The following is a 57,671-nucleotide window of genomic DNA, read 5'->3' on the forward strand; positions in this document are numbered from 1 at the left end:
ATGAAGACCAAAACGCTCATCGAATACATGCAAAATGGTCTTCATCCCGCTTATGAAGACCAAAACGCTCATCGAATGCAAACAAAAAGGTCTTCATCTCGCTTATGAAGACCAAAACACTCATCGAATACAAACAAAATGGTCTTCATCATGTCGATGAAGACCAAAACACTCATCGAATGCATGCAAAATGGTCTTCATCATGTCGATGAAGATCAAAACCCCAAACGGATTCCCACAAAACGGTCTTCATTGAAGAAGTCGCGCTTGCGCAATATCCCGATTCACTTATTTCATTCCGCAAGGACCGTCCCCTTCTTCACTGCTTCCCTACCATTCCGCAATGCTTCCATCTTTGTGGCGCCAAACTGGATTTTTCCAGTTATGGCTGACTTCGGCTTGTTTTCTGACAAATTCCTCGTTGATTTCTATTCCTAAGCCAGGGCCTTGCGGGATGCTGACGTAGCCGTCTTTATATTCAAATACGGATTTATCGACGATATAATCTAGCAGGTCGCTGCCTTGGTTGTAATGGATCCCTAAACTTTGCTCTTGAATAAAAGCATTATGAGCTGTCGCATCCACTTGCAAACAGGCCGCGAGCGCAATTGGGCCTAATGGACAGTGCGGTGCAAGTGCGACATCGTAGGCCTCAGCCATCGTAGCAATTTTCTTACATTCGGTAATGCCGCCCGCATGGGATACATCTGGTTGAATGATGTCAACATAACCATTCGCCAGCACCGATTTGAAATCCCAACGCGAAAACATCCGCTCCCCTGTGGCAATTGGAATCGAAGTATGCTGGGCAATTTCTCGTAATGCTTCATTATTTTCAGCGAGCACCGGCTCTTCGATAAACATTGGTCGGAACTGCTCCAGTTCCTTAGCAAGAATCTTCGCCATCGGTTTATGTACCCGTCCGTGAAAATCAATCCCAATCCCTACGTATTGCCCGACCGCCTCCCGAACCGCGGCAATTCGCTCCAGCACCTGGTCTATTTTTTCATAAGAATCAATATACTGCAGTTCTTCCGTTCCATTCATTTTGACAGCCGTGAAGCCCACATCGACAATTTTCTTTGCCGCTGCACCAACATCTGATGGCCGATCGCCGCCAATCCAGGAATAAACTTTAATCGAATCGCGGCAGGCACCACCCAGCAACTGATAGACAGGCGCATTAAAGTATTTTCCTTTAATATCCCAAAGGGCCTGGTCGATTCCCGCAATCGCACTCATCAAAATCGGGCCGCCGCGATAAAATCCGGAGCGATATAACATGCTCCAATGATCTTCAATTCTGAGTGGATCCTTGCCAATTAAATATTCCATTAATTCTTCGACACAAGCCTTAACCGTGGAGGCTCTTCCTTCGATGACCGGTTCACCCCAGCCAACGATTCCTTCATCGGTTTCTATTTTTAAAAATAACCAGCGCGGCGGAACCTGGAAAAGCTCATAGCTGCGAATTTTCATCACACACACTCCCTTTTGAAGCATTTTTTAAAAATAAATCCTTACAATTGGCTAAAATCTCAGATGCCCCAAATACGAGGGAATCCTCTACCTGCTGATCCGTTGCCTCCATAACATCCCACTTCTTATTCATATAACTTAATAAATGGCTAAAGGCCTTTCGTAAAGGATCTGAACCCCCGACGATCATCCATTCTATTTCACCCATTCCTTCCTCCGATTGAGAAAGTGCTTGAAGGTCACTATAGATGACGGAACCGGCAAAATAATTTGCCCGCTGATTGGCATCCAAATCTGAAAATAAATCTAGCAGACGAATATGATAAAAACTTCTAGTTAGTCCATACTGCTTCGCCGCCTCGAACCCACATTCAAGCATCTTCTGATCGATGCTTTTAATCAGACTTGAACCCAAGGAATCAGAAAGAATGGTTTCCTTCTGAAGAGCACTTAGTGTTTCCCCTCCTAATGTCGACAAACAATACAACAAATCCTTCCGCTCACCCACGGCAACAAATTTTGTATGTGAACCCGGAAGAACAATCATTCCCTTGCCATTCACATCAAACTGTTTCAGCAAACCAAAGGATTCTACTTCCTCGCCGCGCATCACATCGAATTCGTTAATACACGCAACCAAATCCCGAGGATCCATTGAATCAATCGTATTTTTCATGCCTGGTATAAAAACACAAGGGATACTTAAGAATTCTTCCAACTGGGTCACTTTTGAAAACTGTGCAAACTCCTCCAATCCCGCCGGACTAGGAATATGAGGGATTTCATATATGCCTAAATTGGAAGTAATCATTCCGGATGCCGCAATATACTCGATATCAGAAGGTGTTAATTGATGTTTTGCCAATAATCGTTCCAGCCCCTGTTTTAATTGAGCCTTTAGGTTATTATTGCTGCCTGAAATGGCTGTGTCCTTTACACCAATTCTTATTTTCTCCGTATCAAGAACCTCGCTTGTTGTTTTGTCGTAAAGCCTTAGTCTAGAGTTAGTCGTTCCAGAATCAATCAGGATTACCTTCACATCCACCACCACTTTTCTCATCAATTCATTTAGGTGATTGAACTTTATGGACAATTTCTACAAAGCTAGCTGCCCGTCTTTCAATTTCTGTAAAATCACCTTGTTGTACCAGCTTTTCATCCACGAGTGAACTGCCAATTCCCAAGCAATGCGCCCCTGCCTTTAAAAAATCACCTGCATTCTCTAAGGAGACGCCACCGACAGCCATGGTTTCTACAAACGGCAACGGCCCCTTTAAGTCAGTCAAATACTTGGGCCCAAGCGGACGAATCGGGAAAATTTTGACCATTTTCACCCCGTATTCATATGCCGTTAACACCTCAGTCGGGGTCATAACTCCCGGAATAATCGGCACCTGATAGTACTTGGCCGTTTCAATGGTTTCCTTTTTCAAGGTCGGGGTGAGCAGGAAGCTTGCACCTGAAATAATCGCCAGTCTAGCAGACTCCGAATCTAGTACCGTCCCTGCCCCAATGAGCAGCTCCGGAAACTTTTGTTTCATCTGTTCAATTCCGCTGAGAGCTCCGGGGGTATTCAACGTGATTTCTACCGCCCGGATTCCTCCCTGATAAAGACTTCTCACTGTATTTTCTAGCCCCTCAGAAGAGTGACTACGGATAATGGCCACCAGTTTTGCTCTCTTTATTTCCTCTAATGCCGAGGTGCTCATTCTACTTCATCTCCAATTTTGGTTATGATTTAGCCTTTTACACTGCCACCCGTTAATCCAGCAATAATATATTTTTGGGCAAAGAGCGCCAATATTAGAACCGGTGCTGTGATGATCACGGAAGCGGCCATCAGACCTCCCCAGTTAATATCTGAATAGGAGATAAAATTAAAGACGGCAATCGGCAATGTCTTCGTCTTGTCACCGGCAAGAATCAAGGAAAACATAAAGTTATTCCAGGAGAAAATAAACGCTAAGATCGATGACGTTACAATTCCCGGTCCCGAGATTGGAAGCATAACTCGTACAAAGGCAGCAGGAATGGAACAGCCGTCAACACGAGCGGATTCTTCAAGCTCATGCGGCAATCCTTCAAAAAATGGAATCATGACCCAGATAATAAACGGCATGGTCACTAGCATATGACTGAGAATAAGGGATGTATACGTATCGATTAAGTGCAATTTTGAGAAAATAATAAACCATGGAATAAGGAAAGAAATACCCGGGACAATCCTCGCAACAAGGATTAACAGTCCGAGCCCCTGCTGCTTGTATTTCGCAATGGCATATGCGGCGGGTAATCCCAGAATGAGCCCAAAAATCGTCGCACCCACTCCAACGATAAAGCTGTTCCAAATAAAGGTCAGAAAAGAATATTCATTAAATACACTTACGTAGTTTTTGAAACTTGCCGTAATTTCAAATAGCTTTGATGTATCAAGTATTTGTACTTGCGTTTTAAATGACGCAAGGAGCATCCATAGGAAAGGGAGCAAAAACAAAAACAGGGATAAGTAGACACCTACATGAGTCAAGATGACTTTTACTGGTTTTGGTTTTTTTCCACTCATAGGTTTACCCCCGCTCTGTTCCGTAAAAGGATCGTAAAAATACTAATGGATAGGACAATAATGAAAAATACCATAAGTAAGGCGGATGCCTGACCAATTTTAAAATATTGAAACCCTAAAACATACCCGTAAATATTAATCGTCTGTGAGGATGTACCTGGTCCACCTTGAGTGGTCGCATAAATAATATCAAACGTTTTTAATGCATCAATCATTCGTAGCAGAACAGCCGAATAAAGCGTTGGCTTCAATAAAGGCAGAGTAATTTTTTGAAAGGATTGCCATGTGTTGGCGCCATCAATCATCGCCGCCTCATAAGGATCCTTTGGCAGTGATACGAGGCCTGCCAATACGATTAAAGCAATCATTGGCGTCCATTCCCAAACGTCAATAAAAATTAACGAAGGCATAACGAGATTCTGTGATGTTAACCATTCCTGACCTGGGAGTCCTAATTTTTCTAAAAACACATTCGCGATCCCGATATTAGGCTCGTAAATCAGAACCCAGATTAAACCTACCGCAACAGGCGTCGCAACCATCGGCAATAGAAATAACGTTTTTACTAGCCCTTTTCCGACAATATTTTGGTTCATCAGGACGGCTAGCCCCACACCTAATACCGTTTCAACAGTTACCGCCACAATTGTAAAATAAAACATAAGCTTCAACGATTTAAGAAAAAGCTCATCATGAAATAATTCGAGATAATTTTGCAATGCTACCCATAACGGCGGGGTAATATTCGACATATTCCAATCATGAAAACTCAGCCAAAAGGTGTATCCAACAGGCATAACCATCATGAGTCCTACAAAGATTACAGCAGGCATGGTAAAAACCCACTTGATGTTACGATCAATCCAATTTGTCATTCTTCTGCTCCCCCTTACCCACTTGCCTTTTAAAAAAACGGCCTCCAAGCGAGCATCCAGAAAATCCACCCCAGATTGCTAACCGAAAGCCGTTTCGAATTAGGTGTTATCGGTTTTATTATTTCTCGCTGTCAAGAATCTTTTGGAATTCTCCGTCTGCTTTTTCCGCAGCCGCTTTAACATCTTTGCCTTCAATTCCGGCTAGGATGACGTCACCGATCACATCACGTGCAGCTCCTACGTTAACAATTGCTGGACGATCGTAAGGGACGCCCTTATCGCCGCCATTCGCTGCAATCGCTTCGGCTAGATCTTTCGGGAATTTCGCTGTTCCTTCTGGAGAATTCCAGACAGAAATACGGGCACCAGGATTTCCATCAGCTTGAAGCTTTAGAACCATTTCTTTACTTTCAGCCCACTTAATAAATTCCCATGCTGCATCTTTCTTTTCAGAGTTCGCTCCGACTCCAAGCGCCCAAGAAGTGATATTATAAGGCTTCGCTCCATTTGGACCAGCAGGGAATGGGGCAAAACCAACTTTATCGGCTACCTGTGATTTTGAAGCATCCGTCGCGTTAGTAAATAGGGATGAAGCATCTGTATAGAATGCCGCTTTTCCTTGGGTGAACACAGCCATTGCTTCCGGCCAGCTCATGTTTAATGTCCCTTTAGGGCCATATTTATTTAGCATGTTGCCGTAGTAGTTAAACGCTTCAATCGCTTCTGGACTTGTAATGGTTGACTTGCCATCCTTCATGAAGTCACCGCCAAAAGCATACAAGTAGCTTGAGAACTGAGTAACAGCTGCTGCCCGCTTCCCACGAGAAACAAATCCGGAAACCCCATTTGCAGGATCATTTAATTTCTTTGCCGCTGCCTCAAGTTCTTCTAGTGTTTTCGGAACTTCGATTCCAGCCTTCTCTAAAAGATCCTTACGATAGTACAAAACCTCTGTTTCTGTTACGAGCGGCAAGCCATAAAACTTATCCCCATCCTTTACACTTCCAAGGGAGGAAGGAATAAAGTCAGCCGTATAATCCTTGTCTTTAGTGACATAACCGCTCATATCTGCAAAGTATCCGCTCTTATGGTACATTTTCCCGTCTTGAAGCGGGCGGAACATCACAACGTCAATCCCCTTTGAGTTAGAAGCAAACTCGACGGATGTTTTTTGTGTCAGTTGATCCTCAAAGTAGCTATCAATCTTAACCTTAATACCTGTCTCTTTCTCGAATGCAGGCAATTCCTTTTTAATCGACTCTGTCCACGGATGGTTAGCAGCCACCACGCGAATTTCTTGCACCTTCTTCTCCGCTTTATCTGGTGTTTTAGATGCAGTTCCAGATGATGAATCTGACCCGCCGCTGCAGCCCACGAGCGCAGAACTGATCCCAACGGCTAAAGCAAGCAACCCAGCTGTTTTTTTGAAACCTACGAAACTATTCCTCATGATCTTCCCCTCTTTCTAAATATAAAAATAATTACAAAAAGTGATAGCGGTTTCATTATATGGCAAAATTTTTTTGTTTCAAAAGTGACTTGTTAAGCGCTATCATAATTATTTTAAATGGTTTAATATAACCATATAATGACATATTTATATTTACTAAATTTATCTGTATCCAATGCTGCATGATATGTTCATAGCGGTTTCGAGCAGCTTTTCAACAATCATTTCCTTCTGTTTAAGCATTCGTTCTTTCGGCCCTGCTACGCTGATTGCTGCCTGAATTGTCTGGTCTACTCCATAAACTGGAGCCGCAAGACAATAGAGGCCTTCTTCATTCTCTTCATCATCAATCGAGTAACCCTGTTCTACAAACATGTCCAACTGCTGCAAAAGGTCTTCCTTTTTCGTAATGGTCTTTTGCGTGATAGGCTCAAGTTTTAAATGGCTTAAAATTTCGCCTTTCTTATTTTCGGGAAGAAAAGTTAAAAAGGCTTTCCCTAAACCAGTACAGTATAGCGGTTTGCTTTTTCCAGGCTCCGCAGTGGTTTGTATGGAGCGATTACTAGTTATTTTTGCCACATACACCAATTCAGATTGCTCCAGTGTGGCCATGAATACAGTTTCCTGAACCGTTTCCATTAATGACTTTAGAAAAGGCAATCCTTGTGCTGAAAGATCTAATGCATCCTTTGCTGCACCGCCAAGCTGGATTAACTTTGGCCCCAGCTTATATTTTCTAAAATGATCGGCTGTAAGGTAGCTGTTTTTATATAGCGTTTCAACCAAACCAGACGTACTACTCTGAGGAAAGGAAAGGATTTCGCTAATTTCCTTTATCGTTAAGCCAACTGGATGCTGGGCAAGTAAATCAAATACCCTCAATACCCGCTCTGCTGATTTCACCGACATCTTTACGCCTCCCCAAATCACATATGTGATTTAACATCATGTATGTGATTTACTAAATAAATCATACTATATGCCTAATTTTCTTGCAACAACTTATTGAAATATTTAGATATTTGCTTTTCCTTGGAATCTAAATCTAGAAAACTACTATGTAGAAGGGTTCTATTGGACATTTTCATCCAGATTCGTGAAGTTTTGTCCATTAGGACCTTTCTATCGGACATTTTCATCCAGATTCGTGAAGTTTTGTCCATTAGGATCTTTCTATTGGACATTTTCATCCAGATTCGTGAAGTTTTGTCCATTAGAACCTTTCTCTATCAATGCCCAAAAGACGAAGTTAAAATCTTGTATAAAAACAAGTAAGGAGAGGCTGTCTTAGCCTCTCCTTACTTGTTTTCATTTTATTAGATCCTGTAATTCTGGCACTACATGTTCCGGCACCTGTCCTGTAACTCCCGCTACTAGGTTCTTAGCAGCGATCATGGCCATGTCAAATCGAGTTTTTTCTGTAGCGGAGCCAATATGCGGCAATGTGACAACATTGGCCATCTCTAGAAGCGGATTATCCTTTTCAACTGGCTCTGCTTCATAAACATCCAGACCCGCTCCATAAATTTTGCCTTCTTTTAAGGCATGAATTAGAGCTTTTTCATCAACGACCTGCCCTCTAGCACAATTAATAAAAATCGCACTCGATTTCATCCTATTAAACTGCTCTTCTCCCATAAAATGATAGGTAGATTCATTCAACGGAAGCATCATTAACACAAAATCTGATTCCTCTAATAATGGGTTAATTTCACTATAATGAATGCCATACTTTTCCTCCAAAGCAGGCTTTCTTGTTGTACTGTTATACAAAACCTTCATCTCAAATCCCAGCGCAGCTCTACGTGCGATCTTTTCACCGATCCTTCCCATGCCAATAATCCCTATCGTGGCATGGTGAACATCCTGACCGTAAAGGAAGGATTCACTAATTGACTTATCCCACTTCTGATCCTTCACAAAATTATGTAACTCCGGAATTCTCCTGGCAGCAGATAGAATTAACCCAAAGACCAAGTCGGCCACAGTTTCATCTAGTACATAGGGGGTATGTGTACCTAATACCCCGCAGGCCTTCATGGCATCGGTATCTAAGTTATCATAGCCAACTCCAATTTTGCTAACAATTTTTAAACGAGGAGTATTTTTTAAAAACTCCATATTGATTGCTCCTTGGGATGTCATAAGCCCGTCTATGTCAGCTGCTTCCTTCAAAAGACGCTCTATCGGAATTGATTCTTCTTTATTCCAAATCTTGTACTCGCAATACTGAGCGATGTATTCCTCCACTTCTTTCGGAATAGGCTTAGCAATAAAGACTTTTGGTTTCATAATAACACTCCCTCAAATTCATTCCATTTAGGTTTCTTTTTATACATCTGATGATGATTTCTTCCGGTTATTACCAAGCATACCTTCAATCTTCGGACACATGGAAGGTAATGATTACATTTATTGTTTTCCATAATTTAGTCTAGCATCAATGGGGGTACTTTTCTATTAAAACATCCTGATGAAAGGACCCTAAAAACACCTGAAAGAGCAACCAATAAATGGTTGCTCTTTGTCCATTAAAGGCTTGCTACTACCTTTTTTTCTGCTATTAAATCTTCTAATCTTTCTTTTTGGCTGACTAGTTCTTCTACAGTGAGTTCTCCTCTAGGTGATTGAAAGCTCAATGTTGGCACATTACTTTGTACCAAGCTTTTAAGCTGGCCGCTGTTTTGTTCGTACAAACGATATCCTACCGCACCAACTACTGTTCCTGACAGAAATCCCATTAAGAAATCACGATTTAAAGCCATTTTGTTGCCCCCTAAGAATAATTTTTATATGTAAAGAAGTCTTTGACTTCTCCTCATATCATGAAAGATTTCTAGCGCATTCACGGCCCAAGTAATCATGGCAACTTGTAAAAGATTATTTACTCCTAACGAGAACATGCTCGCAATACCTGTGATCACGTCGGGGTGTCTGAATTTATTTTCCCCATGCGTAAGGACCATATAGGCTGTCGAAATCACAGCAGCGTACACGAAGAAATCAGGTCTAGGACTAAAACCTTTTCTTACATACGCAGCTAATATAAGCACACCCGTACATAGGGAACGAAAAACGTCCTTCCGTAAGTCGGATCCGGCTTGAAACCTAAAGCGGTCCATTGAATCGAACCGTGACTGTCTAAAAAATAACGAAATATAGCGAAGAATCATGTTTCTTCCTACTATTTCAGGTTCATATTCAATGACCATGGATTGAATAATCGGTTCAATTCTGACCTTGTTTATTCCTTTTAAGTTAGAAAACATCCGTTCAATCGTTATATAAGCATTGTTGTGATCGAGAGCAGGAATAATGACCCTTAACCTGCCGGGAATACTGTGAGCGATCCGATAATTAATTTCCACTCGCTTTTCCCCCTAGAAAGATGATTTTTCCACTGTTCAAGACGACAGCAATGGTTGCCGCATTATGAATAGCAGCACCAAGAACTGGTGATATATATCCTAATGTTCCTAATAAAATGGCTCCGCTATTGACTAGGATGGTCACAACAATATTTTGGTAAATGAGTTTCATTGTTTTTTGCGCCATTTTCATGACCTCCGCCAATGCTAGCGGATCATCTGAGGTCACAATCACATCCGCTGTTTCGACCGCAATATCCGTTCGTTTCGTACCGAGCGTGATTCCCACATTCGCATAGGCAAGCGCTGGAGCATCATTAACACCATCGCCAACCATCATTAACCCATCTGTTTTTTGTTTATAATTCATGACAAAGTTTGCTTTATCCTCGGGAAGCGCTTCCGCAATAAAGGCATCCATTCCCAGTTCGTCAACAATTTTTTTGGCAGGATAATAACGGTCGCCCGTTAACATAATGAATTCATCCACACCATGCCGCCGCATTTGATTAATGGATCGCTTCATTCCGTCTCTAATCTTGTCTTGCAAAATAATAATGCCGATTACTTGTTGATCATAAGAGACATAGACCATATTTTCTTCCTGATTGATCTGGCTGTTCAGCTTTTTTATTGGCTCAAGCGGGACATTCCAATCCGACAAAAATAATTTACTTCCCACGAGTACTAATTTTTCGTCAATGATTGCCTTGATTCCCTTTCCGACAATCATGTCAATTTCTTGATGTTCAGGTATCGAAAGCCCGCATTCTTTCGCTTTATTACAGATGGCTTCCGCAATCGGATGCGAGGAATGTTCTTCAGCAGATGCCGCTAAACAAAGCACCTGATTTTCCGTCATATTTTCTACTGTTATCACCTTTGTCACGATTGGTCTACCCTCGGTAATGGTTCCCGTCTTATCCAAAATAACCGTGTCAATTTGCGCCAGCTTTTCGATGGTTTGGCCGCCTTTGATTAAAATTCCATTTTTAGCTGCTAGACCTATGGAAGATGAGATGGCGGTTGCGGTTGACAACTTTAGACCACATACATAATCAATGACCAACATGTTCAATACTTTATTCCAATCTTTTGTGACAACGAAGATTAAGCCGGCAAGAACAAACGAGACTGGAACCAATTTCTCTGATAAACGGTTAGCTACCGATTGAATAGGAGCTTGTTTCGTTTGCGCTTCTTCAATGAGATGAATCATTCGCGAAATCGCAGTATCATCCCCGGCTTTTTCCACACTAATTTTTATGCTGCCTTCCACCGTGATAGACCCCGCAAAGACCTTTTCACCCTTTATCAGTTCCCTTGGGATATATTCCCCTGTGATCGATGATTCATCCACAATGGCCGTTCCTTCGATAATCGTTCCATCTACAACTACTTTCTCACCTTGAAAAACAACTACCTGATCTCCCGCCTTAACTTCTTCAATGGAAACTTTTACTTCTTTCCCTTCCTGATCTATTTTCCAAACATAATCTGCCTTTACACTTAACATATCTCTGACATAATTTCTCGTCTTATAGGCAGTAAAGTCTGTTAACCATTCACTAATCGTTGACATTAAATAAATGATGAGCGCAGAGTTTGGATTCCCTTTTAGGATGGATGCCAGTAATGCAGCCGCCGTTAGCGTGTCAGCATTAGGCCTTCCAGTTGTCATAACGGATAAAATTCCATTTTTTAAGATGCTGTAAGATGCAATCAGAACAGCTATAGAAGATGCTTTTGTCAGGTTTCTGATTCCTTGGGAAGGGACGGAAGTTGCTTTAAACGTTTCAAACATAAAGGCACTGAAACAGACCAGAATTTCGATCAAAGGGATGCTCGCTTTTGCAGGTTCCCTTTTTTCAACTACTTCTTGCCGTGGAAAAAGATGTCCTAGTAATAAAAAAAGATCTTTCCATGTCAAACAATCATCATGATAGAGAAGCAATGATCCAGTTTCATTAGTATAGGAAGCTGAGTACACATATGGCAGTGAACGAAACAATGCTTCAATTTCCTTCCCATTTGCATAGGTAACTCCTAAACTTAATCGGGTTCTTCCTGGAATGGAATGGATTAATGCCACATTATGTCTCATTGTTCAACCCTTTCTCTTTCGTCATAATCGTGTATGCCCAGTATAGTAAACTACTCGAAAAAGCGGGATTCGCTGAAAATCTAGTAACCCCAGAGATCAGTAAAAACAAGGATAGTAGCGAATCAACATCTGCCTTGCCAGAAGATCTTTTTTTAATGAGTCCATCTACAGATGACACGGTCTTTTTCATGGTTTTCATAAGCTGTGCTTCTACATAAGGATAGGCGTTTACCGAGGTGTCAACAGCAAGTTTCAGAAGCTCATCAAATTGTTCAGGAGAAAGCGCCGGCACGTTAAATTCAATTAAAAGACTCCCGGTAATGGGAGATCCACTCGCGGATTTAACAATGGTCAGTTGGTTAAATGTTTGTTCAAGATGATGTGCCACCATTTCATCTTTCCAGCGGTCACATTTTAGTCTTACTCTTCCGGGCATAGCGTGAACGACTTCAATTTTTTGATCATTTATGGACGATAATAGTTTAGGAGCGAGTAGTGAAGCTCCTAAACCCACTAGTGAAGAAATCATCGCTTCTCTCCTTCAAAAGACACACTTTCAATCTTTTCCACCCATGCTTCAAGCTGCATGACATGGTCTACTGGACTATGATCGTAGTTAATGAGTAAACTCCCTGTCTCAGCTGTATATTCGATTGAAAAAATTCTTGTCTCATTCTTAAATTGCTGTATTAATGGATTCACCATTTGCGGGTTATTTCTCCACACAGGAGACTTTAAGCGAATTCTCCCAGGAATCTGGTGGGCAATTTCAATCCCATGCCTTTTTAGGACTTTTTTCATTCGATTCGCTAGCTGTAGTTCTTTTACTTTATGTAACATAGATTTATACTCCTAAATAACATGATATGTTTGAGGTGGTCACTAATGTTGACTTTCACTTATATTGTTTCCCTAGCGCAAAATGGTTACCATTATAATAATACGAATATTTGGAAAAGTAAATAATAATACCCAAAAATAGGTATTTTTACATAAAGCCACCAGTGGATTTCATGCCCTAGTGGCTTTGCATTGTGAAGATTTAGTGTTGCTGAATCATTTTTTTCCTGCTCCATTTTTTTATGAGGATCCCGTGCTTAGGCGAGAAGAACAAGGCAATGATAAACAGGATGCCTGCCACAACCACCATCATTCCACCAATGGATGCATCTAGAAGATAGGCAGCGAAATATCCGAGCAGTGAACTAACAATACTTAAGCCGATACTAATCAGAATCATCCTGCTCAACTTATCTGTTACTAAATAGGCGGTTGCAGCCGGAACGATAATCATCCCAACCACCAAGATCGCCCCTACACTTTCAAAAGAAGCAACCGTTGAGATCGACACTAGACCCATTAATAAATAGTGGAAAAACACAACCGGAATGCCGAGCGACGCGGCCAACGCCGGGTCAAATGTGCTAATTTTAAACTGTTTATAAAACAGACTGATGACGAGAATATTAAGGAAAAAGCTTCCTCCTACTCCCCAAACGGCTTTCGGCCCGATACTAGTCCCTCCAATATGCAACGTATCCCACGGGGCATAGGCGATTTCGCCATATAAAACACAGTCTAGATCTAGATCTACCTGTCTTGTGTACAAACTAATTAACACAACTCCAACCGCGAATAAAGCGGTAAAGACCACGCCAATTGATGCATCTGACTGGACACCGCTGTTTTGAAACATTTGAATAAGAAAAACGGTGACTAATCCAATAGCAGCAGCTCCAAACATCATGATTAGCGATTCTCTTGAGCCGCTGATTAAAAATGCAATCACAATACCCGGAAGGACGGAATGGCTAATCGCATCGCCAATCATCGACATTTTTCTTAACACGAGAAAACATCCTAAAATACTGCACGATGCCCCAACTAACGACCCTATTAAGATGATCCAAAAATGATTCATAAGGATTTCTCCTTTATGCTCTGATGGTTTGTGAGCGGCCTATAGTCACTCTTGACCGAAGCTCGTAATCTCATTTTTGCTAACACACCGCGCTTCGGGGCAACCAGGACAGAAAGAATAAATAGGACCGTAGCAGATAAAACAATCAGTGGACCTGTTGGCAGATTATTTACCATTGAACTAGCTACCGTTCCAATAAAACCGCTGAAAGCCCCAAACACCCCCGCAAGAATGACCATCACATGCAGCTTTTCGGTCCAATATCTGGCCGCAACTGCTGGTGTAATTAATAATGCGGCCATTAACACAACCCCCACTGCCTGAATCCCGATGACCACAGCGGTCACAATGAGCAACATGATAAATTGATCTAAAAGAATAGTAGGCAGCCCAATCCCTTTGGCAAAACCGGGATCAAAGGAAGTGAGTTTAAATTCTTTAAAAAACAAGAAACAGAGAGCAACAAGAACGGTGCTAATACCGGCAATCGTATAAACATCTGCCCGGATCATCGAGGCTGCATGGCCGAACAAAAATTTATCCAATCCACTTTGATTACCGCTATTACTATGCTGGATTTGTGTTAAGAGGACAATTCCTACTCCAAAAAACACGGTTAAAATAATCCCTAACGCCGAATCTTGTTTAATGCGTGTATTCCTCGTAATATAGCTAATGGCTACCGTTGCCAAAATCCCGGCAATGATGGCACCGATGAGAAAGAAAAAGATCGACTTTGTCCCCGTTACCATAAAGGCCAGACATACCCCCGGAAGAGCCGCATGGGATAAGGCATCCCCCATTAACGATTGTTTTCGTAAATAGGCAAAGCACCCAATCACCCCGCTGCAGAGTCCCAGCAGCATCGTCCCCATTAATATCCATTGCGTATTCGGGTCAGAAAATAGCGAAAACCAATTCATGTCATCACCTCGGGCTGACAATGATAGGAGATGTGTTTGAATCAAGCATAGTTAAGCTCCCACCGTATGTCTTCTGTAAATAATCTTTTGTGAACAACTCTTCCGTAGGACCGATTCCAACGAGTTTGACATTTAACAGCATGATCCAATCAAAGTATTCTTTCACCGTATTTAAATCATGGTGCACAACAAGAACGGTTTTTCCTTGGCTTTTTAACTTCATTAACAGCGCAATAATCGCTTTTTCAGTTGCTGCATCCACCCCTACAAACGGTTCATCCATAAAATAAAGTTCCGCATCCTGCGCAAGTGCTCTTGCTAAAAAGACACGTTGCTGCTGTCCGCCGGAGAGCTGGCTAATTTGGCGATGAACAAACTGACCCATTCCCACTTGGTCTAAACATTCCAAGGCGACCGCTTTATCTTTTTTATCAGGGCGCTTAAACCAGCCTAAATGGCCATATCTCCCCATCATCACGACATCGAGAGCATCCGTTGGAAAATCCCAATCGACAGATTCTCGCTGCGGCACATACCCTACTCGTTTTCTTGTTTTTTTATAAGAGTCACCAAAAATCGCTACTTCTCCAGTAATGGAAGGGACTAATTCTAATATTGCTTTTATCAGCGTCGATTTTCCGGCCCCGTTCGGCCCAATAATCCCAATCAGCTTCCCTTCTGGAACACGAAATGAAATATCCTCTAATACTGGTTTTTTCTGATACGCCACCGTTAAATTCTTTACCGAAAGGGGAAACGCCATAAGCTATCATCTCCTTTTATTTCAATGCACTCACAATCGTATCGACATTATGTCTAACCATGCCTAAATAGGTACCTTCCTCCGTTCCTTCCGCTCCCATGGCATCCGAAAAGAGTTCGCCGCCAATTTTAATTTCATGGCCTTTTTCTTTTGCCCCTTCAATCACAGCTTCGATTGCTTTTTTCGGAACACTTGATTCCACAAAAACGGCTTTGATTTTATTTTTCACAAGATAGTCTCGTAGTTCACTAACATCCTTTGACCCATATTCGGAAGCCGTACTAATGCCTTGAAGTCCCATCACTTTAATATCGTACGCCTCACCAAAATAACCGAAAGCATCATGGGCAGTCACCAAGACTCGAGTCTGTTCTGGAATCATGGCAATTTGTTCTGTTACGTATTCATCAAGCTCTTTCAATTGATCAATGTACTTTTCGGCATTTTTTTTAAAGTCATCAGCGTGTTTTGGATCGAACGTTGAAAGTTCCTCGCCGATCGTTTCTGTTGCGGAAATCCAATGCTTCACATTAAACCAAACATGGGGGTCGAAGCCTTGGGAGCTATCCTGCGCGGAATGAAGTTTTTCTTCAGGAATATTTTTCGTGACGGCAATAGTTGGCTTTTTCTTTGCCATTTTTTCAAAAATATCAACCATTTTCCCCTCTAAATGGAGCCCATTGTAAAAAATAATATCGGCTGTATCCAGCTTCTTAATGTCTCCTTGTGAGGCTTTATAAAGATGCGGGTCAACCCCTGATTTCATTAAGCCCGTTGTGTCCACATGGTTTCCACCAACATTTTTCACGATGTCATTAATCATTCCGATGGTTGTGGTAACCTGGATTTTCCCGGATTCCCCCCCTTCATTCGACACATTCGCAGCGGAACAGCCTACCAATGAAAACACGAGGACAGACCCTATTAACGCCAACTTTTTTATTGCCTGAATCAAAATCAAACCCTCCAATCTAGTATTATGGCAATTATTTTATAATATGCCATGTTTTTTATATTGTGTAAAATATTTTTCCTTAATGCAACTTTATGTTAACTTGAAACCAAGATAAGGTCAATAGAAAACAATCGCAATATTTCGACATTTCAAAGTGCCACTTACCTGTGACTAGTTCGTGGCAAAACACCACTACGAACGAACCAATACAATCAAAAAAAGAAGCAAGGGTAATCACCCCCGCTCCCTAAAGTCCATTCGCTTCAATAACTTGTTTGTACCAGTAGAAGCTATCCTTTTTGATCCGACGCAAGTCATGGATTCCTTCTTCGTGCTGATTGACATAGACGAACCCATAGCGCTTTTGGAAACCATTTAGCCAGCTTAATAGATCGGTGAAGGACCAGACACAATAGCCCAGCATATCGACACCATCGGAAATCGCTTCTTGAATGGCCGCAACATGGGCGCGGAGGTATGCAATCCGGTAATCATCATGGATTAGATCCTGCCCCTCAAGCTTATCGTATTCCCCCAGCCCATTTTCACTAATCAAAATCGGCAAATCATACCGGTTTGTGATCCGGCGAAGCGCAATCCTTAGTCCTTGCGGATCAATATTCCAATCCCAATTCGTGCGTTCCAGGTTTGAATTCACCGTTGTTTTAAACAGCCCAGGAATGCCTGTATCCTTTGACGTCCCTTTGATGCCGGTTGTATTCATTTCCCCGGCACCAACACCGCCTTCTAATGGATTCGCTTCAAATGTCGTGGTCTGATAATAGTTTAAACCCATAAAGTCTGGCTTTCCTTCTTTTAATAAGGCAAAATCCCCCTCTTCCACTACCGGCGCAAGGCCTTGCTCAACAAGGTAATTCCACGCTGCTTTCGGGTATTTCCCCCAAGCATAAATGTCCATCCACCAATGGTTGTTTAGTTCCTCCGCATTCTCCGCAGCTAAGATATCTTCCGGCTTGGACGATGCAGGGTAGGCCGGTGAGTAGGCAAAGCTCGGGCCAATCTGGCCATTCGGGACAAATTTACGGAATTCCTTGATCACACTGGCATTGGCTAGATTTGCATGATGATTCACCTGATAAAACAACTTCTGATCGATGATACCCGGTGGATGTGTGGCGTGAACATACCCATGGCTTGTAAAAATATTTTGTTCATTCAGGCTGACCCAGTATTTCACACGGTCACCAAAACGTTTAAAACATTCCACACTATAATTCGTAAAGTCTTCAATAATTCTTCGCGATTCCCAGCCGCCATATTCATCCTGTAGCACCTGCGGCAAATCCCAATGATACAAGGTCAAAATCGGTTCAATCTGATTGCTCTGCAGTTCATTAATTAACTCGTCATAAAACGCAATGCCCTTCTCGTTGACATCGCCTCGTCCATTTGGAAAAATACGCGCCCACGATACGGAGAAACGATACGCCTTCAAGCCCATTTCCGCCATCAAACGGACATCTTCCTTAAAACGATGATAGTGGTCAACGGCCACATCCCCCGTTGTTCCCTTAAAGGTCTTACCAGGAATACGAACAAACTGATCCCAGTTCGTAACCCCTTTCCCATCTACATCCCATGCACCTTCAACCTGGTAGGCAGCAGATGCAGCCCCCCATAAAAAGTCTTGTGGAAACGGTTTAAGTGTTTTATGTATCATGACTTCAATCTCCCTTCCTTCTGCCGCTGCAAAAAGTGGTATAAGGCACCGATTAAATTAGAATCATTGCCGAACTTACATCTTTCCACTTGGATCGTTAAACCTTCTTGATCATATTTCATTTGCAATAACGTTTCGTTAAGCTGTTCAACAAAGCCCTCCCGATGACTGATGGCCCCGCCAATCAAAATCTTCTCCGGGTCGATAATGAATTGTAAATTATAAATACCAACAGCGAGCCGATGCAAAAACTTTTCAATCTCATCCCGTACGTCTGGATCCCCATTTTCAGCCAGAGCAAATATCTTTTTACCGGTAAGTTCATCGGGATCTACGTCTTTACGTTTGGCCACCTGATTAATCAAGCCGCCAACAGCAGCTAAAGAACTCCACGTTTCTCCTGACTGCCTCCTCGGGTAGTCCTCCATCAACATATAGCCAAATTCTCCCGCAAAACCATTTTTTCCATGGCGGACTTTTTTATCAAGCACCACCGCGCCGCCAATACCGGTGCCAATCACAATACAAAGAAAATCATTAACATCCTTCGCTGCACCAATCCAGCCTTCCGCCAGTCCAGCACAATTCGCATCATTTTCAAGTTCAACCGGTAACTGCGTTCGCTCCCGAAGCAGTTCCTTCATATTGGGTCCATGAATATAAGGGAGTGCCGTGACCCCCTCAATCATTCCGGTTTCAACATTCACCGCACCAGGCATACTAACGGCCAAGCCTTTTAACACATGGTGTTTTTGGAAATTCTTAACAATAGAATCAACTGTATCGATAAACATGTTGAGACTCATTTTTGGAGTGGGAACGGATGATTTTTCAATAAACGCACCCGATTCATCCATAAGGGCATATTTAATAGAAGAACCTCCAACATCAAGCACCGCGTAGTAATTCACCACATGACCTCCAATCAACCCTACTTCTTACTTTTTAAAAAAATGATCCCCTGCCCTTTAGCGGAGGGTGGAATGTGTTCCGCATGATTCCCTGATGATTAATTCAGAGTCAATAAAGACCGGTTTTAATTGTGACCTGCCATTAATTAAATCATCGAGCATATAGGCGGATAATTTTCCAAATTTCTCTTTATCCTGTTTCACCGTTGTCAGTTTCGGTTCACTGTAGCGGCAGGCGGCAATATCATCACAGCCAACAATCCGGATGTCTTGCGGACACTGTAAACCAGCTTCCTTGATCGCTTGCAACGCCCCGAGTGCCATTAAATCTGAGGTGGCAAAAACAGCTTCAGGCAGTTCATTACTTTGGAGTATTTTCTTCATCGCCGCATAACCGCTTTCCTCGTGAAAATCACCATACTGAATCCATTCCTCACGAATCTCAAGACCAAATTGATTCATCGCTTCCAGGAATCCTTGTTTGCGAAAAGTAGAAACAGCGGAGTCGAATTTGCCGCCAATATAACCGATTTTTTTTATCGTATGGAGGTATAAATATTCCACCACTTTTCTTGATAAATCCACATTGTCGGTCATGATGTAACTAGATTTTGGTCCTTTTAACTCAATATCGATCCCGATACACGGCAGACCCTCCAAAGCCAAATCGAAAGTGGACTCCTCCACTTCCTCCCCAGCAATGATCAAGCAGCCGTCGACGTGGAAATGCCGGCATCTAGCTAAATAACTGCCATTATCCGATTGAAAGCGTTCATTTGAAAACATTAAAATATCGTACCCAAGTAAACCAATATTTTTTTTAAAAGAGGAAATTACCTCATTGAAATAAGGGTGAGTCATATCCACATTAATCTTCCCGGCATAAATTAACCCGATTAAATTCGACTTTTTCGTTGCCAATGATCGGGCAGAAAAGTTAGGCTCGTAACCTTTTTGGTTAATAATATCCATAACCTTTTTCTTTGTACTCTCACTAATTCCTTCGTAGTTGTTAATGACCTTTGAAACGGTGCCTTGAGAAACACCTGCCAATTGTGCAATATCCTTAATGGTTAAATTCATCTTAATCCCTTCTATTTTCAAAAAATGTTATTTCACAGAACCATCGGTAATACTCGAAATGAATAATCGGTTAAAGAATAAGAAAACCACCAATAGCGGCACAGTTGCCCAGAATACTCCTGACATAATCATCCCAAAGTCCACATTTCGGGTATTGCTTAATTGAGCTAATGCCACCTGAATCGTATAGTTTTCCGGATCGCGCAAAACAGTAAACTGCCATAGGAACTCACCCCATGCAGCCGTAAAGACAATAATTCCTAAGGTGGCAAAGGCCGGCAGAATAATCGGCAGGACAATACTGCGATAAATTCGGAAGTTTGAACAGCCATCCAATTTGGCCGCTTCGATTAACTCATCAGGAACCGATTCACTGATATATTGTCTCATAAGAAAGATGCCCAGCGGATTTAAAAAGAACAAAATCATCACACCAGGTAAGGTATCAAGCAATCCCGCCTTCGATATCAGAAAATATTGCGGGATTAATCCTAATTGCGGTGGAATAATCATCGTTAACAGAATCGCAGCAAAGAAGATATTTTTTCCGCGGAATCGAAACTTCGCAAAAGCAAAACCCGCTAATGAACTAATAAACAAGACAACCAGCGTCACAACGCCGCAAATCACAAAGGAGTTCCACATCGACTGGAAGAAATCAATTTGATTTAAAACCTTTTTAAAGTTTTCAACCAACAAGCTCCCTGGCGTGATGGTAGGCGGAATCGAGTTATAGGCTGAGCTGGGACTCGTGGCCATCACAAACATCCAATAAAACGGAAATAGTGATAATAACGCAGCAAGGGACAAAAATACATACACGAGGAGTTTCCCGCCGGACAACTTTCTTGATTTTTCTAGTTTAATCATTGTCCTTTCCTCCTCTTTCGGCCGATACCAGACGTTAAGAATACATTGATTGCCGCAAACGCTGAAATCAACACTAATAAAATGATCGCGGTAGCTGAAGCAGTACCAAAGGATTGTAATTTAAAGGCATCACGATACAAATACATCACAATCGTCATCGCCTCATCCCTCGTAAAGGCACTATTCCCTAAAAATACGGTCGGTTCAGAAAATAACTGCAGTGCCCCAACCGTTGAGGTAAAGACGGTGAGAACAATAAACGGCTTCAGCATGGGCATCGTAATATAGAGGAGCTGCTGGAATTTATTTGCCCCATCAATGGTGGCGGCTTCATACAAATCATTTGGGATACTTTGAATTCCAGCGAGGTAAATAATCGTATTATAGCCAACCCACCGCCAAAAGACCATAATTGAGATTGCAATTTTCGTTCCCCATTCAGAACTGCCCCAATTCACCGGGTCAAGCCCCGCGAGACTTAAAACATAATTGGCCAAAGAGGATTCATGGTCACTAAACAGCACACTGAAAATAAGGGCTACCGCCACCATTGACGTAATATAGGGCATAAAAATGGTGACCCTGAAGAAGTTTTTAAATTTAAGAAAGGCTAGATTCAATAAATAGGCAAAAATGATTCCAAACACTAATTGCGGGGCAGTGCCCATGATTCCCATGACAATCGTATTATAAACCGATTTCCAGAAAAGGGGGTCTGTTAAGACAAGTTTAAAATTAGCCAATCCCACAAATGTCATCGGACTTAGGCCGTTCCATTTTTGAAACCCTAAATAAATACTAAATAATACCGGATACAAACCAATAATCGCAAAAATAATAAAGAAAGGCGCAATGTATAAATAGCCGGAAATCATGTCTTTCTTCGCTTCAGACCTATATCGCTTCTTTTTTATTTTTACATGATTACTGGCGGGATTCGCCTTCACTGGATCCATTTTTACACCTCGTTTCAGGTCAAGGTGGAAGTGGCGCATGCCATTCAGGATCCGCCAGATCCACCTTCCTTATTTCTAGTAAACTATCGAATTAGCGGCTTAACAAACCTTCGGCGCGCTTAACAGCATCTTTCCATTCTTTTTCAGGATCCGTCCCCTTATTTTGAACATTTTTCAAGGCATTCAACACTTCTGAATAGATTGGGAAGTATTTTTCCCCTTTATAAACCGCACCATTGATATCTTGTGCAGCCTTTGCAAATACAGGCGCAGTTGCTTGCCCGCCAAAGAATGCATCTTGGTTACTTTTAAAGGCATCCATTTCATATACCGATTGTGCAGAAGGGAAAAGTCCCTTGTCTTGGAAAGATTTCAATTGATTGTCTGGAGAAATTAACCATGCTGCAAATTTATAGGCTTCTTTTGCATGCTTGGTTTCGCTTGGAATCGCGATGAAGGAGCCGCCCCAGTTTGCTGCAAATTCAGATGGCAGTGTCGCCACTTTCCATTTACCAACAGCTTCCTTCGCGTTGCCTTCCATCCAGCCTTTTAACCAGCCAGCCCCTAATTCAGCAGCAAATTCCCCTTTATTCACGGCATTTGCCCACTCTGGTGACCACATTTCAAATTTACCAACAACGCCTAATTTGTTTAATTTCACGGCATAATCATAGGCCTTTTTAACGGAGTTTCCATCCTTCTCTAGCAATAACTCCCCTTTAGGGTTGAGGAATGTTTCTTTGGCACCGTCTAAGTAAGCTCTGAATGCCATTTCAATACTATCTACAAATGGCTTTCCTGTTTTTTCTTTCACTTTGAGACCAGCTTCTTCAAATGTAGTTGGTGAATTGATCAATGCTGTCACTTCTTCTGGATCTGTTGGCAGACCTGCAGCCTCAAAAACATCTGTCCGGTAGTATAAGGCTTTCGGGCCAATATCTGTTGGCAAGCCAATTAAGAAATCACCTTTGTCGTTCTCACCTGTTTTCCATTTCCAATCAAGGTACTGATCCTTAATATCCTTCGCACCTAGATCATATAAGTTTTCGAAGCGGTCTTGTGCCGCTTTAAAGCGATCTAGTTGGTCAATTTCTAACATGGTGATATCCGGTGCACCGCTTCCGGCAGAAAGGGCAGTAAATAAGGCATCATGATGCTCAGCCGTTTCGGCCGATCTCACCTTAATTTTGACACCAGGGTTTTCTTTTTCATATGCTTTCGCTAAATCTTCATATCCAGTAGCACCAAATGCCCAGAAGTTTAAGGTGACTTTTTTATCTCCGCTGCTTTCACCCTTGTCAGTAGAAGCCTTTTCATTGCCATTACACGCTGCTAGCGAAAAGGCAAGAGCTGTTGATAATCCTATTGCAGCCAGTTTTTTCAAGCTTTTCAATTGAGATTCCCCCTAAAATTGTTTTGTCAGGCTTTCAACAAATGGAATACTGCCGCAAAAATAAATCAGATCGTGTTATCTATGTACCCCCCACCTCCATTACTGTGCCGTTCTTCAAAAACGAGATAATAGCTTTATATTTTGGAAACCGGTTTCTATAATTAGTTTAGAAGGTTTATATATTGAGTATGGAAACCGCTTTCATTAGTGATTATAAATCTATTTTTCTGAAAAATCAATCGTTATTTCAGTGGAATGCCTTTATTTTAGAAACCGGTTTCCTAATGAAGCAGGGGACGGTTCTCTTGCTTCACTTTTCTTTTGTTTAATCCGTTCTATCGCCTGCCTCTTCTTATTCCCACTTCTATCCTCCATCATCGGACAAAACCCGGCCATTAAAGAAAAGTGCGAATGAATGCATCTTAGCTTTTTCCTAAAAAAATAGAGCGGAGACGATAACGTCTCCACCCTACTTAACTAGTTTAAGCAACCGTTGTGCCTTTTTTATGATGACCTCTGGTAGCAAAATACTTCCGTACATAAGGCATGGCATATCGATCTAAACCGAATTTACCAGCATTTGCTCCGGCAACTAGGACGAAGAAGGCTAATAGAATCATTTGTCCGTTTGTGCTTACGGTGCCACTGAATAAGAAAGAAAAATTCATGACCATTCCCATTAATGTCGCAAAGTTAGTAAGCAGGCCTAGGATTAATGCAATTCCGACTAACACTTCGCCCCATTGCACTAAGAAAGAAAACAGATCCGCGTTTGGCAAGGCAACTTGTTCTAAAAATGTGGCCCACCAGCCTTGGACAGCCGGATGGTCCCCAGTGCTAGACGCAATCGCCCCTTTCAAAAATCCACTGGCATCAAAGCCGCCGCCTGTTAATTTTCCATAACCTGCATGTAAAAATTGATAACCTATATAAATACGAATGAATGCCAATATCCCCGCAACAATAGTATTTTTTCTTAAAAGATTTAACATAATACTCCATCTCCCTTAGGATAAGTTTATGACAAGATTTTGTTTGTTTCTTACTACACTTATATATTATCACCTTTCCCAAGATAAAAAGAGTGATTGTGATACATTTCACAAGTTAGTAACAAAGTCTTGAAGTTATTGTGAACTAATGAAGCAGGGGACGGTTCTCTGCATCATGAAAATAAAGCAGAGAACCATCCCCTGCTTTACGTAATTTTTACTATTTTTTTGGTATAATAGGTTTAGTCAAAAATACCCTAGAAGATAATGGATTTTTAACTGGAATAATTCAACTATTCAATATACTCAAATCATCAATGAGGTGAAGGTCTTGCGTAAATCTCGAATCATTATAGTAAGTAGTGTTATTGGTATCCTCGCGATCGTGTTTGCGGGTATCTATTATCATCAATCCACCCAGTTTAACAAGCATATTACAATCAACAACACAAAAGTCGGCGGACTGACGGCTGAGCAGGCATTAAAAAGACTAGAATCATCTGTATTAAAAAATAAAGTGTATGTTGGGCAAGATCAAATTTTCGATGGCAAAGACACGAAAATGGGATTCACCTCTAAAGATTTGCCTAGTGTTACGAAACTATTAAAAAAGCAGCAGACCTTTTGGCCTTCCTCAAAGGCAAAAAATTATATGCTAAAGCCAAGCAAAAACGATCAATATCGGAGCCAAACCATGAAAAAACTTGTAGAGGATAAGCTTATTTCCATGAATACTAGCTTACTAGTCCCCAAAGATGCGGAGGCACGCTTGGAACAAGGGAAAATCATCGTCTCTGAAAGCGTGGATGGGAAGCAGCACGATGTCGCTCTGTTAATGAAGGCTTACCAAGACTATGATTATACAAGTGAAATCCATCTAGATCCCGCCTACATTCAGCCGATTAAAGCGGACAGTCCGATCATAAAAAAGGAACAGAAAACGCTGCAAGAACTTGTGCAACGAACCATTGATTATAAAGTACAGGATCAAGTTTATTCTTTAAAAGGCAGTGATTTAATTAAAAATGCCACCGTAACAAAGGAGTTGCAGGTAAGTATTGACCCAGCGGATATTAAAAATAAGGTGACGGAAATTAACAATTCTCAATCCACACTAAATAAAAATTTCACCTTTAAAACCCATTCCGGTTCGGTCATATCCGTAAAAGGACAATCCTATGGCTGGGCACTGAAAGTCGATAAGGAAACAGAGCAAGTGAAGGCAGCTTTTGAAAAAGGGGAAAAGTCACTCGAAGCCAAACACATTTACGGAGTGGGCTGGAGTACTTACGGCACCGGCTTTGATACGACCACCAACAATGGCATCGGCGACACCTATGCCGAAGTATCCATTGCCGAACAACGCATTTGGATTTATAAAAATGGAAAATTAGCCCTCACCACCAATGTGGTGACCGGCAGACATGACACCAAGGAAGATACCCCGCCAGGAGTATGGTATATCATGTATAAAAAAACACCATCCGTACTCAATGGAACGAGTGTAGGTCATGGGAGTTATTCGGTTAAAGTCCAATATTGGGCACCATTTACACTCAGTGGATGCGGATTCCACGATGCCAGTTGGCGGACAAACTGGGAAAGCACCGCCTATCTCACCGCAGGATCCGGCGGCTGCGTCAACACCCAGCCAAGCATCATGAAAGCCGTATATGACAACCTAAACAAAAACGAACCTGTTATTATTTATTGAAACTGGGGACGGTTCCCCAAAGTTTCGCAAAAAAAGCCCGACTAACTGATAGGAGTTAGTCGGGCTTTAGAATTTTGTAAAAGGCCAATCCACACAAAAGAGCCTTTTACAAAAGGGATTCTCTTCTTTTGAAATCTGAAGAAAACTTTCGATTTCCACTACTAGCACCGTTCCTCCTTCGGATGTTCAGCTAACCACTTTTAAAATTTCTCCCAATTTTACCTCTGCCATTGAGGGTATTTGGTGGATTGCTTCGGTGAAGTCCAAATGAGCGGTTACACCGTTTGGAACCATGATGCAGGGGAGGCCGGCCGCTACTGCAGCTAGCAGGCCATTTCGCGAATCTTCAAAAGCAACCGCTTCTGAGGGGGACACGGACAAAGCCTCGAGTGTTTTCAAATACAATGCGGGATGGGGCTTAACCTCAACCACATCATCCCTGGTTTTGATGGCATCAAAGCAATCAAAAATTTGTAATTTCCTCAGATAGCCTTCTACCCAATCACGACTGGAACTTGAGGCTAGACCTATTTTCAGTCCTAAATCATTTGCTTCCTTTAGGTAATTCTCAACCCCATCTCTTAAAACGGGATCACCCATTTTTGCCGAAAAAAGCACGTGTGCGGATCTTCGTATTTCCTCAAGAGAAACCGGAGATGGAAGGCTCCGCCTGATATAATCGTATAAAACATCGCCAGTCGTGCCAACTACATTCGAAAACTGTTCAATTGTTAAATCAAGCCCTTTGGCAGCTAGCACTTCCCTAAAACACTCATACCAGATTGATTCGGTATCCACAATTAACCCATCAAAATCGAAAATAATTGCTTTCACGATAATCACCTCATATAGAAAAAGAGACCTACACGTCATAGGTCTGCCTTTTAAAAAGTAACATTCTCATCCCAATCAACATCAATATAGAAATTTACCTTATTTGCCAGAAGATAATATAAAGAGTAATGGACAGGTACGTCATCCTGGTCCTTAATCAACTTCTTTATTTGAATGACTGCATCCATCCTCGATATTTCTAATAGCTTGCAAATATCTTGGGAGGGATTAAGAAATTCCATTTCTTTCTTCGCCCTTACGAACTTTATACCGTAATCATTATGAATAATGTTAAAGGTCGAAACATTATCCTTAATCTTATCGGAAATGCCTGGATAAATATCACAGGGTAAATAAGCAAAATCAACACTAAATATACTATTTCCATCTTTAATTAATCGAACGAGCTTGACGATTTCAAAAGGTTCCTCACGCTGAAAAATTTGCATCAGCTCTGCATCAGCAGTTTCAATTTTATTCAGCAGAACTACCTTTGTAAAACCGTTCTCACCCGCTGCCAGCCCGTCGGTAAAGCCTTGTAAATTCAAGATATGAATTTTTTGTTTCACACTTTTAACAAACGTTCCTTTACCATGAAGGATTTCTAAAACACCTTCACTCTCTAGTTCTTTCAGTGCCCTTCTAACCGTGATCCGGCTGGCATTGAAGGTCTCGCATAATTCCTTCTCATTTGGCAGCTTCTGCCCTGCAGCGATCTCACCCCTGCTAATCATTTCTTTGATTTCCATTTTCACCTGGTCATATAAAAAAACCGGGCTCTCTGTATTAACTGTTTTATCCTTTGTCATAAGACTACCTCTTCATAGTTAATTTACTTTACTATTACTATAGCAACTTTAAAGTAAATTTACTTGCAATTCGCAAATCTTTATCCAATTTATTGTAAATTCTGCGGATATCCAAACCCTCCATAAAAGCCACAGGTTTTGCATGCACATTTCGCAGCAAAATCCAACGCCTGAGGAAGGTTCTCCTGGTTGTAATAGGCGGTCAGAAACCCGCCAATAAAACTATCCCCGGCTCCCATGGTATCCACAATTTCTGTTTCATACACATCCTGGAAATAGCGGGCACCTTGATAAATAAACAAGGCTGGTTTCGCGCCGCGTGTGATTCCCACAGTTTCTAGATTATATTTTTCCAGCTCCTGCACTAACTTTTCCAATTCGTCGTCACTTAAATGTGCCCCCGAGAAAAATCCATGTGAGATGTGAGGGCAGACCTTGGCTAGATAGGCTGGATCATATTTATCTGAAAAATCGAAGGAAACTTTAATATGCTCTGCTAGGCCGGGAAGTTCTTCCTCAAGCGAAGAATAACAGCTAGTGTGGCAAACATCAAACTGTTTCACATATTCATAGTCCTTCGGAATCAATCTTAACTTGACCATATGTTGAACAGTATCCTTTGGTCCGCCCACGAATACACGATCGCCATCCTCGGTCAGATTGACTCCAGGCTGGCCGCTTATTCCTTCTACAACCCTCGATCTTTCAAAATGGATCCCCTCTTGCTTGAGGACATTTTTCAAATGAGCAGCTTTATCGTCGGTGGCAAAAATCCCGATATAACTAACTTCATCCGCACCTGAACGCTTGCAGTTTACCGCTACATTGACACAGTTTCCCCCAGGATAGTATTTCCCCTGATCCAAATAACAATCTACAACATTATCACCAATCGCAATTATTTTCATAAGATCCACTCTTCCTTTATCCTTTTACTGAACCCTCAGATAATCCTCTAACTAAATACTTCTGCAAGAAAATGAGCAGTGCTACCATTGGTAATGAGGCGATAACCATTCCTGAAAGGAGTACTCCCCAATCAGTTCTTAGTGCATCTCTAAAGTTCATTAACCCTGAAGGAATGGTCTTCAATGACTCGGAATCAATAAAAATCGTCGCGAATAAGAACTCATTCCAAGCAAAGAAGGCGGTTAATACAACGGTGGTCAGCAGAATCGGTGTCGACATCGGCAGATAGATTCTTCGATAAATGCCAAATTCTGAACATCCATCAATAATAGCTGACTCCTCCAGCTCTTTCGGGATGCTTAAGAAATAACCACGCAGCAGCAGGATCGTTAGCGGCAATCGATACGCAATATACGTAAAGATTAACGCCCAATGTGTATTAATTAAATGAAATGAACTCAGGATATTAAACAAGGGAATTAAGGCAACCTGAGGATTCATCATCATACCGCCGATGGTAAAAATTAGCGCCAAATCGATTAATCTGGTTCTGTACCTTGCCAGCGCAAAGGCCGCCATAGAGCCAATGATCAGGACAGCAATAATCGTTGTTCCTGTCACAATCAAACTATTTACGAAGTAGCCAGATATCCCTTTTGACCAGGCAAGTGAATAGTTTTCAACGATCCAGGTACTCGGGAGCCCCCAGACATCATTATAAATCTCTTCATAGCTCTTCATCGATGAAATGACCATCCAAATCAACGGGTAAAGGATGACGATGACAAAGGCCACCAGCACCAGCAAGGTTATAAATTCGCCTGTTCCAAATTCTCTAAATTTACGAGATGATCTACCGAATTTAGCCATTATTAATCATCCTTTCCCGTCCGTGACAACCGTATTTGAACAAGGGCAAGCACCGCTGTCAGAATAAAGATAACGATAGCTAGTGTCGATGCATAGCCCATATTATCTTTTACAAATCCAGTTTGATACATATGAACAGACATCGTCATTGAACTAAATCCCGGGCCGCCATTAGTAAGAATATACGGTTCGTTAAATACAAGCATGGATCCAGTAATCGTAATTAACGTATTGACAAAAATGGATTCTCTCACTTGCGGCACCGTAATACTAAAGAACTTTCTAATCTTGCCAGCGCCATCTATATCAGCAGCTTCATAAAGCTCCTTTGGAATTTTCTGAATCGCAACAATAAATAACATCGTAATAAAGCCAATACTTTGCCATTGAGACATGGCAATTACCGCATAAATGGCTGTTTTAGGTTTACCAAGCCAAACCTCGGCGAGGCTGTCCAAGCCAACTAGTTCTAAAAAACTATTTAATAGACCCATTTGAGGATTGTAGACAAATCCAAAAAGTAAGGCAATAACGGAAATCGAGATCATAACAGGTATGAAATAAACTACACGCAAGAATGGTGCGATTCTACTAAAAACCTTATCTTCTAAAATATAAGCTAATACTAAAGCGAAACCTACCTGTAACACAACAGAAATAATCGAATACTTTACGTTGTTTATTAATGCTATACTTACTACCTTATCAGCTAACAACACCTTGAAATTTTCCAACCCAACAAACGTCTTTGTCTGCGAGAAAACAGAGAAGTCAAAAAAGCTATTGTAGAAGTTTTGTAAAAGTGGAATATAAACAAAAATGAGTAGAAAAGCGAGACTTGGCAGCAAGAACAAAATAGGCAATATTTTTTTCTTTCTAAGCATTTGCTCCACCCCTGATCATTGACTCTATTTAGAAATTCCCCAAGATTCACAGTCGTTGCTGAATCTTGGGGAAGGGGACTCGATTTTACTTTTTCAAACGTTCAGCTTCATCTTGAACTTCTTTCATCACATCTTTTGGCTTCGACTGTCCGTTTGCTAAGGACTGTCCGCCTCTCATAAAGATATCTGCAAGCTTGATATTGACAGCGTTATCAAACCAAGGTGTCGTCTTAGTAGCATTTGAGACAATTTGGTAAGCTTCCAATATGGCCGGAGAAGCATTTCCTTCATCCACAGCACCCTTGATGGCATTCATCTGGCCATCTGTTTTCGTGAACTCGTAAGCGGTTTCTTTTGAAGTTAAGAATTTCAAGAAATCCACTGCTTCTTTAGGCGCATTCTTGCTTAACATCCAGCCTTCCGGTGCACCTGTAAGGGCACCTGAATCTCCCTTTCCACCCTCGATTTCAGGGAAGTCAAAGAATCCAAAGTCAAGCTTGGTTTGATCTTCTACCAATTTGATTTCAGCAAACTGCATGTAAACAATCGGGGCTTCCCCGCTGGCAAACATATTTCTTGCTGCTTCATGGTCAATGGCAGTTGACACATCTCCCATATATTTCGTTAACTCTTTAAAGATTTCTAATCCTTTTACATAGCCTTCATCCTTAAATTCGGCTGTTTTATCACTATAATCCTTAGCCGTTACCGCTGGATCAACTACCCTTTGGAAAATAGTCCCCATATAGTGTGAAATGGCCCAACCATTCGTTAATCCCTCAACTAGCGGTGTTTCATATCCGGCTTTCTGAAGCTTTTTAAGCACATCGATAAATTCTGAATACGTTTTAGGAACTTCTATATTATTCTTTTTGAAAATTTCCTTATTATAGAAGAAAGCTTTTCCATCAACCGTAAATGGCACACCATACGTTTTATCGTCGAAGGTAAAACCAGCAAACTGTGACTCAATAATATTATCCGACCATTCTTTATCTTCCGCCAGAATATCATTTAAAGGCATGATCCTGCCTGACGAAACAAGATTTGCTGCGAAAGAGTCAGACCAAGAGGAGAAAACATCCGGAAGATCATCGCTTGAAACCAATACCCTTATTTTTTCTTTATAAGAATCGTTCAAAACAGAATTCACTTTAATTTTTACATTTGGGTGTGCTGCCTCATATTCTTTGACTTTCTTATCATAGAAGGATTTCCTCGGCTCGTTTGGCCATCTGTGGAAGAAGTTGATTTCTACTACATCTTTATTGGATGATTTCTTTTCCTTGGTACTGGTTGAAGACGAACACGCTGCCAAAGATATAAGCATAATGACTGCAGTCAACACTGATATTAATCTTTTCACATCATTCACTCCTTTATATTTGCCTGAACTTTTTTAAAAAATCCTGACTGTGTGAAAGACTGTAGAAGATGGTTATTGGAGTAAGAAGTCTCCAGTAAATCAACTGGCACGTTCACACAGCCAAAAATGAATAATAAATGGAGTGAGTTCAATTAGGTGTAGAACCAACGCAAAATAGATTAACTTTCAACTGAACCATGTCCACTTGTAAATTGTTTTCCAATCGAATTCTACTGCATTCTATAATCTATTATGTTCCTGTTGCGTTGTGAATTTATGCAGTGTGAGATTAATAGTCCATTTTCCACATATAACGTCTTACAGATAGCGGGTGACCCGTGTGCTCTGCTAGTCCATCAGCATATTGTCGTAACACGGCTCCAGCAACTGCAGGTCCAAAGTATTCTTTGAGATCTTCGTCAATACCTGTAAAGTCTAGTTCTGCCACATCAACTACTTCTACTTTCTTACTGAATTTCTGAGCAAAGGTAATAGCTCTTTCATCTAACGAGCGGGTAGGACCTTCTCCTTTAATGATAAGTAATGGAACATCATAGTCTGTTATTTCAAATGGCCCATGGAAATATTCACCCGTATGAATCGCATTTGAATGAATCCATAACATTTCCATTAAGAGACAGCTTGTAAATGAATAGGCCTGGTGATAGTAGGCACCGCTTCCCATTGTGTAAATAAGTTTATCTCTCTTGTAATCGCTGCCAAATTGGAACGCTTGATCATACGTATTTTTCTTATTCGTTTCAAATAGATTTTCTAGTTGGTTTAATTGTTTAATGACTCTTTCATACTTCTCATTTGGAGCAACCGCATTCAAGATACCAAAGATCAGGCTATAATAGACTCCCGTTTCACCATCAATAACATCAGAACCATCTTTATAGTTGTAATGTACGGTATACTCGGCTTCTTTACAAAGCGGTGATTCTACTTCCATCGAAACAGCAATGGTGACTGCTCCTTTTTCTCTAGCGAATCGTGCAGCCTCGACTGTCTCAGGGGTTGTTCCAGAATGGGAACGAAGGATAACGACGCTGCCTTCGCCAAGTCCATTAGGATTAACATGAACAAACTCATTAGATGTGTAAACTCTAGACGGAATAGAAATCTCTCTGTTTAGGAAATAGTCCCCTGTAGCTAGGGATGCCATGGAACCCCCACATGCTACAAAATAAAAGTTCTTCACACTTGTTGCTTTTACTGCATTTACCGCAGCAGCAATTTGGTTAACGTGTTCAATTTTCACTATCATTACCCCCTAAAATTAATATGACATCATATGATATCCTAGTTAAATCATAAAGGCCTAACGATGAATTGTCAAACACTTTTTAATATTTAGTTTAATTATTTTGAAACATCTTTAAATTTTAAAATAGCGGAAATAAACCCAGTCCAATGAATCGTACCCAAAGAGAAATTCGGAAATTATGCACTAAAAAGGCACGACTTGCAATTGCAAGCGTGCCTTTACTCTCTTTAACACCAAGTCCCAATTTCCTTAAACCAGTCCACCATCTCGCGTTCGAAGCATTTTATACAGCGGCACGCAGCAAAGGGAACAAAGGATAGCCATGCCTGCGATAAATACATAGCCAACCTGGAGGCCAATCAGATCGTTCCCATGACCTTTTCCAAAAAAATGATTGATAAAATCGATAATGACTCCGATGAGCAAATTTCCGATTACACTTGCAATCCCCAGGATCGTAACCGTAAAGGTTATCGCAGTCCCTACACCTTTCGCATACCGTTTAGCAAGCAGCGCCATGACCGTTGGATAAATCGGGGCAATCCCAATCCCTGCAATCGCAAATAAAGCCGCGCCCGTTTCCCCTATAAAAACCGCCGCAAGACTGCATGCACCCGAAAAAGCAGAAAATAGCATAATTGACAGGGTATAACCTAATTTATCCGTGATTGGGCCGACAAACAGCCGTGAAAGCGTGAAAAGAAGGAAAAATAAGGACAACATTTCCGACGATCTTTTTAATGACCACTCATACGCATGTTGCAGATAATAGACAAGCCAACTGCCAATCGCCATCTCCGACACCACGCCGAACGAAAGAACAGCGACAATCAGCCAAGCAATCGGATCCCGAAATAGACCACGAAACGAGGTGGATTCCCCTTCACTTTGAAGTTCCTCCGGAAACCTTCCAAACAACGAAGGGATTATTGGTATAATAGATAAAGATAGAATAATGAAATACATGCCCCGCCAGCCCAGTTCGCCGCCCAGAACATGCCAGCCCATCATCGAGGCACCTAAAATCGGAGCCCCAATCGAACTAAGCCCATAAAAGAAGTGCGCTACATTCATCATCGTTCCCGTATTTTTCGTAAAGATACGGGCTGCCATAATCCCTAGGCCAATCTCAAGGATCCCGTTTCCTACGTACAGCAAAAAATACGAAGCGGAAAGCGATGGATACCCTTTAGACAAAAACATGCAGAAGCCCGCCAAAACCATCGAGGCAAACGCGAGAATCCCAACCCATTTCATTCCAATCTTATTGGCAAGGATGGATGTAAAGGAGCACGCCAGCAAATAACCAATCGAATTAAGGGCGAGCAGGACACCGAGCTGAGATTCCTTCAAACTAAATTCAGACTGCATGCTCGGTAGCGCAGGCCCTTTAATATTTTCCGATAAGCCGAAGATCAGAAATCCGCCAAAAACAACGAATAATAAAATGAAATAATTAACCCTATGATTTTTCAAAAACATCCCCCCTGGGTACCTAAAATCTATACGCATTTAAGGGATATTATACTATTTTTCTAACAAACAACCATAACAGGAAAAACCTAGATTGGATCAGCGCATCTAATCTAGGTTTTTTAGACTATTTCATTTTTCCATTGGAATATTTACCACAATGCTTCTAGAACAGAAGACTGGATGAGGTTGGTATCAATATTACATGTCTTCCCATCGATTCCATATTGCCAGATCGAAACATTCACATTTTCCGGTGCGCCTGGTTCAAAGGCAGGTGCCTGATCCTTTGGTGTGACACCAGGGTCTGGATTACTGCTCCATAGAATGGTTTGATCTTGAAGCTGTTTATTTTTTGAAACAGCCGCTTGATAAGCAGCAGACAACTTACTATCAGGGGTTAGTATGCCGTAGATTCCTGGCTTATAAGGCGATGCCAATAGCGTCTCCACCCATCCGCGAATAAAGGCCTCGTCGACTGGATATTTCGGTTCGATATCAGCAAAAAGTGCAACGCCCTCAGGAATTCCTAATTTTTGAGCATAGGAAATGGCTTCCTTGGCCTCTGTAACCCCATTTTCATATCCAGTAGCGTCTGTGAAATGGTTAAAGATCGGTAAAATCTTGGCTCCTTGCTCATGAAGTAAAGCTGCTTCCTCTTTTGTTAACCCCATAGATATGCCTTCTTTGGTCTCCAAATATCTCCCAAACACAGCTGGCTCTCCATAGTTATCCTTCACACACTGTAAAAATGCTTGGTCTATTTTCGAAGCCGTGTCGATTCCCCAAACAATCGTTGGTTTTTCTTCTGGAGCTGGTTGCTGTGGCTCAGCTTGTGGCTGTTCCTCTTCCTCTTGTGTCGCGGGGTCAGCTTGCGGCTGTTCTCCTTGGTTTCCTGAATCGGCTGGGGGTGGATCCTGTAAATCAGCTGAAGTTTCCTGACTCTGGTTCTCTTGAGAAGTTGATTCATTTTGTATTGATTGCGGCGGATTAGTGGCATTTTGAGTTGGTTGACTGTTGAAAAAAACAAGAAGTAATGGGAGAACCAAAATGACGGTACCTAAAACAACATTCCAAAACCATTTGCGGTTTTTCATATCATCTATTCCCTCCATATGACAATCTTTTTAACAAGTTATTCCAATTGTCATATGGGCGTGTGGGCAGGCAGCGAACCGTCTAAAAACATGGTCCTGTTATTATTCATTGTTGATTTTCGTGTAGTCCGAAAATTCATAGACGGAGAATTTCCGGCTAATGTATTTAGAGGTGGCCTAAGATGGAAATATAAGCGTAGAGATTCCGATTAACTGCTCTAAATAAGACAAAATCCAACGATTTGAATAATATAACCGGAAAACCTCCCTTTATTTTTATGGAAATAGGAGTATTTTTCAATTTAAACGGAATTCTTCCGTTTATTTTTCAAACACAGTGAATCAGCATTCGGTTATAACAGAGCCCCCAAAAAAGGTGCGCGTCCCTGCAGGACACGCACCTAGTAAAACGATATTCTACATAAAAAATCCAATCCCAATTAAAATGGCCTCAATCGCAACAACGGATAGGAGCAAGTTCATTTTGAACGCATTTCTTTTCTCAACGCCAGCCAACTCTTCTTTGCTAGGCATTTTATTCGAAATCGATTCTAGCATTTCCCGACTTTGTTTGCTTTGTGCCTGAATCAAAGCATCTATTTGCCTTTGCAGCTCCTCCCCCTGCTCGGATTGTTTTGCAGACCACTCTTCAAACTGACGCGTGACTTTTTCGACAAATGCTTCTTCCCGTACAACCATAATACTTTTGATGGATTCGGAATGCTTTTGGAACATGTCTTCATACGAATTGCGCAGCTGTTCCAAGTGAAGTTCGGTTCGCTGAAATGCCACCATATGGGCAGCCAACTTTTCCTCTGTTTGTGCGATCTGTCCTCTTGTGAGCGTAACAAACTCTTCGTTTTGCTCTAAAAATTGTCTATTCCTTTCGTCTGAAACCGATACCCTCTCGGTAAACTCCGTTACATGCCTAGAAACAGACTCAATCGAGGCAACAGCTTGATCCAATAAATCCTTGTTACTACTCTCAACAGCCTCCATCAGCTCGCGGATTTCTTGTTTCTGTGCTTCCATTTGCCCGAGTATTAGGTTAGCCTGGCCGGCAACATTTTCCGCTTCCTTTTTAAACTCAGACGCACTGCCCTTGGCTAACTGCTGAAGATTGCTCTCTAATAGTTTGATTTTCTCCTTAAAATCATCGTAAAAAAGATCTTCGTTTAACTTCCTTAATTCATCCATTGCTTTGTCGTATTCAGCGTTTGTTGGTAATTTTGTTGTAACCATATGTTGCCGCCCTCCTCATTCATGTAAAGCTTCAATTATTTCCTCGCCATCTTGCCTTAATAACTGCAAATATTGTCCCGCAAGCCAGCGCTCTTCCGCGTTTCCATACCGGAAATGCTGTTGTAACTCTTCCTTATACTCCAACCAATACTTGATCAAATAGCCTTGCAGCTGTGCTATATGCTCACGATCTTGGTTCCATACTTGGTAGACTTTCTGATAGCAGGCATCAAGCTCCACTTTTTGCCCTTGATAATTCGCTAATTCCTCTTCCAGCTTTGCCTTTTTTTCTGAATTCCCAAGCTTCAAGGCCTCAGCCTCTTGGAAAAATTGCTCTTTTAGCCCACTGGCTTCCTTAAGAATTGGCGCTAGAAGCAGATTATAGTTTTGATACATCTCGGTCACCCAATCATAGGCGATGCTGCGGATCTCGAAGATTGCCTTTTCATAAGTGCTTTTTAGCCAAAAGGCGTCAATCTTTTGCTCAATTTTCGGAATCGGAGGTAAATAAGGAAGTTCTAGTAAATGGCTAATCTCTATTTTTAACATGCCAGCTTCCTGTTTGGCTTTCCTAAACTTATTCTCTAGTTCCCTGGCCACATTTTCCTGCAATCGTTCCACATCGCCATTAATGATACTCGCCTTTCGATGATCGGGAGTATATCCGATAATGTCATTGACCAATTCCCTAATATGGTCAGGATCCATATTTTTTAATTCATTCTTTTTCAAAAAACCTTCATACGCATCGATTTCATTGCAAATCTGCTTTTCCTGCGCTTCAGCCTCTTCCAATTCCTGCCCTTGTAAAAATTGATGTCGTTTGATTAATTCATCCTGCTGTTTCATTTTTTCTTCGTACTGCGCGAGTTCAAGCTTACTTGCTACTTCTGCTTCTTTATACAATTTCGTAAGACGATTGATGGATAGCTCATTCACTTCGTGATTTTGTGAAATCTCCTCCATTATGGCGGGAGACTCTGTTTTCCCTGCAAAGCGCTCCAGGAATTCTTTTTCCGCTTGCAAAGCCCATTCAAATCGGCGGTTATGAAAATTAGTTAAGGTAGGATTCATTTCATAAGGTCAACTCCTGCATTTCTCCGCAAAAACACTGCGGACGATTCATTTATGACGAGTCTATTCGACATATATCGTTACCTACTTTTTGATTATTTCAATAGTTTCTACCAAATCATTCTACCATTTTTATAGATTAACGATAAGGGTCCATTCTTCCAAAATTTATAAATATACCTTTCAGGGCCGTGTTATCGCCAATCTTTTTATATTATTTTTTCCCACCCTGTCCTTTTTTCCGACTTCCTACTATATAAAAGGTGAAAGGTGGTGAGAGACAATGGCACAAGCGTTATTAGAAGGAACGAAGCTTCGCTTGGTGTTTGAGGCCGGCATCGATGACGAAGGCAAGCCAATCTACAAAGCGAAAACGTTTAACAACGTCACAAAAGCAGCAACCGCAGATCAACTAGCCCAGGCAGCACAAGCAATCGCTGCATTATGCAAAGACCAGCTAAACAAAATCGAGCGCAACGACAGCTCCGAGATCATCGGCTAGGTTCAGAAATGGTGCCTGACACCAATTCTACTAGTACTGTAGTGGAAACATAAACGACGGGAGGTGAATGGAATGGCGAAGACTTTGGAGTTGCAGTTTGGAACGGAGTTTGGGAAGACAGCGCGTATTACTGTCGATAGTCCTAAAGAGCCGATTGATGAGGAAGTTGTAAAATTATCGATGGCGCAAATGATTGCATCGGACGTGTTTACAACCACTAGCGGCAGGTTTGTTGCTGCAAAAGGGGCACGCGTGATCGACCGCAATGTAACAGATTACGAGCTTGCCTAAGCTTAATAACTGAGAGAGGCCGGATTCTCATGAAGCCGGCCTCTTTTTTAAAAGCCAGAAAAGGAGGTGTGAAAAGTGGAACAGCTCATTCCAATCATCAGCCAGGTGGGCTTCCCGATTGTCGTGACCCTTTATCTGCTTTACCGAATTGAAGCAAAGCTTGATTTAGTGGTCCAGTCGATTCAGACTCTTCCTGAGCGGATGCGGGAGAGACTATGAAACAAAAGGAACCAGCTGGAATCGTACCAGCTGGTTTCTTTGTTCTCCCCTCCCCCCGGAAAAATCCACCTCTTCACAAAATTGTCACATTCATGTATACTTTCATATGTTTACAACGGCCCGACTTTCATGAGGGTTGAAAGTCAAAAATAATAGAAAAGTAGAGGTGTTATTTTGTTGAATGTAGAGACAATTAAATATGAATGGTTCGGAAATATAAAGGGCGACATTCTGTCAGGTACGGTTGTGGCCTTAGCACTGATTCCAGAAGCTATTGCTTTTTCCATCATTGCAGGCGTGAATCCAATGGTTGGCTTATATGCGTCCTTTTGCATTGCCCTTGTGATTGCCTTTGTAGGCGGCAGACCTGCGATGATTTCAGCTGCTACTGGAGCAACTGCGCTATTAATGGGCGGCTTAGTGAAGGATCACGGATTAGAGTATTTATTAGCCGCCACCATCCTAACGGGGATAATACAAATTATTTTTGGATCTTTGAAGGTCGCTCGTTTAATGAAGTTTATTCCTCGTTCGGTCATGATTGGTTTTGTTAATTCATTAGCTATTTTAATCTTTATGGCACAATTAACCCATTTTAAAGGCCAATCCTGGGTCATGTACGCCATGGTTGCCGGGGGATTAGCGATCATTTATCTGTTTCCTCGGATCACAAAGGCCGTTCCTTCCCCACTTGTCGCGATTATTGTTATCACCATTATTGCGGTGGTAACGGGTGCACACGTCAATACAGTCGGCGATTTAGGGCAGTTAAAACAAGCATTGCCTGCATTTTGGCTCCCACACGTTCCTTTTACGCTCGAAACACTGAGTATCATCTTCCCATATTCACTTGGCATCGCAGTGGTTGGATTGATTGAGTCGCTGTTAACTGCACAGATTGTCGACGATCTGACAGATACCGGGAGTGATAAAAACAAGGAAGCCCGGGGGCAAGGGATCGCCAACATGGTTTCCGGATTATTTGGCGGAATGGCTGGTTGTGCCATGATTGGGCAATCCGGAATTAATGTGAAATCAGGCGGCCGCGGAAGACTTTCAACCTTTTGGGCTGCGGTGTTCTTAATGATTCTTATCGTGGCTTTAAATAATGTCCTTGTTAAAATTCCGATGGCCGCATTAGTTGCGGTCATGTTCATGGTTTGCATTGGGACATTTGACTGGTCATCTTTGAAAAAAGTGACCGTTATGCCGAAATCAGATACGGTCGTGATGATTGTTACCGTTATTACCGTCGTGGCAACGGATAATCTATCAATTGGCGTTGTGTGCGGGGTCATCCTGAGCGCCATATTCTTTGCCTCAAAAATTTCGAAGGTCGGCATGAAGACTGTTTCGCCAAAAGGGTCACATCGAAAAATTTATCAAGTATCAGGGCAGCTTTTCTTTGCATCCGTAACAGACTTTCTCAATCACTTTGATTTTAAAGAGGATGTAACTGAAATCGAAATCGATTTAACCAACGCCCACCTCTGGGACGACTCTGCCATAGGGGCGATCGATAAAGTGGTCATGAAATACCAGCAAAATGGAGTAAAAGTGAATCTTAAAGGGGTCAATACGGATAGCATGAAACTGCTAGAAAAACTTGCCGTTCATAAAACATCCGATGGACTTGAAAAGGCTTCAAACTTCTAAAAAAGACGAAACACGCTGAAATGAGTTCAGCGTGTTTTTTTAATATAGAGTGACATTGGACGAACCCCCAGTCCTTTTAAAAGGTATCCAATCTTCCAAATGGTTTCTCACAAATCATCAATAACAATATATGTCATGCACATTGGGCCGTGTACACCAACGACCAGGATCATTTCAATATCAGCTGAGTTGCTTGGCCCAGATATAAAGTTTATGCATGATGGTACCTTTTCACCTTGCAAAATTCGTTTGCGAATTTCAACAGCAGCCTGTGTCATCCTTGGAACAATGGTGCTCTTTGGTATTAAAATAATTGATTTCTCCGGCAAAAAGCTTACGGTGCGGCCATGATTTTTATGGCTTAAAAGGACAGCCGTTCCCGATTCAGCAAGTGTCTGCTCTGCAATGGTAATTCCGATATTAGCTTTTTCAGCAAGCGAGATGTTTTCACGACCGATTACCGGATCCCAGATGTGGACAGTTACCTGCTCTTTTGGCAGACGTTCATTGAAAAGTTCGGATAATCCGTACTGTTGAACGCGTTCATCCTGCCAGGCTATGACCGGGCCGCCGCCATATGATTGAATAGTCTCATAGACAGCCTCTTGCAAATCAGCGAGCTGGGTGACCTTACATGTTGTATTGATCAATTTACATTGCTTCTGCAGAACCTCGAGCAGTTCGTCCTGTGTTTTATCCCTCAATACATTATACTGCGGCGTGTATGCCCACTGTGGCCGTTCGATAGCGGACGGCACTTCACTGCGCTTAAGCTTTTGTGAAATTTTTTCTATAAATGCTTGGCGATTTTGAATTTGGCCTGTCATGATCCGTTTCCTCCCTTTGATCTGTTTTCAAACCAGTCGCGGAAACGCTCTTTATTTGGTGCAGGGAATTCGCGTGCTTCCATCCAATTTTTCAGCGGGCCTACTCCTTTGGAAATATGGCTGTCTTTAATAATTGGCTTTAATGCTTTTGAAGCAATTTTTGAACCCATGTTATAAAGGCCAGATGAAGAAGAACCCATTCCAAAAATGGACATTAGGAAGCGTTCGGATAATGGAGAGCGGCCTTCTTTTTCAACAATGACCTGACGATGTTGATGAAGCAATTCATGAAGCGGAATTTTCACCGGACAGACGTCGGTACATGCTCCGCAAAGTGTTGATGCGAAAGGCAATTCTTTATATTCATCATACCCTCCAAGCAGCGGAGAAAGCACCGCTCCAACTGGGCCAGAATAAATCGAACCGTAGGAGTGGCCGCCCACATGGCGGTATACAGGACAAACATTGGCACAAGCACCGCAGCGGATACATTGTAAAATCGCTTGAAACTCTGTCCCTACTATTTCAGAACGTCCATTATCAACAATTACTAAATGAAATTCCTCTGGGCCATCGACATCATCCTCATGACGAGGGCCGCTTAGCACCGTAACATAGCTTGGCAATTTTTGTCCGACAGCACTTCTTGTCAGCATGTTAACAAGCACTTCTAGCTCCTCAAAGGTCGGTACGAGACGCTCCATCCCCATCACGGTAATTTGCGTTTTCGGAAGAGAGGTTGAAAGATCCGCATTTCCCTCATTTGTTACGATACACACTGATCCTGTTTCGGCAACTGCAAAATTGCATCCTGTAATGCCGATATCAGCTGTTAAATAATCGTTCCGCAGCATTTTACGCGCATGCTTTGTCAAATCCTCAGGACGCGACGAACCTTCATAGCCATGATGATGGTGAAAGCTTTCCTGCACTTGTTCTTTATTGCGATGCAATGCAGGTGCGACAATATGTGAGGGAAGATCGTTATCAAGCTGTAAAATATATTCTCCTAAATCGGTTTCCACAACGTCGAGGCCGTTTGCCAGTAAATGATGGTTGAGATCAATCTCTTCTGTTACCATCGACTTTGACTTGACTATCTTTTTTGCATTTTTTTGCTTAGCAACACTAGAAATATATTCACGCGCTTCTTCAGCAGTTGAAGCAAAGTACACATATCCCCCAAGCTTGGCAACATTGTCGCTCAGCTGCGTCAGATAGTAATCAAGATTTTCAAGAACATGCTGGCGAATCTGCTCTCCAAGTAAGCGCCATGTTTCCCAGTCGCCCAATTCATCTACAGCTTTCAATCTATTAACCTCTAAACGATCCTGTGCACCTGATACAGCTCCGCGCATGAAAGTGTTTTGTATGCCTTCATCAACACGGCTCTTAAATGGCTCACTGCTTACTTTCATTGGCATATTATTTCACCTCTGTCTTACGTTTATTTAAGATTTCAGCAATATGCAGAACTTCCACATTTGCACCTACGCGTTCTGCCCGTCCGCGAATATTCATAAGGCAGCCTTCATCCGCTCCAATTAAATATTCTGCGCCTGTTTCAATGATATGCTGAACCTTTTCATCAACCATTTGTTCAGAAATCTGTTCCATTTTTACAGAAAAAGTTCCGCCAAAGCCGCAGCAAGTGTCATTATTTGGCAGTTGAGTGTATTTTAAGCCGCGCACATTCGATAAAAGTGTCATGGGAGCGCTTTTCACGCCAAGCAAACGCGTCATATGGCATGACATATGATAGGTTACATTCCCTTCAAAAACAGCACCGACATCCTCCACTTGAAGTACATCAACGATAAATTGCGTTAGTTCATAGGTTTTATCAGCGACCCTTTTTGCTCGCGGTTCCCAGATTGGATCTCCCTGAAATACATCCGGATATTTTTTGAACATATAGGCACACGAGCCCGAAGGACTGACAATATATTCAGCATCCTCAAAGACTTCTATCATATGCTTCATTGCCTCTTTTGAGTCTTTCACATAACCGGAATTATAGGCTGGTTGTCCGCAGCAAATTTGTCCCTTCGGAAATTCCACTTCACAGCCGAGATATTCCAATAATTCAACTGAAGACTTTCCAACATCTGTACGGAACATATCCACTAAGCAGGTGGCAAAAAAGGCTACTTTCATATTCATTCATCTCCATTTAAATTTAATAAGAAAAAGCGCGGGTGTCGCTTAGCGCCTGTGCTAGACTATTCTCCAAATCTTAACTTATATCCTGATAGTATAAAGAAAATTTCGATAATTAACAACAACTATAAAGTTATTGTCGAAAAGTGTTTACATTATTTGAATCTTATTATTTAATAGATTATATGGAATTTTCAAAAAAGGGGGAGATAGAATTGAAAAGGTATCTTAATAAGGGATTTCTATTAATGACTGTTCTATTGCTTTTGGCTTTAACGGCATGCAGCGGCAATAGTTCAGAGAAAACAAGTAAGACCAATTCGGCTAAAGGTGATAAGGTCAGTGCGAAACTTGGCGTAATCTCCTATATTACCGGCCCTGGTGCTGCTTATGGCGAAGCAATTACCAATGGTTTGAAACTAGCTCAGAAGGAAATTAATGCAAAAGGCGATGTCAAAATCGACCTAGTGACTGAAGACTCAGCTGGTAAACAAGAGCAAGCATTATCTGCCGCTCAAAAATTAATGAGTGATGATGACATTGTTGGAATAATCGGGCCAACTTTAAGTACAGAAATGAACGTAGTAGGTAAAGAAGCAGATATGAACGGTATTCCGATTATGGGTACGTCCACAACAGCAGAAGGAATTCCACAGATTGGTGATTATGTTTTCAGAAACTCATTACCTGAAGCACTGGCTATTCCGACAGCGCTCAAAAAAGCTGTTGATAAATACGATGTAAAGAAAGTTGCCATTCTTTACGGGAACGATGATGTGTTTACAAAGTCCGGATTTGACACGATGAAAAAAGCTGCCGAAGACATGAAACTTGACATCTTAACGATTGAAACGTTCCAAAAAGGGCAGTCAGACTACAACGCACAATTGACAAAAATTAAAGGGCTTAAGCCGGATCTGATTCTTTGTTCGGCATTATACAATGAAGGTGCGGTCATCATGGACCAAGCAAGAAAAGCAGGACTTGATGTACCGTTCGTAGGCGGAAATGGATTTAACTCGCCGCAGGTAATTGACATTGCCGGTCAAGCTGCCGATGGATTAATTGTTGCGACACCTTGGTTTGCAGACAAACCAGATCAAAAAGTACAAGATTTTGTAAAGAAATTTGAAGCTGAATATGGTAAAAAGCCAGACCAATTTGCTGCACAAGCCTATGATGCGCTTTATATTTATGCAGAAGCTTTAAAAAATGCAGGAGAAGCTGACCGTGATGCACTTCGCGATGCGCTAGCTAAAATCAAGAACTTCCCAGGCATACTTGGTAACTTCTCGTTTGATAAAGACGGTGACGTTGTCATGGAACCAACCGTTCTGATTATCAAAGATGGGAAATTCCAATTATTCGAATAAAAAATAAGCTGAACATGAAGGGCACTTTAATAGTGCCCTCCTTACATTACTTTAACCTGTTCTTGATGTGGCAGGAAATAGATGAACCGTCCCCATGCAAATCATGACGGGGGGAATTTTTTTAGTTAAAGGGTGAGATGAATTGCTGTTGGAGCAATTAATAAACGGAATAACACTTGGAAGCATCTATGCCATCGTTGCCCTCGGATTTACACTTGTTTTTGGAGTTCTAGGCATCATTAATATGGCACATGGCGAAATCTTTATGATCGGCGCTTTTATCGGCGTCGTGGTAACAGGTACATTGGGCTTACCCATTTGGATGGCATTTCTTGCTGCCATCATTGTCACCGCTGTTTTAGGGTATCTGCTTGAGCAATTTGCATTAAGACCGCTGCGCGGCAAAAAGGGTGTCTCACACCTTGCCCCATTAATCAGCACCATCGGGGTATCGATTTTTCTAGAAAATCTATCACACCATTTATTCGGTGCCGGAAACCATCCTTTTAAAAATGCTTTTGCCGAAGTTCATTTTACAATCGGTTCCATCACCATATATGTAGTGCAAATCGTGATTTTTGTGATTTCAGTGGTGTTAATGATGGCACTTTCATATTGGCTTTCCAAAACAAGAGCAGGGAAAGCGCTCCGTGCGACTGCGGAGAACTTAGACACTGCCAGTATCCTTGGTGTCAATACAAAACAGATCATCACCTTAACAGTTGTGATGGCCTCCGCTATGGGTGGAATTGCTGGCATTCTGGTTGGAATGGCATTTAACTCGGTGAATCCGCAGATGGGCTTATCCATCGGGCTAAAGGGGCTTGCCATTATCATCTTGGGCGGAATGGGCAGTGTGAAAGGCGCAATGGCGGGAGGATTAATTCTTGGTTTAGCTGAAACACTCATGGTTGCATATGGAGATTCAGGATATCGAGATGCTATTGCCTTCATCGCAATCATCGTGATCCTTTTAGTACGGCCGCAGGGATTATTCGGCCAAAAGACATCAGAGGGAAGGCCGTGATGATATGCTTGGAGATTTTATAAATCCATACTACCTTCAAGTTGGATCTTTTATCATGATTAACATTATTCTAGGCTTGAGTATTTATATTACCCTATCTTCCGGACAGCTTTCACTAGGGTCTGCCGGGTTCATGGGAATTGGAGCCTACACATCTGCGATACTCACCATTAACTATGATTTGCCGATTATCGCAGGCATCATTGCAGGGGCATTAGTTGCCGGGATAATCGGTATTCTAATCGGTATTCCATCCCTTAGGTTAACGGGGGTTTATCTAGCAATTGCAACACTTGGCTTCGGGGAAGTAATAAGGGTATTCCTAATCAATTGGGAGTCTGTTACCAAAGGGGCAGTCGGTCTTTCAGGTATCCCCCAAATTGGTAGAGAATTACTTAAGTTTTCTAGGGATGCTGGATTCAGTCCCCTTTCAATCGGTCTAAAAAACAATCAATTTGTTTATTTAATTGTCCTGATTCTATTGATACTTATTAATATTTTTCTCATCTGGTTCTTGATTAGACTAAATAAATCTCGTGTCGGCCGGGCTTTTGCAGCTATTAAAATGGATGAAAAAGCGGCAGAGGCAATGGGAATTAATATTACGTATTACAAAGTTTTATCTTTTGCGCAAGGTGCAGTTTTCGCAGGTTTTGCAGGTGCATTATTCGCACATATCATGGGATATATCAGTCCGGCCGATTTCTCTTATCATCGCGCAGTTGATATTCTTATTTTCGCGGTATTCGGTGGAAGTGATGTCATCTGGGGCTCTATTTTCGGGGCAATCTTTATGACTTTGATGCCAGAGGTCCTACGATTTATTAGCGAATATCGTTATATGATTTATGGGATTGTTTTAGTATTAATGATGGCCTTCCGTCCGCAGGGAATTATTGATGTTCCCCTTTTACAAAAGTTACAGTTGCGAAAAAGGAGGAGTAACCATGGTTCTAAACATTAAAAACATCTCTAAGAATTTCGGCGGCATCTCTGCTTTAACCGATGTTTCTTTTTCCATCGAGGAAGGAGAAATCTATGGTCTTATCGGCCCAAACGGAGCAGGAAAAACGACCATGTTTAATATGATTACAAATATGTTCCCCCCGACGTCGGGTGAAATTACCTTTCTTGATGAACAAATTACCGGTCTTAAACCGTATAAGATTACAAATAAGGGAATCTGCCGAACCTTTCAAAACATTCGCCTTTTCTCACAAATGACGGCTACGGAAAATGTGTTGGTCGGGGGGCACTCCCGCAGTAAATCTGGCGTTTTTAGCGGTGTTTTTGGGACAAAATCGCAGCGTACAGAAGAAGAAAGATTACGTGTAAAGGCAAAGGAACTTCTAGAATTAGTGGGCTTATCTGAATACGAAGAGACAGTTTCTGAAAACTTAGCTTACGGGCAGCAAAGAAGGCTGGAAATTGCAAGGGCTTTAGCCAGCGACCCTAAACTATTATTATTAGATGAACCCGCTGCAGGGATGAATGAATCCGAAACCGACGAATTGTATTTTTTAATTAAAAAGGTTCAAGAACGAGGCATTACAACCCTATTAATTGAACATGACATGCCACTTGTCATGAAGCTGTGTGATAAAATTACCGTTTTAAACTTTGGTAGAAAACTGGCTGAAGGCACGCCTGAGGAAATTCAAAACAACCAGATGGTTATTGAAGCCTACCTCGGTTCAGAGGGGGATGATGAGATTGCTTAAAGTTTCTGGAATCGAGACATTTTACGGAAAAATCCAGGCGCTAAAAGGTGTCAGCCTTGAAGTGGAACAAGGGAAAATTGTTGCCATTCTGGGTGCAAACGGGGCCGGAAAAACGACTACCATGAAAACGATCGCTGGGTTATTGAAACCTAAAAACGGTACCGTCGAATTTTTAGGGGAAAATATAACCGGGCTTAGGCCCGATCAGCTTGTGAAGAGAGGAGTCTCTTTAGTTCCTGAAGGCCGGGCGATTTTATCAGGCATGACGGTGATGGAGAACCTGGAAATGGGTGCTTACCAGCGTAACGATAAGGAAATTGGAAAGGATATCGAAGGGGTTATGGAGAGGTTTCCGATCTTGCGGGAAAGGAAAGCTCAGCTTGGCGGCACGCTTTCAGGAGGACAGCAGCAAATGCTTGCGATTGCTCGGGCATTGCTGTCAAAGCCTAAACTGCTGCTGCTTGACGAACCTTCGATGGGGCTCGCTCCTTTGATTGTGGCGGATATCTTTAAGATTATTAAAGAAATTAAGGATGCCGGAACCACCGTGCTTGTCGTTGAACAAAATGCTAAGCAGGCGTTGAAGGTCGCTGATTATGGCTACGTGCTAGAGACTGGAAAAGTCATTATCCATGGTCCGGCACAGGATTTATTAGAAGACCCGAAAATTGTGGAAGCTTATCTTGGAAGGAAATCTGGTGCCTGACACCCTGTCTGAAGCAGGGGACGGTTCTTCTGCATCATTTCGGATAGAAGCACAAAAAAATGAGCGGAAACCAAAAGTTTCCGCTCAATCAATTTATTTTGTACTTAAGCAACGCTCGTGCCTTTTTTATGATGACCTTTAGTTGCAAAATACTTACGTACAATTGGCATTGCATATCGATCTAACCCAAATTTACCAGCATTTGCTCCGGCTACAAGGACGAAGAAGGCTAGAAGAATCATTTGTCCGTTCGTGCTCACGGTGCCACTGAACAAGAAGGCGAAATTCATGAACATTCCCATTAATGTCGCAAAGTTAGTAAGCAGGCCTAGGATTAACGCAATTCCGACGAGCACTTCGCCCCATTGCACTAAGAAAGAAAACAGATCCGCGTTTGGCAAGGCAACTTGCTCTAGAAATGTTGCCCACCAGCCTTGTACCGCTGGGTGTTCCCCCGTGCTAGAAGCAATCGCACCTTTTAAAAATCCACTTGCATCAAAGCCGCCGCTTGTTATTTTTCCATAACCTGCATGTAAAAATTGATACCCTATATAAACACGAATGATAGCTAAAATCCCGGCAACAATAGTATTTTTTCTTAAAAGATTTAACATGGTACTCCATCTCCCTTTGGATTTTTAAAAATAAGTTTGTTCACTATTTCACATTTTGATTTACAAGATCTTGTTTGTTTCTTACTACACTTATATATTATCACCTTTTTAAAGGTAAGAAAGGTACTTGTGATGGTTTTCACAAATTAGTAACAAAGTCTTGACGTTATTGTGAACTAACTTTAAATCCACATGAAAAAGGTTCAGTCCCGCTGACTATGCAGCGGAATTGAACCCTTATTTATTACGATTGAAATGGAAATGAAGCGGAAGAACCGTCCCCTGCTTCACCACTGAGTTAATAAAAACGTTTCTTTAATTGTTCCGACTTGATTTCCTGCGTCGTTTTTTATTATGGATGGTTTTAGTTCTTTTAATCTGGTTATGGTTTCTTTGTTGTGGTAGTTGATCTGTTCTAGAATGGATGCTACGATAGCTGGCCATACATCTTCTGAACCGTTTAAGACTTTTAAGGCAAAGCCAAGTTTTTCGTCTTTCAAGCCGAAGCAATAAACCCCTTGCGCCCCGCCCTTAGCGATGATATTTGAATCTTGAAGCAAAACGGAACAAATAAATCGCTCCGAAGCAACCATCTGCGGATATTCATTCATCACGCTCGTCATTTCTTTAACAGCCTTTTGAAGCAATGGATCCTGGATTAAATCCGGGCATGCTAATTTTAAATAGGTAATCGCCATATTCTTTAATGGAATGGCAAAGACAGGGACACCACAGCCATCTTTGCCAATGGTAATATCGGAAACAGGTACTTCCGATAATTCGGAAAGGATCGTCAAAATTTGCTGTTGGAGTGGGTGGTCTACTTCCCAATATCCCTCAACTGGATACCCAAGCTCTCGGCAAACACTGACGAAACCCATATGCTTAGCCGAACAGTTATGGTAGAGCCTTCTTTTCTCCATATTTTTTCGTAACATTTCCTCCCGGGGTGCTACATTTAAAGGATACGAAGGCGGGCAAAATAAATCCTCTTCTGAGACGGGCAATTTGGACAACATCGATTCAAGGGCATCTATATGATACGTTTCCCCTCTGTGCGAAGCAGTAAATAAGGCTGCTTCCTGCCTTGTCAGACCATATTTAGAAATAATCGTTGATAAAAAAACCGGAATGGCCTGAATGGGCTTTGATGCGGATCGATAAAAAGTATAATGATCCTGATCTCCTGCATGGCAGACCGTTTGGTATTGATCATTCACCCCGCAAATCATCCCGAAATGCACATTTTCAACCAGTCCGGCCCGTGTTTCTTCAATTAATTGAACATAGTTCATTTCCTACACATCTCCCAAGTAACAATTTCAATCTAAATCTAACAAGGAATTTTGCACCTGAAGTGCTGCTCCAAGTACTACCCCCTGATTGCTTAGCCCTGAATAAACGACTTTTAGTGTATCTTTTATTGGCTCCCAAATATATAACTCACATTTTCGCTCAATTTCTCCTTTTAATTCAGGAAGCTTTTCAATCGTATCTCCGCTTAAGATAATGACTTCCGGGTTATACAGGCATAAGATATTGCTTAGGGCAAGTGCGATATACGTTGTCGTTCGATCCATAATATTTATAGCCCACGAATCTCGTTTTCGATAGGCAGCAAAAACCTCATCAATCGACTGGATATTTTTTATCTTCTTGCTATCAGCAATAATGGCACCTTCAGAAATATACGTGGCAAGGCAGCCAATCTTTCCGCAATTACAGACATTCCCCGTTGGGTCAATGACCGTATGGCCAATCTCGCCGGCATTATTGGAATCCCCTCGATAAATTTCTCCATTTAGGATGATGGCTGCTCCAATACCTGATCCAATACCAACCAGAACGGCATTTTGTGAATCCCTTGCCATTCCCTTAAAATTTTCGGCGATAACTTTCATTTTTAATTCATTATCAATGATGACATCAAATCCGGTCAGCCGCTTCAGGTCATCCGCTAGGCGTGCATGTTTCCATTTAAGCTGATCCGATACTTTTACCAAACCATTCATATAGTCAATGGAACCTGGAAGACCTACTCCAATGCCAATGATCTTTTCAAAAGGGAGTTGATGCTTTTCAATTAAATCACGCATCCCTCTATTTACTTTCATCAGCGTTTCATCATAACTCTCAGCTTCATCTCGCGGAATACTTAACCACGCCGCCATTTCTCCCACATAATCGACAATACCGATTTTAATAATAAGTTTGTCGATTTCTACTCCAATGGTATAAAGAACATCTCTGCAAACATCCAGTAAGGTTGCCTTTCTGCCTACACCAGATGTAACCAGTTCCGTTTCTCTCACAAACCCCTGGGAATGTAACTCGCTGACGATTCTAGTGATGGAGGTTGGACTCATTCCCGTTACTTTCGCAACTTCCGTTCTAGAGATCGGAGATTTATTTTTAATAATATCAAGGACTAAGTTTTTATTTTGTTTTTTCATTAAAAGCTGATCTTGTTTTTCCATTGTTTACATTCCTTTTTTCATAAAAATTGAGTAGCCCTTAAAAAATCATGATGATGTCTCAACTGGGGTCGCATTAAACTCATGAGGCATCCTCATCATTTTTTAAACCTTTCCTATCCATCCGAAGAGAATCGCAAATGGAACTCCCTTGGATGGATGAGAAATGTGAGCGATCTTTAAGATAGACTTATCGAAATCCCTTAATAAATTCGATAGCCGTACAAATATCTTGAACCGGATTGGTATCGACCTCACGCTCTATTGTTAAATAGCCTTCATACTTAATGTCCTTAAGGGCTTGAAAGTAGGCCGGAAAGTCAACTCCCCCCTTACCCAACGGTAATTCTCTAAAATACTCTCCAGATGCCACCATTTGGGCAATTTTTTCATGGTCTGTACCTGCACCATAGCCGAGGGCACCATACACATCACGAGGATCTACTGGTTTTATTCGAATCCCGTCCTTAACATGTGTATGGACGATGTAATCTTTGAGGAGCTTAACACCGGCAACAGGGTCATCCCCGGTAACCATCACCATATTGGCTGGATCAAAATTAACAGAAACACCATTGGTACTTAGGCTATCTAAAAAGGATTTTAATCGTGAGGCTGTTTCAGGACCTGTTTCAATCGCAAAGTAGGCACCCATACTTCTGGCGTAAATACCCAATTCCTCACAAGCGGTTTGCATCGCTTCATAAACAGGGCTGTCCGTTTCCTCAGGCACAATACCGATATGAGTAGTGACGATACTCGTCCCCAGCTCCACCGCCAAATCCAAAATCCGTTTTGACTTTTCAATCTTCTTTTTGTTTTGCTGGGCATCCTGGAATCCATGGCCACCTAAATCCCCACAAAGCGCTGTGATGTCTAATCCTAAAGATTCGATATATGTTTTTAACTCCCTGCGAGAAGCAGCGCTTAAATTTTCCGGTGCCATTTCGCCGGTAACAGCATAAATTTGCACACCTTCTGCTCCCATTTCCTTTGCTGTTTGCAGCCCTTCACGGAGTGGCAGCCGCAGGCTATCGACCATTATTCCTATTTTATTACTCACCTTTATGGTTGTCATCAGTTAAAAAGTCACCTCACACTTTTTTTCAGAGGCCTCATAGATTCCCGCCAAGATTTTCATGATCTCAACACCATCTTCAACAGGTGCAAGTGGTTTTGTTCCCGTTAAGCAGCACGTGACAAAGGAATCAATTTCGTTTTGAAAGGCGTTAGTGAAGTCAAAGCTCAGGTGATCAATCTGCGGGTGAATGTTAATAATGGTATCATTTTCTTCACTAATTAACACCAATTCCGGTTCTAATTCAGCCCCGCCCTTCGTGCCGAACAATTTTACCTGGATTTCATCTCTCTTAGCATGAAGGGTAAAAGAAACATCAACGAGCAAGGAAGCACCATTTTCGAATGTGATCAAGGCATTGGCGGCATCTTCAACCGTATTTTTCCCTTTATCATAGTCTGCTGCCTTATAAAAGCGTAAATTCTCCACGTTCCCGCGGTTTCCTAACTGACGATACGTATTTCCGGAAATCGTCTTCACCTTTGGGCGCCCCATTAGATACCAGCAAATATCAATAATATGGACACCTAGATCAATCAATGGGCCGCCGCCGGAGCGTTCTTTATCAGCGAACCAACCGCCTGGGTTCCCTAAACGACGTAAGCACGAGGCCTTAGCATAATAGACTTCCCCTAATTTCCCACTGTCAATAAACGACTTTAGTACCTTCGTGTTGGTCGCAAACCTTCTAACAAATCCCACTTGCAATGTTTTGTTGTATTTTCGTACCGCTTCCTCCACTTTCACGGCTTCGGCTACCGTCATCGATAATGGCTTTTCTACTAAAACATGCTTTCCCCCTTTTAACGCGCCGATAGAAATTTCAGCATGGGTATCATTCCATGTACAAATACTTACAGCATCTACATCGGAGTCGTTAAATACCTCCTCTAAAGAGTTATACACATGGTCAATTCCATACTTCTGGGCCTTTTCTTCCGCCCTCTCCCTTGAATAATCAAAAACACCAGATAAAACAGCATCCGGGTTATTCCGATAGGCTTGAAAATGCAGATCAGAAATCGAACCGGCACCAATCACACAAACTCGTAATTGTTTCAAATCGATTCTCCTTTCGAGGCTAAAAAATGACCCTAGTTTGCGGTTAGTAGTTACTGAACTTCATTCCACAATCTTCTTACATTGTCCATCCCAATTTTTGACCCTACCTTACAATCTTCCATTCCTTCAAATTCCACCGTTAAATAGCCGTCATAGCCTGAGCCTTTAACCAATCTTAAAATCTCTCGAATATTCAAATCACCGTGACCAACAATCGCTCCGCGTAAATAGTTTTCATTGACCGTTCTGAACCATTCACCGCCGCCTGGGTTTTCATAGTAAGGACGAATATAGAAGTCTTTCAAATGAACAGTAGCGGCATATGGTAGATTTCTCTTCACGCCTACAAGCGGGTCTTCATCCATACAAAGGAAATTTCCCACATCAAGCGTTGTTTTAAAGTTATCACGGTTCACCCCATGGAGGACCCTTTGCACACGGTCACTTGCTTGCACATTAAACCCATGATTTTCAATTGTCGTGGTGATTCCGTATTGTGCGGCATAATCAGCAATCAACTGACTTCCTTTAACCATTTTTTCATAGTGCTCTTCAAAATAATGAATCGTCATTTCTTCTGGCTTTAACGTAAATGCTGTTACATCATGACGCATGATCTTAATGCCTAAACGGTTCACAATATCAACATGTTTTTTAATGCGCTCTACTTCTTCAGCAAAAGCTTCCTCTGTTTCCTGGACAAAGTTAGCTGGCAGCGAATAAGCAGAAAGCTCAATCCCCAGGGAGGCCGCTTTCTCTCTTATTTGATCAGCCAATTCTTCTTGATCCACAACCGTAAAACCATACGGTACAATCTCCATATGCTCCCCGCCATTATCAGCAATCCATTGGATAACATCTAATACAGTCATGGTTTCTGCTCGTAATTCCCTTACTAAACTATAAGTACTTAATCCAACTTTCATGAACAATCACTCCTATTTAATAAACTAGTATTCTACGAAATGACAGGCTACCATATGACCCTTTCCATCATCCTTGTGAACAGCTGGTTCGGTAGTCTTACATAGATCCTTCGCAATCGGACAACGTGTATGGAATCGGCAGCCTGATGGGGGGTTCACTGGGCTTGGCAAATCACCTTGTAAAATAATTCTTTCTCTTCTCAACCTTGGATCCGGAATCGGAATGGATGACAACAAAGCCTTTGTATAAGGATGCTTTGGGTTAGCGAAAATAACCTCTTTCGGGCCAGATTCAACTATGGTACCCAGGTACATAACCCCAATATGATCACTTATGTGTTCCACCACGCTTAAATCGTGGGAAATAAATAGATAGGTTAAATGAAATTCAGATTGCAAATCCTTTAACAGGTTCAGAATTTGCGCCTGAATGGAAACGTCTAAGGCAGACACCGGTTCATCCGCAATAATCAACTTCGGTTTCAAAATGAGAGCACGAGCAATCCCGATCCGTTGTCTTTGGCCGCCGCTGAATTCATGGGCATATCGATTCGCATGGTACTCACTTAAACCTACAATTTCCAAGATTTCAGAAACCTGTTGATAGCGCTCGGCTCTTGATAGGTTCGTATGGATCGCAAGTGGTTCCGCTATGATATCCCGGACTTTCATTCTCGGATTTAAGGAGGCATAGGGATCTTGGAAAATCATTTGCACTTTTTTCCTCATTACTTTTAATTGCGCTTCTTTTCTTTGCGAAATTTCTTCCCCATCAATCCATATTTCACCCTCACTTGGGTCAAGGAGGCGCGAAATCAGCCGCCCTGTTGTTGATTTCCCACAGCCGCTTTCCCCTACCAAACTAAACGTTTTCCCCTCCGGAATGTGGAAGGAAACATCATGGACCGCTTTTAGCATTTTCTTTTTCCCAAACATGCCATCAGGTATTGAAAATGACTTTTTTAACCCATCAACTTTTAATAGTGTATTAGACACCAATGCCCCTCCTTTCCTCCTGATACAGCCAACAGCTACAAGATTGGCCATTTTCAAAGCTACTTTCAGGCGGCTCTTCTTGATGGCAGATCGGCATGACGGCGTCACATCTCGGAGCAAATTTACAGCCTTTTGGCAGCGCACCTGGATTCGGTACATTTCCTTTAATGGAATCAAGCTTCTCCTTTTTATGGCCGAGCTTTGGAACAGAGCCAATTAACCCGATTGTATAGGGATGCTTTGGACTCTCAAATAAATCGAAGACATCTGCCTCCTCCACCACTTTTCCAGCGTACATCACAACAACGCGATCACACATCTCAGCCACCACACCCAAATCATGCGTAATTAATAGCATGGACATGGTTTCTTTTTCTTGAAGCTGCTTCATTACGTCTAATATTTGAGCTTGAATCGTCACATCAAGGGCAGTCGTTGGCTCATCCGCAATTAACAGCTGTGGATGACAAGAAATCGCCATGGCAATCATGATTCTTTGCCTCATCCCGCCAGATAACTGATGCGGATACTCACTCATGATTTCTTCCGCCCTTGGAATTCCTACCTTTTTTAAAATAGAGATGGCGTGCTCTTTCGCCTTTTTCGCATCAAAACCTAAATGCAGACGGATTGGTTCGAGCAGCTGTTCCCCAATTTTCATAACGGGATTGAGGGAAGTCATCGGCTCTTGAAAAATCATCGCAATTTGTTTTCCGCGAATCTTTCTCATGGCCGCCTCTGATTGATTCGTTAAATCCTGCCCATTAAAGCGGATGGTGCCATTGCTTATTTTGCCGCTCGTTCCTTTAAATAGTTTCATGATGGAAAGGGATGTAATGCTTTTTCCACTTCCCGACTCACCAACAAGACCGAGAACCTCCCCTTTATGAATGTGGAAGTTCACTCCGTGTAAGATTTTGAGTTTTTGTTTATCCTTCGTAAATTCCGTTTCAAGCCTTTCTACCTGCAGCAGCTTTTCCATCCTTTTCAAACTCCCTTACTCATTCTTCGTTTTAGGATCTAGTACATCACGGAGTCCATCGCCGATGATATTAAAAGCCAAAACGGTTAAAAAGATGGCAATACCCGGCATCATGACGATATGTGTAGAGGTACCTAAATAATCTCGCCCAAGACTTAGCATGGCTCCCCAATCGGGGCTTTCCGGACTTGCACCTAAACCCAGGAAGCTTAAACTCGAGGCAGCTAATATCGCTGTTCCGATTCTCATCGACACAAACACAATTAAACTGCCAAGGGTTTCAGGTAAAATATGCTGAAACATAATACGAAAATGGGAAGCTCCCATCGATTTAGCTGCCTCAACAAAGACGGTTTCCTTTGCCTCAAGCGTGGCTCCCCGTACCAATCTTGCAAAGGATGGTACGCTGAAAATCGATACCGCGATGACGACATTTGTTAAACCAGGCCCTAAAATTGCAATAATAGCAATGGCTAATAGGATATCAGGAAATGCAAACATGACATCGCTCGATCTCATGATCAGCCGATCCAACCAGCCGCCAAAATAGCCGCTGATCAAACCTAATACAGTCCCGCAGATGGCTCCTAAAAAGACGGAAAGAAAACTAACACTTAGCGAGATTCTCGCCCCAAATAACAAGCGGCTGAAAATATCGCGTCCATATTCATCCGTACCTGCAATGTGATGCTTACTGGGGCCTTGTAACAAGGCATTATAATCAGGCTTATATGGATCATAGGGTGCTATGTATGGACCAATAATGGCAATTAGGATCAACAGAAGAATAAAAAAGCTCGCCCAAAACGCAGTCTTCTGCCGTCTCCAATTTTTCCAAAATTCTTTTAGCGGTGAATACTCTTTCTTGTGTTTCAACGTGCTGTTCTGATTTACTACTTTGGATAATTCCATGACTACCCTCCTCTAAGCGACATAACGAATCTTCGGATTGAGATAACTATATAAAATATCTACAATTAAATTGACGATGATAAATTCAACGGAGAATAGTAATAATTCAGCTTGAATAACTGGATAATCCCTGAAGGCAATGGAATCAATTAACAGGCGTCCCATTCCTGGAAAGCTAAACACCGTTTCTACGACAACCGATCCGCCCAATAAAAAACCGAACTGCAAGCCCGCAATGGTAACGACAGGAATTAACGAATTTCTTAGTGCATGTTTAGGTATGACAACAGACTCTCTTAGTCCTTTTGCCCGTCCT

At 41.9% G+C, this 57,671-nt stretch carries 59 protein-coding genes (1 of these 59 running past the window's edge); 11 read left to right on the top strand and 48 right to left on the bottom strand.

Annotated features, from left to right (window positions below; translation table 11 throughout):
* Window positions 1-330: 330 nt before the first annotated feature.
* The 23 genes from dgoD to BABA_RS11435 form a co-directional block, all read right to left on the bottom strand.
* Window positions 331-1,479, bottom strand: a complete 1,149-nt coding sequence (gene dgoD, locus BABA_RS11320; RefSeq protein ID WP_007085323.1) for a galactonate dehydratase — start codon at window positions 1,477-1,479, stop codon at window positions 331-333.
* Complete coding sequence (locus BABA_RS11325) at window positions 1,460-2,518, bottom strand: 2-dehydro-3-deoxygalactonokinase (RefSeq protein ID WP_007085324.1); 1,059 nt, start codon at window positions 2,516-2,518, stop codon at window positions 1,460-1,462. Before BABA_RS11325 ends, dgoD begins: the two co-directional genes overlap by 20 nt.
* A 25-nt stretch (window positions 2,519-2,543) precedes the next feature.
* Window positions 2,544-3,188: a bifunctional 4-hydroxy-2-oxoglutarate aldolase/2-dehydro-3-deoxy-phosphogluconate aldolase gene (locus BABA_RS11330; RefSeq protein WP_007085325.1), complete on the bottom strand. Its 645-nt coding sequence runs from the start codon at window positions 3,186-3,188 to the stop codon at window positions 2,544-2,546.
* 29 nt (window positions 3,189-3,217) lie between these two features.
* Entirely contained in the window at window positions 3,218-4,042 is an 825-nt protein-coding gene (locus BABA_RS11335; protein ID WP_007085326.1) for a carbohydrate ABC transporter permease, read from the bottom strand.
* Window positions 4,039-4,917, bottom strand: a complete 879-nt coding sequence (locus tag BABA_RS11340; protein WP_007085327.1) for a carbohydrate ABC transporter permease — start codon at window positions 4,915-4,917, stop codon at window positions 4,039-4,041. The genes BABA_RS11335 and BABA_RS11340 overlap by 4 nt, the downstream gene beginning before the upstream one ends.
* A 118-nt stretch (window positions 4,918-5,035) precedes the next feature.
* Complete coding sequence (locus BABA_RS11345; protein WP_007085328.1) at window positions 5,036-6,367, bottom strand: ABC transporter substrate-binding protein; 1,332 nt, start codon at window positions 6,365-6,367, stop codon at window positions 5,036-5,038.
* Window positions 6,368-6,529: 162 nt separating this feature from the next.
* Entirely contained in the window at window positions 6,530-7,276 is a 747-nt protein-coding gene (locus tag BABA_RS11350) for an IclR family transcriptional regulator (protein ID WP_007085329.1), read from the bottom strand.
* Between the two features lie 399 nt (window positions 7,277-7,675).
* On the bottom strand, window positions 7,676-8,659 hold the full coding sequence (locus BABA_RS11360) for a 2-hydroxyacid dehydrogenase (RefSeq protein ID WP_007085331.1): 984 nt from the start codon (window positions 8,657-8,659) through the stop codon (window positions 7,676-7,678).
* A 239-nt stretch (window positions 8,660-8,898) separates the two neighbouring features.
* Window positions 8,899-9,132, bottom strand: a complete 234-nt coding sequence (locus tag BABA_RS11365) for a hypothetical protein (RefSeq protein ID WP_007085332.1) — start codon at window positions 9,130-9,132, stop codon at window positions 8,899-8,901.
* A gap of 24 nt (window positions 9,133-9,156) precedes the next feature.
* Complete coding sequence (locus tag BABA_RS11370; protein ID WP_007085333.1) at window positions 9,157-9,735, bottom strand: HMA2 domain-containing protein; 579 nt, start codon at window positions 9,733-9,735, stop codon at window positions 9,157-9,159.
* Complete coding sequence (locus tag BABA_RS11375; protein ID WP_007085334.1) at window positions 9,725-11,839, bottom strand: heavy metal translocating P-type ATPase; 2,115 nt, start codon at window positions 11,837-11,839, stop codon at window positions 9,725-9,727. Before BABA_RS11375 ends, BABA_RS11370 begins: the two co-directional genes overlap by 11 nt.
* Window positions 11,829-12,368 (bottom strand): HMA2 domain-containing protein, encoded by a 540-nt coding sequence (locus tag BABA_RS11380; protein WP_007085335.1) that lies wholly within the window; start codon window positions 12,366-12,368, stop codon window positions 11,829-11,831. Before BABA_RS11380 ends, BABA_RS11375 begins: the two co-directional genes overlap by 11 nt.
* Entirely contained in the window at window positions 12,365-12,679 is a 315-nt protein-coding gene (locus tag BABA_RS11385; RefSeq protein WP_007085336.1) for an HMA2 domain-containing protein, read from the bottom strand. Before BABA_RS11385 ends, BABA_RS11380 begins: the two co-directional genes overlap by 4 nt.
* 202 nt (window positions 12,680-12,881) lie before the next feature.
* A complete protein-coding gene (locus tag BABA_RS11390; RefSeq protein ID WP_007085337.1) occupies window positions 12,882-13,760 on the bottom strand; it encodes a metal ABC transporter permease in 879 nt (292 codons plus the stop codon).
* Window positions 13,757-14,683 (bottom strand): metal ABC transporter permease, encoded by a 927-nt coding sequence (locus BABA_RS11395; RefSeq protein WP_007085338.1) that lies wholly within the window; start codon window positions 14,681-14,683, stop codon window positions 13,757-13,759. The genes BABA_RS11390 and BABA_RS11395 overlap by 4 nt, the downstream gene beginning before the upstream one ends.
* 4 nt (window positions 14,684-14,687) lie before the next feature.
* Window positions 14,688-15,446: a metal ABC transporter ATP-binding protein gene (locus tag BABA_RS11400; RefSeq protein WP_007085339.1), complete on the bottom strand. Its 759-nt coding sequence runs from the start codon at window positions 15,444-15,446 to the stop codon at window positions 14,688-14,690.
* A gap of 16 nt (window positions 15,447-15,462) precedes the next feature.
* Complete coding sequence (locus BABA_RS11405) at window positions 15,463-16,401, bottom strand: metal ABC transporter solute-binding protein, Zn/Mn family (RefSeq protein WP_007085340.1); 939 nt, start codon at window positions 16,399-16,401, stop codon at window positions 15,463-15,465.
* A 247-nt stretch (window positions 16,402-16,648) separates the two neighbouring features.
* Window positions 16,649-18,082 (bottom strand): glycoside hydrolase family 1 protein, encoded by a 1,434-nt coding sequence (locus BABA_RS11410; protein WP_007085341.1) that lies wholly within the window; start codon window positions 18,080-18,082, stop codon window positions 16,649-16,651.
* On the bottom strand, window positions 18,079-18,993 hold the full coding sequence (locus tag BABA_RS11415) for an ROK family protein (RefSeq protein ID WP_007085342.1): 915 nt from the start codon (window positions 18,991-18,993) through the stop codon (window positions 18,079-18,081). The genes BABA_RS11410 and BABA_RS11415 overlap by 4 nt, the downstream gene beginning before the upstream one ends.
* A gap of 57 nt (window positions 18,994-19,050) precedes the next feature.
* A complete protein-coding gene (locus tag BABA_RS11420) occupies window positions 19,051-20,076 on the bottom strand; it encodes a LacI family DNA-binding transcriptional regulator (protein ID WP_007085343.1) in 1,026 nt (341 codons plus the stop codon).
* Window positions 20,077-20,103: 27 nt separating this feature from the next.
* On the bottom strand, window positions 20,104-20,946 hold the full coding sequence (locus BABA_RS11425) for a carbohydrate ABC transporter permease (protein ID WP_007085344.1): 843 nt from the start codon (window positions 20,944-20,946) through the stop codon (window positions 20,104-20,106).
* Complete coding sequence (locus BABA_RS11430) at window positions 20,943-21,902, bottom strand: carbohydrate ABC transporter permease (protein WP_051186040.1); 960 nt, start codon at window positions 21,900-21,902, stop codon at window positions 20,943-20,945. Before BABA_RS11430 ends, BABA_RS11425 begins: the two co-directional genes overlap by 4 nt.
* Before the next feature lie 91 nt (window positions 21,903-21,993).
* Window positions 21,994-23,295: an ABC transporter substrate-binding protein gene (locus tag BABA_RS11435; protein WP_007085346.1), complete on the bottom strand. Its 1,302-nt coding sequence runs from the start codon at window positions 23,293-23,295 to the stop codon at window positions 21,994-21,996.
* A gap of 182 nt (window positions 23,296-23,477) precedes the next feature.
* Between BABA_RS11435 and BABA_RS27300 the strand changes: the two genes are divergently transcribed.
* The gene (locus BABA_RS27300) at window positions 23,478-23,624 is read left to right on the top strand and encodes a hypothetical protein (protein WP_157273169.1); all 147 of its coding nucleotides are present in this window, start codon (window positions 23,478-23,480) and stop codon (window positions 23,622-23,624) included.
* Between the two features lie 153 nt (window positions 23,625-23,777).
* Here BABA_RS27300 and BABA_RS11440 read toward each other — a convergent pair whose 3' ends face one another.
* Window positions 23,778-24,287: a DoxX family protein gene (locus tag BABA_RS11440; RefSeq protein WP_007085347.1), complete on the bottom strand. Its 510-nt coding sequence runs from the start codon at window positions 24,285-24,287 to the stop codon at window positions 23,778-23,780.
* A 331-nt stretch (window positions 24,288-24,618) separates the two neighbouring features.
* Here BABA_RS11440 and BABA_RS11445 point away from each other — a divergent pair, with 331 nt between their 5' ends.
* Entirely contained in the window at window positions 24,619-26,001 is a 1,383-nt protein-coding gene (locus tag BABA_RS11445; RefSeq protein WP_007085348.1) for a L,D-transpeptidase family protein, read from the top strand.
* 186 nt (window positions 26,002-26,187) lie between these two features.
* Here the strand turns inward: BABA_RS11445 and BABA_RS11450 are convergent, their stop codons facing one another.
* The 11 genes from BABA_RS11450 to BABA_RS11500 all read right to left on the bottom strand — a co-directional run bounded on the left by BABA_RS11450 (window position 26,188) and on the right by BABA_RS11500 (window position 37,829).
* Window positions 26,188-26,835 (bottom strand): HAD family hydrolase, encoded by a 648-nt coding sequence (locus BABA_RS11450; protein ID WP_007085349.1) that lies wholly within the window; start codon window positions 26,833-26,835, stop codon window positions 26,188-26,190.
* A 50-nt stretch (window positions 26,836-26,885) separates the two neighbouring features.
* Entirely contained in the window at window positions 26,886-27,644 is a 759-nt protein-coding gene (locus BABA_RS11455; RefSeq protein WP_007085350.1) for a GntR family transcriptional regulator, read from the bottom strand.
* 89 nt (window positions 27,645-27,733) lie between these two features.
* A complete protein-coding gene (locus tag BABA_RS11460; RefSeq protein WP_007085351.1) occupies window positions 27,734-28,552 on the bottom strand; it encodes a PfkB family carbohydrate kinase in 819 nt (272 codons plus the stop codon).
* A 16-nt stretch (window positions 28,553-28,568) separates the two neighbouring features.
* Window positions 28,569-29,423 carry a carbohydrate ABC transporter permease gene (locus BABA_RS11465; RefSeq protein ID WP_007085352.1) on the bottom strand — a complete coding sequence of 285 codons (855 nt, stop codon included), beginning with the start codon at window positions 29,421-29,423 and terminating at the stop codon, window positions 28,569-28,571.
* 2 nt (window positions 29,424-29,425) lie between these two features.
* Window positions 29,426-30,307 carry a carbohydrate ABC transporter permease gene (locus BABA_RS11470; RefSeq protein ID WP_007085353.1) on the bottom strand — a complete coding sequence of 294 codons (882 nt, stop codon included), beginning with the start codon at window positions 30,305-30,307 and terminating at the stop codon, window positions 29,426-29,428.
* 85 nt (window positions 30,308-30,392) lie between these two features.
* Window positions 30,393-31,673, bottom strand: a complete 1,281-nt coding sequence (locus tag BABA_RS11475; RefSeq protein WP_007085354.1) for an ABC transporter substrate-binding protein — start codon at window positions 31,671-31,673, stop codon at window positions 30,393-30,395.
* A 289-nt stretch (window positions 31,674-31,962) separates the two neighbouring features.
* Window positions 31,963-32,937, bottom strand: coding sequence for an SIS domain-containing protein (locus tag BABA_RS11480; protein WP_007085355.1), 975 nt, complete (start codon window positions 32,935-32,937; stop codon window positions 31,963-31,965).
* Between the two features lie 255 nt (window positions 32,938-33,192).
* The gene (locus BABA_RS11485; RefSeq protein ID WP_040346056.1) at window positions 33,193-34,425 is read right to left on the bottom strand and encodes an MFS transporter; all 1,233 of its coding nucleotides are present in this window, start codon (window positions 34,423-34,425) and stop codon (window positions 33,193-33,195) included.
* A 143-nt stretch (window positions 34,426-34,568) separates the two neighbouring features.
* A complete protein-coding gene (locus tag BABA_RS11490) occupies window positions 34,569-35,513 on the bottom strand; it encodes a glycoside hydrolase domain-containing protein (RefSeq protein WP_007085357.1) in 945 nt (314 codons plus the stop codon).
* Between the two features lie 417 nt (window positions 35,514-35,930).
* Window positions 35,931-36,755, bottom strand: coding sequence for a coiled-coil domain-containing protein (locus BABA_RS11495; protein WP_007085358.1), 825 nt, complete (start codon window positions 36,753-36,755; stop codon window positions 35,931-35,933).
* A gap of 15 nt (window positions 36,756-36,770) precedes the next feature.
* The gene (locus BABA_RS11500) at window positions 36,771-37,829 is read right to left on the bottom strand and encodes a hypothetical protein (protein ID WP_007085359.1); all 1,059 of its coding nucleotides are present in this window, start codon (window positions 37,827-37,829) and stop codon (window positions 36,771-36,773) included.
* Window positions 37,830-38,112: 283 nt separating this feature from the next.
* Between BABA_RS11500 and BABA_RS11505 the strand changes: the two genes are divergently transcribed.
* The 4 genes from BABA_RS11505 to BABA_RS11520 all read left to right on the top strand — a co-directional run bounded on the left by BABA_RS11505 (window position 38,113) and on the right by BABA_RS11520 (window position 40,497).
* On the top strand, window positions 38,113-38,331 hold the full coding sequence (locus BABA_RS11505; RefSeq protein WP_007085360.1) for a DUF1659 domain-containing protein: 219 nt from the start codon (window positions 38,113-38,115) through the stop codon (window positions 38,329-38,331).
* A 72-nt stretch (window positions 38,332-38,403) separates the two neighbouring features.
* Entirely contained in the window at window positions 38,404-38,622 is a 219-nt protein-coding gene (locus BABA_RS11510) for a DUF2922 domain-containing protein (RefSeq protein WP_007085361.1), read from the top strand.
* Between the two features lie 75 nt (window positions 38,623-38,697).
* Window positions 38,698-38,841 (top strand): YvrJ family protein, encoded by a 144-nt coding sequence (locus BABA_RS11515; protein ID WP_007085362.1) that lies wholly within the window; start codon window positions 38,698-38,700, stop codon window positions 38,839-38,841.
* 177 nt (window positions 38,842-39,018) lie between these two features.
* The gene (locus BABA_RS11520; RefSeq protein WP_007085363.1) at window positions 39,019-40,497 is read left to right on the top strand and encodes a SulP family inorganic anion transporter; all 1,479 of its coding nucleotides are present in this window, start codon (window positions 39,019-39,021) and stop codon (window positions 40,495-40,497) included.
* 107 nt (window positions 40,498-40,604) lie between these two features.
* On the opposite strand, the gene BABA_RS11525 is transcribed toward BABA_RS11520, so the two are convergent.
* The 3 genes from BABA_RS11525 to BABA_RS11535 are packed head-to-tail and all read right to left on the bottom strand — an operon-like array spanning window position 40,605 to window position 43,481.
* The gene (locus BABA_RS11525; protein ID WP_007085364.1) at window positions 40,605-41,324 is read right to left on the bottom strand and encodes a LutC/YkgG family protein; all 720 of its coding nucleotides are present in this window, start codon (window positions 41,322-41,324) and stop codon (window positions 40,605-40,607) included.
* Window positions 41,321-42,748, bottom strand: a complete 1,428-nt coding sequence (locus BABA_RS11530) for a LutB/LldF family L-lactate oxidation iron-sulfur protein (RefSeq protein ID WP_007085365.1) — start codon at window positions 42,746-42,748, stop codon at window positions 41,321-41,323. Before BABA_RS11530 ends, BABA_RS11525 begins: the two co-directional genes overlap by 4 nt.
* Window position 42,749: 1 nt before the next feature.
* Window positions 42,750-43,481: a (Fe-S)-binding protein gene (locus tag BABA_RS11535; protein ID WP_007085366.1), complete on the bottom strand. Its 732-nt coding sequence runs from the start codon at window positions 43,479-43,481 to the stop codon at window positions 42,750-42,752.
* 218 nt (window positions 43,482-43,699) lie between these two features.
* Between BABA_RS11535 and BABA_RS11540 the strand changes: the two genes are divergently transcribed.
* The 5 genes from BABA_RS11540 (at window position 43,700) to BABA_RS11560 (ending at window position 48,311) form a co-directional block, all read left to right on the top strand.
* Window positions 43,700-44,857: an ABC transporter substrate-binding protein gene (locus BABA_RS11540; protein WP_007085367.1), complete on the top strand. Its 1,158-nt coding sequence runs from the start codon at window positions 43,700-43,702 to the stop codon at window positions 44,855-44,857.
* A 142-nt stretch (window positions 44,858-44,999) separates the two neighbouring features.
* On the top strand, window positions 45,000-45,884 hold the full coding sequence (locus BABA_RS11545) for a branched-chain amino acid ABC transporter permease (protein ID WP_007085368.1): 885 nt from the start codon (window positions 45,000-45,002) through the stop codon (window positions 45,882-45,884).
* A 4-nt stretch (window positions 45,885-45,888) separates the two neighbouring features.
* Window positions 45,889-46,848: a branched-chain amino acid ABC transporter permease gene (locus BABA_RS11550; protein ID WP_007085369.1), complete on the top strand. Its 960-nt coding sequence runs from the start codon at window positions 45,889-45,891 to the stop codon at window positions 46,846-46,848.
* Window positions 46,832-47,605 carry an ABC transporter ATP-binding protein gene (locus BABA_RS11555; protein ID WP_007085370.1) on the top strand — a complete coding sequence of 258 codons (774 nt, stop codon included), beginning with the start codon at window positions 46,832-46,834 and terminating at the stop codon, window positions 47,603-47,605. Before BABA_RS11550 ends, BABA_RS11555 begins: the two co-directional genes overlap by 17 nt.
* A complete protein-coding gene (locus BABA_RS11560) occupies window positions 47,598-48,311 on the top strand; it encodes an ABC transporter ATP-binding protein (RefSeq protein WP_007085371.1) in 714 nt (237 codons plus the stop codon). The genes BABA_RS11555 and BABA_RS11560 overlap by 8 nt, the downstream gene beginning before the upstream one ends.
* Window positions 48,312-48,415: 104 nt before the next feature.
* On the opposite strand, the gene BABA_RS11565 is transcribed toward BABA_RS11560, so the two are convergent.
* The 10 genes from BABA_RS11565 to nikB all read right to left on the bottom strand — a co-directional run.
* The gene (locus BABA_RS11565; RefSeq protein WP_007085372.1) at window positions 48,416-48,925 is read right to left on the bottom strand and encodes a DoxX family protein; all 510 of its coding nucleotides are present in this window, start codon (window positions 48,923-48,925) and stop codon (window positions 48,416-48,418) included.
* A 287-nt stretch (window positions 48,926-49,212) separates the two neighbouring features.
* A complete protein-coding gene (locus BABA_RS11570; protein ID WP_007085373.1) occupies window positions 49,213-50,220 on the bottom strand; it encodes an asparaginase in 1,008 nt (335 codons plus the stop codon).
* Between the two features lie 27 nt (window positions 50,221-50,247).
* Window positions 50,248-51,402 (bottom strand): ROK family transcriptional regulator, encoded by a 1,155-nt coding sequence (locus BABA_RS11575; RefSeq protein ID WP_007085374.1) that lies wholly within the window; start codon window positions 51,400-51,402, stop codon window positions 50,248-50,250.
* Between the two features lie 187 nt (window positions 51,403-51,589).
* Window positions 51,590-52,477 (bottom strand): sugar phosphate isomerase/epimerase family protein, encoded by an 888-nt coding sequence (locus BABA_RS11580; RefSeq protein WP_007085375.1) that lies wholly within the window; start codon window positions 52,475-52,477, stop codon window positions 51,590-51,592.
* 3 nt (window positions 52,478-52,480) lie between these two features.
* Complete coding sequence (locus BABA_RS11585; RefSeq protein WP_007085376.1) at window positions 52,481-53,539, bottom strand: Gfo/Idh/MocA family protein; 1,059 nt, start codon at window positions 53,537-53,539, stop codon at window positions 52,481-52,483.
* Window positions 53,540-53,589: 50 nt separating this feature from the next.
* The gene (locus BABA_RS11590; RefSeq protein WP_007085377.1) at window positions 53,590-54,465 is read right to left on the bottom strand and encodes a sugar phosphate isomerase/epimerase family protein; all 876 of its coding nucleotides are present in this window, start codon (window positions 54,463-54,465) and stop codon (window positions 53,590-53,592) included.
* A 24-nt stretch (window positions 54,466-54,489) separates the two neighbouring features.
* Window positions 54,490-55,461 carry an ABC transporter ATP-binding protein gene (locus BABA_RS11595; protein ID WP_007085378.1) on the bottom strand — a complete coding sequence of 324 codons (972 nt, stop codon included), beginning with the start codon at window positions 55,459-55,461 and terminating at the stop codon, window positions 54,490-54,492.
* Window positions 55,454-56,443, bottom strand: a complete 990-nt coding sequence (locus BABA_RS11600) for an ABC transporter ATP-binding protein (RefSeq protein WP_007085379.1) — start codon at window positions 56,441-56,443, stop codon at window positions 55,454-55,456. Before BABA_RS11600 ends, BABA_RS11595 begins: the two co-directional genes overlap by 8 nt.
* Before the next feature lie 15 nt (window positions 56,444-56,458).
* Window positions 56,459-57,355, bottom strand: a complete 897-nt coding sequence (locus tag BABA_RS11605; RefSeq protein ID WP_007085380.1) for an ABC transporter permease — start codon at window positions 57,353-57,355, stop codon at window positions 56,459-56,461.
* A 12-nt stretch (window positions 57,356-57,367) separates the two neighbouring features.
* Window positions 57,368-57,671, bottom strand: partial view of a nickel ABC transporter permease gene (gene nikB / locus BABA_RS11610; RefSeq protein WP_007085381.1) — the 3' portion only. 620 nt of this gene lie beyond the right edge of the window; 304 of the gene's 924 nt are visible here — the last part of the coding sequence; the start codon falls outside the window, past its right edge — the gene reads right to left on this strand; it ends in the stop codon at window positions 57,368-57,370.

It is taken from the genome of Neobacillus bataviensis LMG 21833 (assembly GCF_000307875.1).
GTDB classification, from domain to species: Bacteria; Bacillota; Bacilli; order Bacillales; family Cytobacillaceae; genus Neobacillus; species Neobacillus bataviensis.

Coding starts and splice junctions, on each gene's coding strand:
- dgoD (WP_007085323.1), bottom strand. CDS start 1,479: ATGAAAATTCGCAGCTATGAGCTTTTCCAGGTTCCGCCGCGCTGGTTA.
- BABA_RS11330 (WP_007085325.1), bottom strand. CDS start 3,188: ATGAGCACCTCGGCATTAGAGGAAATAAAGAGAGCAAAACTGGTGGCC.
- BABA_RS11335 (WP_007085326.1), bottom strand. CDS start 4,042: ATGAGTGGAAAAAAACCAAAACCAGTAAAAGTCATCTTGACTCATGTA.
- BABA_RS11340 (WP_007085327.1), bottom strand. CDS start 4,917: ATGACAAATTGGATTGATCGTAACATCAAGTGGGTTTTTACCATGCCT.
- BABA_RS11345 (WP_007085328.1), bottom strand. CDS start 6,367: ATGAGGAATAGTTTCGTAGGTTTCAAAAAAACAGCTGGGTTGCTTGCT.
- BABA_RS11350 (WP_007085329.1), bottom strand. CDS start 7,276: ATGTCGGTGAAATCAGCAGAGCGGGTATTGAGGGTATTTGATTTACTT.
- BABA_RS11360 (WP_007085331.1), bottom strand. CDS start 8,659: ATGAAACCAAAAGTCTTTATTGCTAAGCCTATTCCGAAAGAAGTGGAG.
- BABA_RS11365 (WP_007085332.1), bottom strand. CDS start 9,132: ATGGCTTTAAATCGTGATTTCTTAATGGGATTTCTGTCAGGAACAGTA.
- BABA_RS11375 (WP_007085334.1), bottom strand. CDS start 11,839: ATGAGACATAATGTGGCATTAATCCATTCCATTCCAGGAAGAACCCGA.
- BABA_RS11380 (WP_007085335.1), bottom strand. CDS start 12,368: ATGATTTCTTCACTAGTGGGTTTAGGAGCTTCACTACTCGCTCCTAAA.
- BABA_RS11385 (WP_007085336.1), bottom strand. CDS start 12,679: ATGTTACATAAAGTAAAAGAACTACAGCTAGCGAATCGAATGAAAAAA.
- BABA_RS11390 (WP_007085337.1), bottom strand. CDS start 13,760: ATGAATCATTTTTGGATCATCTTAATAGGGTCGTTAGTTGGGGCATCG.
- BABA_RS11395 (WP_007085338.1), bottom strand. CDS start 14,683: ATGAATTGGTTTTCGCTATTTTCTGACCCGAATACGCAATGGATATTA.
- BABA_RS11400 (WP_007085339.1), bottom strand. CDS start 15,446: ATGGCGTTTCCCCTTTCGGTAAAGAATTTAACGGTGGCGTATCAGAAA.
- BABA_RS11410 (WP_007085341.1), bottom strand. CDS start 18,082: ATGATACATAAAACACTTAAACCGTTTCCACAAGACTTTTTATGGGGG.
- BABA_RS11420 (WP_007085343.1), bottom strand. CDS start 20,076: ATGAATTTAACCATTAAGGATATTGCACAATTGGCAGGTGTTTCTCAA.
- BABA_RS11425 (WP_007085344.1), bottom strand. CDS start 20,946: ATGATTAAACTAGAAAAATCAAGAAAGTTGTCCGGCGGGAAACTCCTC.
- BABA_RS11430 (WP_051186040.1), bottom strand. CDS start 21,902: ATGGATCCAGTGAAGGCGAATCCCGCCAGTAATCATGTAAAAATAAAA.
- BABA_RS11440 (WP_007085347.1), bottom strand. CDS start 24,287: ATGTTAAATCTTTTAAGAAAAAATACTATTGTTGCGGGGATATTGGCA.
- BABA_RS11455 (WP_007085350.1), bottom strand. CDS start 27,644: ATGACAAAGGATAAAACAGTTAATACAGAGAGCCCGGTTTTTTTATAT.
- BABA_RS11460 (WP_007085351.1), bottom strand. CDS start 28,552: ATGAAAATAATTGCGATTGGTGATAATGTTGTAGATTGTTATTTGGAT.
- BABA_RS11465 (WP_007085352.1), bottom strand. CDS start 29,423: ATGGCTAAATTCGGTAGATCATCTCGTAAATTTAGAGAATTTGGAACA.
- BABA_RS11470 (WP_007085353.1), bottom strand. CDS start 30,307: ATGCTTAGAAAGAAAAAAATATTGCCTATTTTGTTCTTGCTGCCAAGT.
- BABA_RS11485 (WP_040346056.1), bottom strand. CDS start 34,425: ATGTTTTTGAAAAATCATAGGGTTAATTATTTCATTTTATTATTCGTT.
- BABA_RS11490 (WP_007085357.1), bottom strand. CDS start 35,513: ATGAAAAACCGCAAATGGTTTTGGAATGTTGTTTTAGGTACCGTCATT.
- BABA_RS11495 (WP_007085358.1), bottom strand. CDS start 36,755: ATGGTTACAACAAAATTACCAACAAACGCTGAATACGACAAAGCAATG.
- BABA_RS11500 (WP_007085359.1), bottom strand. CDS start 37,829: ATGAATCCTACCTTAACTAATTTTCATAACCGCCGATTTGAATGGGCT.
- BABA_RS11505 (WP_007085360.1), top strand. CDS start 38,113: ATGGCACAAGCGTTATTAGAAGGAACGAAGCTTCGCTTGGTGTTTGAG.
- BABA_RS11510 (WP_007085361.1), top strand. CDS start 38,404: ATGGCGAAGACTTTGGAGTTGCAGTTTGGAACGGAGTTTGGGAAGACA.
- BABA_RS11525 (WP_007085364.1), bottom strand. CDS start 41,324: ATGACAGGCCAAATTCAAAATCGCCAAGCATTTATAGAAAAAATTTCA.
- BABA_RS11530 (WP_007085365.1), bottom strand. CDS start 42,748: ATGCCAATGAAAGTAAGCAGTGAGCCATTTAAGAGCCGTGTTGATGAA.
- BABA_RS11535 (WP_007085366.1), bottom strand. CDS start 43,481: ATGAAAGTAGCCTTTTTTGCCACCTGCTTAGTGGATATGTTCCGTACA.
- BABA_RS11550 (WP_007085369.1), top strand. CDS start 45,889: ATGCTTGGAGATTTTATAAATCCATACTACCTTCAAGTTGGATCTTTT.
- BABA_RS11555 (WP_007085370.1), top strand. CDS start 46,832: ATGGTTCTAAACATTAAAAACATCTCTAAGAATTTCGGCGGCATCTCT.
- BABA_RS11565 (WP_007085372.1), bottom strand. CDS start 48,925: ATGTTAAATCTTTTAAGAAAAAATACTATTGTTGCCGGGATTTTAGCT.
- BABA_RS11570 (WP_007085373.1), bottom strand. CDS start 50,220: ATGAACTATGTTCAATTAATTGAAGAAACACGGGCCGGACTGGTTGAA.
- BABA_RS11575 (WP_007085374.1), bottom strand. CDS start 51,402: ATGGAAAAACAAGATCAGCTTTTAATGAAAAAACAAAATAAAAACTTA.
- BABA_RS11580 (WP_007085375.1), bottom strand. CDS start 52,477: ATGACAACCATAAAGGTGAGTAATAAAATAGGAATAATGGTCGATAGC.
- BABA_RS11590 (WP_007085377.1), bottom strand. CDS start 54,465: ATGAAAGTTGGATTAAGTACTTATAGTTTAGTAAGGGAATTACGAGCA.
- BABA_RS11600 (WP_007085379.1), bottom strand. CDS start 56,443: ATGGAAAAGCTGCTGCAGGTAGAAAGGCTTGAAACGGAATTTACGAAG.
- BABA_RS11605 (WP_007085380.1), bottom strand. CDS start 57,355: ATGGAATTATCCAAAGTAGTAAATCAGAACAGCACGTTGAAACACAAG.